At 72.6% G+C, this 52,692-nt stretch carries 61 protein-coding genes and 1 pseudogene (1 of these 62 only partly in view); 30 read left to right on the top strand and 32 right to left on the bottom strand.

Annotated elements, in window-relative coordinates; genetic code table 11:
* The 7 genes in view from Dsi01nite_RS37925 to Dsi01nite_RS37895 are tightly spaced (at most 19 nt apart) and all read left to right on the top strand, a layout consistent with a single transcriptional unit that may run on beyond the window.
* Positions 1 to 719, top strand: partial view of an ABC transporter permease gene (locus tag Dsi01nite_RS37925; RefSeq protein WP_203851208.1) — the 3' portion only. 94 nt of this gene lie to the left of the window's left edge; the window shows 719 of its 813 coding nt (coding positions 95-813); its start codon lies beyond the left edge, outside the window; the stop codon is at positions 717 to 719.
* Positions 716 to 1,735: an ABC transporter ATP-binding protein gene (locus tag Dsi01nite_RS37920; protein ID WP_203851207.1), complete on the top strand. Its 1,020-nt coding sequence runs from the start codon at positions 716 to 718 to the stop codon at positions 1,733 to 1,735. The genes Dsi01nite_RS37925 and Dsi01nite_RS37920 overlap by 4 nt, the downstream gene beginning before the upstream one ends.
* Positions 1,732 to 2,721 carry an ABC transporter ATP-binding protein gene (locus Dsi01nite_RS37915; protein ID WP_203851206.1) on the top strand — a complete coding sequence of 330 codons (990 nt, stop codon included), beginning with the start codon at positions 1,732 to 1,734 and terminating at the stop codon, positions 2,719 to 2,721. Before Dsi01nite_RS37920 ends, Dsi01nite_RS37915 begins: the two co-directional genes overlap by 4 nt.
* Complete coding sequence (locus tag Dsi01nite_RS37910; protein WP_203851205.1) at positions 2,718 to 3,827, top strand: acyl-CoA dehydrogenase family protein; 1,110 nt, start codon at positions 2,718 to 2,720, stop codon at positions 3,825 to 3,827. Before Dsi01nite_RS37915 ends, Dsi01nite_RS37910 begins: the two co-directional genes overlap by 4 nt.
* Positions 3,824 to 4,954 carry an LLM class flavin-dependent oxidoreductase gene (locus Dsi01nite_RS37905; RefSeq protein ID WP_203851204.1) on the top strand — a complete coding sequence of 377 codons (1,131 nt, stop codon included), beginning with the start codon at positions 3,824 to 3,826 and terminating at the stop codon, positions 4,952 to 4,954. The genes Dsi01nite_RS37910 and Dsi01nite_RS37905 overlap by 4 nt, the downstream gene beginning before the upstream one ends.
* The gene (locus Dsi01nite_RS37900; protein WP_203851203.1) at positions 4,951 to 5,652 is read left to right on the top strand and encodes an alpha/beta hydrolase; all 702 of its coding nucleotides are present in this window, start codon (positions 4,951 to 4,953) and stop codon (positions 5,650 to 5,652) included. The genes Dsi01nite_RS37905 and Dsi01nite_RS37900 overlap by 4 nt, the downstream gene beginning before the upstream one ends.
* A 19-nt stretch (positions 5,653 to 5,671) precedes the next feature.
* The gene (locus Dsi01nite_RS37895) at positions 5,672 to 6,154 is read left to right on the top strand and encodes a flavin reductase family protein (RefSeq protein WP_203851202.1); all 483 of its coding nucleotides are present in this window, start codon (positions 5,672 to 5,674) and stop codon (positions 6,152 to 6,154) included.
* Positions 6,155 to 6,231: 77 nt separating this feature from the next.
* Here the strand turns inward: Dsi01nite_RS37895 and Dsi01nite_RS37890 are convergent, their stop codons facing one another.
* Positions 6,232 to 8,184 (bottom strand): galactose-binding domain-containing protein, encoded by a 1,953-nt coding sequence (locus Dsi01nite_RS37890; protein WP_203851201.1) that lies wholly within the window; start codon positions 8,182 to 8,184, stop codon positions 6,232 to 6,234.
* 452 nt (positions 8,185 to 8,636) lie between these two features.
* Here Dsi01nite_RS37890 and Dsi01nite_RS37885 point away from each other — a divergent pair, with 452 nt between their 5' ends.
* A complete protein-coding gene (locus Dsi01nite_RS37885) occupies positions 8,637 to 10,058 on the top strand; it encodes an FAD-dependent oxidoreductase (protein WP_203851200.1) in 1,422 nt (473 codons plus the stop codon).
* Positions 10,059 to 10,071: 13 nt separating this feature from the next.
* On the opposite strand, the gene Dsi01nite_RS37880 is transcribed toward Dsi01nite_RS37885, so the two are convergent.
* Genes Dsi01nite_RS37880 through Dsi01nite_RS37865 form a run of 4 tightly spaced genes read right to left on the bottom strand, consistent with a single transcriptional unit; the run spans position 10,072 to position 12,472 of the window.
* Positions 10,072 to 10,539, bottom strand: a complete 468-nt coding sequence (locus Dsi01nite_RS37880; protein WP_203851199.1) for a YfbM family protein — start codon at positions 10,537 to 10,539, stop codon at positions 10,072 to 10,074.
* Positions 10,536 to 11,195, bottom strand: coding sequence for a tetratricopeptide repeat protein (locus Dsi01nite_RS37875; protein ID WP_203851198.1), 660 nt, complete (start codon positions 11,193 to 11,195; stop codon positions 10,536 to 10,538). Before Dsi01nite_RS37875 ends, Dsi01nite_RS37880 begins: the two co-directional genes overlap by 4 nt.
* Before the next feature lie 24 nt (positions 11,196 to 11,219).
* Entirely contained in the window at positions 11,220 to 12,128 is a 909-nt protein-coding gene (locus Dsi01nite_RS37870) for a hypothetical protein (protein ID WP_203851197.1), read from the bottom strand.
* Entirely contained in the window at positions 12,125 to 12,472 is a 348-nt protein-coding gene (locus Dsi01nite_RS37865; RefSeq protein ID WP_203851196.1) for a PadR family transcriptional regulator, read from the bottom strand. The genes Dsi01nite_RS37870 and Dsi01nite_RS37865 overlap by 4 nt, the downstream gene beginning before the upstream one ends.
* Positions 12,473 to 12,592: 120 nt before the next feature.
* Between Dsi01nite_RS37865 and Dsi01nite_RS37860 the strand changes: the two genes are divergently transcribed.
* Positions 12,593 to 12,961 (top strand): hypothetical protein, encoded by a 369-nt coding sequence (locus Dsi01nite_RS37860; RefSeq protein WP_203851195.1) that lies wholly within the window; start codon positions 12,593 to 12,595, stop codon positions 12,959 to 12,961.
* Here Dsi01nite_RS37860 and Dsi01nite_RS37855 read toward each other — a convergent pair.
* The 3 genes from Dsi01nite_RS37855 to Dsi01nite_RS37845 form a co-directional block, all read right to left on the bottom strand.
* On the bottom strand, positions 12,948 to 13,322 hold the full coding sequence (locus Dsi01nite_RS37855; protein ID WP_203851194.1) for a hypothetical protein: 375 nt from the start codon (positions 13,320 to 13,322) through the stop codon (positions 12,948 to 12,950). The two genes, Dsi01nite_RS37860 and Dsi01nite_RS37855, sit on opposite strands and share 14 nt — an antisense overlap.
* Before the next feature lie 71 nt (positions 13,323 to 13,393).
* On the bottom strand, positions 13,394 to 13,924 hold the full coding sequence (locus Dsi01nite_RS37850) for a C40 family peptidase (protein ID WP_203851193.1): 531 nt from the start codon (positions 13,922 to 13,924) through the stop codon (positions 13,394 to 13,396).
* A 443-nt stretch (positions 13,925 to 14,367) separates the two neighbouring features.
* Positions 14,368 to 15,360 carry an NPCBM/NEW2 domain-containing protein gene (locus tag Dsi01nite_RS37845; protein WP_203851192.1) on the bottom strand — a complete coding sequence of 331 codons (993 nt, stop codon included), beginning with the start codon at positions 15,358 to 15,360 and terminating at the stop codon, positions 14,368 to 14,370.
* Between the two features lie 84 nt (positions 15,361 to 15,444).
* On the opposite strand from Dsi01nite_RS37845, the gene Dsi01nite_RS37840 reads away from it, so the two are divergent.
* From Dsi01nite_RS37840 to Dsi01nite_RS37830, 4 genes are all read left to right on the top strand, one after another.
* Positions 15,445 to 16,119: a histidine phosphatase family protein gene (locus Dsi01nite_RS37840; protein WP_203851191.1), complete on the top strand. Its 675-nt coding sequence runs from the start codon at positions 15,445 to 15,447 to the stop codon at positions 16,117 to 16,119.
* Positions 16,120 to 16,192: 73 nt separating this feature from the next.
* Complete coding sequence (locus tag Dsi01nite_RS57705; RefSeq protein WP_239136461.1) at positions 16,193 to 16,612, top strand: hypothetical protein; 420 nt, start codon at positions 16,193 to 16,195, stop codon at positions 16,610 to 16,612.
* Positions 16,613 to 16,655: 43 nt separating this feature from the next.
* Entirely contained in the window at positions 16,656 to 17,165 is a 510-nt protein-coding gene (locus tag Dsi01nite_RS57700; protein ID WP_239136460.1) for a SigE family RNA polymerase sigma factor, read from the top strand.
* Positions 17,153 to 17,923 (top strand): hypothetical protein, encoded by a 771-nt coding sequence (locus tag Dsi01nite_RS37830; protein WP_203851189.1) that lies wholly within the window; start codon positions 17,153 to 17,155, stop codon positions 17,921 to 17,923. The genes Dsi01nite_RS57700 and Dsi01nite_RS37830 overlap by 13 nt, the downstream gene beginning before the upstream one ends.
* Here Dsi01nite_RS37830 and Dsi01nite_RS37825 read toward each other — a convergent pair.
* Together Dsi01nite_RS37825 and Dsi01nite_RS37820 are read right to left on the bottom strand one after the other, a co-directional pair.
* Positions 17,895 to 19,334, bottom strand: a complete 1,440-nt coding sequence (locus Dsi01nite_RS37825; RefSeq protein WP_203851188.1) for a condensation domain-containing protein — start codon at positions 19,332 to 19,334, stop codon at positions 17,895 to 17,897. The two genes, Dsi01nite_RS37830 and Dsi01nite_RS37825, sit on opposite strands and share 29 nt — an antisense overlap.
* An 11-nt stretch (positions 19,335 to 19,345) precedes the next feature.
* Positions 19,346 to 19,756 carry a DUF2000 domain-containing protein gene (locus Dsi01nite_RS37820; RefSeq protein ID WP_203851187.1) on the bottom strand — a complete coding sequence of 137 codons (411 nt, stop codon included), beginning with the start codon at positions 19,754 to 19,756 and terminating at the stop codon, positions 19,346 to 19,348.
* 48 nt (positions 19,757 to 19,804) lie between these two features.
* On the opposite strand from Dsi01nite_RS37820, the gene Dsi01nite_RS37815 reads away from it, so the two are divergent.
* On the top strand, positions 19,805 to 20,614 hold the full coding sequence (locus Dsi01nite_RS37815; protein WP_203851186.1) for a helix-turn-helix transcriptional regulator: 810 nt from the start codon (positions 19,805 to 19,807) through the stop codon (positions 20,612 to 20,614).
* Here the strand turns inward: Dsi01nite_RS37815 and Dsi01nite_RS37810 are convergent.
* Positions 20,566 to 20,937 carry a cupin domain-containing protein gene (locus Dsi01nite_RS37810; RefSeq protein ID WP_203851185.1) on the bottom strand — a complete coding sequence of 124 codons (372 nt, stop codon included), beginning with the start codon at positions 20,935 to 20,937 and terminating at the stop codon, positions 20,566 to 20,568. The genes Dsi01nite_RS37815 and Dsi01nite_RS37810 overlap by 49 nt on opposite strands.
* 70 nt (positions 20,938 to 21,007) lie before the next feature.
* On the opposite strand from Dsi01nite_RS37810, the gene Dsi01nite_RS37805 reads away from it, so the two are divergent.
* A complete protein-coding gene (locus Dsi01nite_RS37805; RefSeq protein ID WP_203851184.1) occupies positions 21,008 to 21,448 on the top strand; it encodes a MarR family winged helix-turn-helix transcriptional regulator in 441 nt (146 codons plus the stop codon).
* A 63-nt stretch (positions 21,449 to 21,511) separates the two neighbouring features.
* Here the strand turns inward: Dsi01nite_RS37805 and Dsi01nite_RS37800 are convergent, their stop codons facing one another.
* Genes Dsi01nite_RS37800 through Dsi01nite_RS37790 form a run of 3 tightly spaced genes read right to left on the bottom strand, consistent with a single transcriptional unit; the run spans position 21,512 to position 24,708 of the window.
* Positions 21,512 to 21,856, bottom strand: coding sequence for a PadR family transcriptional regulator (locus Dsi01nite_RS37800; RefSeq protein ID WP_203851183.1), 345 nt, complete (start codon positions 21,854 to 21,856; stop codon positions 21,512 to 21,514).
* 47 nt (positions 21,857 to 21,903) lie between these two features.
* Complete coding sequence (locus tag Dsi01nite_RS37795; protein WP_203851182.1) at positions 21,904 to 23,391, bottom strand: cellulose binding domain-containing protein; 1,488 nt, start codon at positions 23,389 to 23,391, stop codon at positions 21,904 to 21,906.
* Positions 23,392 to 23,439: 48 nt separating this feature from the next.
* Positions 23,440 to 24,708: an ArgE/DapE family deacylase gene (locus Dsi01nite_RS37790; protein WP_203851181.1), complete on the bottom strand. Its 1,269-nt coding sequence runs from the start codon at positions 24,706 to 24,708 to the stop codon at positions 23,440 to 23,442.
* Positions 24,709 to 24,725: 17 nt separating this feature from the next.
* Here Dsi01nite_RS37790 and Dsi01nite_RS37785 point away from each other — a divergent pair, with 17 nt between their 5' ends.
* Positions 24,726 to 25,481 carry an endonuclease/exonuclease/phosphatase family protein gene (locus Dsi01nite_RS37785; RefSeq protein WP_239136459.1) on the top strand — a complete coding sequence of 252 codons (756 nt, stop codon included), beginning with the start codon at positions 24,726 to 24,728 and terminating at the stop codon, positions 25,479 to 25,481.
* Here Dsi01nite_RS37785 and Dsi01nite_RS37780 read toward each other — a convergent pair.
* The 3 genes from Dsi01nite_RS37780 to Dsi01nite_RS37770 are packed head-to-tail and all read right to left on the bottom strand — an operon-like array spanning position 25,372 to position 26,645.
* The gene (locus Dsi01nite_RS37780; RefSeq protein WP_203851179.1) at positions 25,372 to 25,773 is read right to left on the bottom strand and encodes a hypothetical protein; all 402 of its coding nucleotides are present in this window, start codon (positions 25,771 to 25,773) and stop codon (positions 25,372 to 25,374) included. The genes Dsi01nite_RS37785 and Dsi01nite_RS37780 overlap by 110 nt on opposite strands.
* Complete coding sequence (locus Dsi01nite_RS37775) at positions 25,770 to 25,973, bottom strand: hypothetical protein (RefSeq protein ID WP_203851178.1); 204 nt, start codon at positions 25,971 to 25,973, stop codon at positions 25,770 to 25,772. Before Dsi01nite_RS37775 ends, Dsi01nite_RS37780 begins: the two co-directional genes overlap by 4 nt.
* A 15-nt stretch (positions 25,974 to 25,988) precedes the next feature.
* Positions 25,989 to 26,645 carry a GGDEF domain-containing protein gene (locus tag Dsi01nite_RS37770; RefSeq protein WP_203851177.1) on the bottom strand — a complete coding sequence of 219 codons (657 nt, stop codon included), beginning with the start codon at positions 26,643 to 26,645 and terminating at the stop codon, positions 25,989 to 25,991.
* Between the two features lie 203 nt (positions 26,646 to 26,848).
* On the opposite strand from Dsi01nite_RS37770, the gene Dsi01nite_RS37765 reads away from it, so the two are divergent.
* The 3 genes from Dsi01nite_RS37765 to Dsi01nite_RS37755 all read left to right on the top strand — a co-directional run bounded on the left by Dsi01nite_RS37765 (position 26,849) and on the right by Dsi01nite_RS37755 (position 28,900).
* Positions 26,849 to 27,097, top strand: a complete 249-nt coding sequence (locus tag Dsi01nite_RS37765; RefSeq protein WP_203851176.1) for a DUF397 domain-containing protein — start codon at positions 26,849 to 26,851, stop codon at positions 27,095 to 27,097.
* A gap of 145 nt (positions 27,098 to 27,242) precedes the next feature.
* Positions 27,243 to 28,127: a Sco1979 family transcriptional regulator gene (locus Dsi01nite_RS37760; protein ID WP_505661196.1), complete on the top strand. Its 885-nt coding sequence runs from the start codon at positions 27,243 to 27,245 to the stop codon at positions 28,125 to 28,127.
* Between the two features lie 11 nt (positions 28,128 to 28,138).
* A complete protein-coding gene (locus tag Dsi01nite_RS37755; protein WP_203851174.1) occupies positions 28,139 to 28,900 on the top strand; it encodes an SDR family NAD(P)-dependent oxidoreductase in 762 nt (253 codons plus the stop codon).
* Between the two features lie 7 nt (positions 28,901 to 28,907).
* Here the strand turns inward: Dsi01nite_RS37755 and Dsi01nite_RS37750 are convergent, their stop codons facing one another.
* Positions 28,908 to 29,348 (bottom strand): DinB family protein, encoded by a 441-nt coding sequence (locus Dsi01nite_RS37750; RefSeq protein WP_203851173.1) that lies wholly within the window; start codon positions 29,346 to 29,348, stop codon positions 28,908 to 28,910.
* A 97-nt stretch (positions 29,349 to 29,445) separates the two neighbouring features.
* On the opposite strand from Dsi01nite_RS37750, the gene Dsi01nite_RS37745 reads away from it, so the two are divergent.
* Positions 29,446 to 29,898, top strand: a complete 453-nt coding sequence (locus Dsi01nite_RS37745) for a DUF1203 domain-containing protein (RefSeq protein ID WP_203851172.1) — start codon at positions 29,446 to 29,448, stop codon at positions 29,896 to 29,898.
* A 170-nt stretch (positions 29,899 to 30,068) separates the two neighbouring features.
* Complete coding sequence (locus tag Dsi01nite_RS37740) at positions 30,069 to 31,280, top strand: SGNH/GDSL hydrolase family protein (RefSeq protein ID WP_239136467.1); 1,212 nt, start codon at positions 30,069 to 30,071, stop codon at positions 31,278 to 31,280.
* A 152-nt stretch (positions 31,281 to 31,432) separates the two neighbouring features.
* On the opposite strand, the gene Dsi01nite_RS37735 is transcribed toward Dsi01nite_RS37740, so the two are convergent.
* Positions 31,433 to 31,900 carry a GNAT family N-acetyltransferase gene (locus tag Dsi01nite_RS37735; RefSeq protein ID WP_203851170.1) on the bottom strand — a complete coding sequence of 156 codons (468 nt, stop codon included), beginning with the start codon at positions 31,898 to 31,900 and terminating at the stop codon, positions 31,433 to 31,435.
* 65 nt (positions 31,901 to 31,965) lie between these two features.
* Here Dsi01nite_RS37735 and Dsi01nite_RS37730 point away from each other — a divergent pair, with 65 nt between their 5' ends.
* A complete protein-coding gene (locus tag Dsi01nite_RS37730; RefSeq protein WP_239136458.1) occupies positions 31,966 to 32,544 on the top strand; it encodes a TetR/AcrR family transcriptional regulator in 579 nt (192 codons plus the stop codon).
* Positions 32,545 to 32,560: 16 nt separating this feature from the next.
* On the opposite strand, the gene Dsi01nite_RS37725 is transcribed toward Dsi01nite_RS37730, so the two are convergent.
* The 7 genes from Dsi01nite_RS37725 to Dsi01nite_RS37700 form a co-directional block, all read right to left on the bottom strand.
* On the bottom strand, positions 32,561 to 33,805 hold the full coding sequence (locus Dsi01nite_RS37725; RefSeq protein ID WP_239136457.1) for a hypothetical protein: 1,245 nt from the start codon (positions 33,803 to 33,805) through the stop codon (positions 32,561 to 32,563).
* Between the two features lie 60 nt (positions 33,806 to 33,865).
* Positions 33,866 to 35,302 carry an MFS transporter gene (locus Dsi01nite_RS37720; RefSeq protein WP_203851169.1) on the bottom strand — a complete coding sequence of 479 codons (1,437 nt, stop codon included), beginning with the start codon at positions 35,300 to 35,302 and terminating at the stop codon, positions 33,866 to 33,868.
* 233 nt (positions 35,303 to 35,535) lie between these two features.
* Entirely contained in the window at positions 35,536 to 35,781 is a 246-nt protein-coding gene (locus Dsi01nite_RS37715; protein WP_203851168.1) for a hypothetical protein, read from the bottom strand.
* Between the two features lie 80 nt (positions 35,782 to 35,861).
* Positions 35,862 to 35,990 (bottom strand): hypothetical protein, encoded by a 129-nt coding sequence (locus Dsi01nite_RS58480; protein WP_275423447.1) that lies wholly within the window; start codon positions 35,988 to 35,990, stop codon positions 35,862 to 35,864.
* Between the two features lie 67 nt (positions 35,991 to 36,057).
* On the bottom strand, positions 36,058 to 36,645 hold the full coding sequence (locus Dsi01nite_RS37710) for a DUF305 domain-containing protein (protein WP_203851167.1): 588 nt from the start codon (positions 36,643 to 36,645) through the stop codon (positions 36,058 to 36,060).
* Between the two features lie 5 nt (positions 36,646 to 36,650).
* Entirely contained in the window at positions 36,651 to 37,463 is an 813-nt protein-coding gene (locus tag Dsi01nite_RS37705) for a lytic polysaccharide monooxygenase (protein ID WP_203851166.1), read from the bottom strand.
* A gap of 91 nt (positions 37,464 to 37,554) precedes the next feature.
* Positions 37,555 to 38,871, bottom strand: a complete 1,317-nt coding sequence (locus Dsi01nite_RS37700) for an NAD(P)/FAD-dependent oxidoreductase (protein WP_203851165.1) — start codon at positions 38,869 to 38,871, stop codon at positions 37,555 to 37,557.
* An 87-nt stretch (positions 38,872 to 38,958) separates the two neighbouring features.
* Between Dsi01nite_RS37700 and Dsi01nite_RS37695 the strand changes: the two genes are divergently transcribed.
* Both Dsi01nite_RS37695 and Dsi01nite_RS37690 read left to right on the top strand, forming a co-directional pair.
* Positions 38,959 to 40,116 carry an MFS transporter gene (locus tag Dsi01nite_RS37695; RefSeq protein ID WP_203851164.1) on the top strand — a complete coding sequence of 386 codons (1,158 nt, stop codon included), beginning with the start codon at positions 38,959 to 38,961 and terminating at the stop codon, positions 40,114 to 40,116.
* A 259-nt stretch (positions 40,117 to 40,375) separates the two neighbouring features.
* Positions 40,376 to 41,809 carry an SDR family NAD(P)-dependent oxidoreductase gene (locus Dsi01nite_RS37690; protein ID WP_203851245.1) on the top strand — a complete coding sequence of 478 codons (1,434 nt, stop codon included), beginning with the start codon at positions 40,376 to 40,378 and terminating at the stop codon, positions 41,807 to 41,809.
* 42 nt (positions 41,810 to 41,851) lie between these two features.
* Here the strand turns inward: Dsi01nite_RS37690 and Dsi01nite_RS37685 are convergent, their stop codons facing one another.
* Positions 41,852 to 42,553 (bottom strand): bifunctional nuclease domain-containing protein, encoded by a 702-nt coding sequence (locus Dsi01nite_RS37685; protein ID WP_203851163.1) that lies wholly within the window; start codon positions 42,551 to 42,553, stop codon positions 41,852 to 41,854.
* Positions 42,554 to 42,633: 80 nt separating this feature from the next.
* Positions 42,634 to 43,410 (bottom strand): annotated as a pseudogene (locus tag Dsi01nite_RS37680) (sporulation protein); the annotation flags it as partial.
* A 37-nt stretch (positions 43,411 to 43,447) separates the two neighbouring features.
* On the opposite strand from Dsi01nite_RS37680, the gene Dsi01nite_RS37675 reads away from it, so the two are divergent.
* Positions 43,448 to 43,843: a MerR family transcriptional regulator gene (locus Dsi01nite_RS37675; RefSeq protein WP_203851161.1), complete on the top strand. Its 396-nt coding sequence runs from the start codon at positions 43,448 to 43,450 to the stop codon at positions 43,841 to 43,843.
* Between the two features lie 3 nt (positions 43,844 to 43,846).
* On the opposite strand, the gene Dsi01nite_RS37670 is transcribed toward Dsi01nite_RS37675, so the two are convergent.
* A complete protein-coding gene (locus Dsi01nite_RS37670; protein WP_203851160.1) occupies positions 43,847 to 44,488 on the bottom strand; it encodes an FMN-dependent NADH-azoreductase in 642 nt (213 codons plus the stop codon).
* A gap of 95 nt (positions 44,489 to 44,583) precedes the next feature.
* Here Dsi01nite_RS37670 and Dsi01nite_RS37665 point away from each other — a divergent pair, with 95 nt between their 5' ends.
* Both Dsi01nite_RS37665 and Dsi01nite_RS37660 read left to right on the top strand, forming a co-directional pair.
* The gene (locus Dsi01nite_RS37665) at positions 44,584 to 45,120 is read left to right on the top strand and encodes a MarR family winged helix-turn-helix transcriptional regulator (RefSeq protein WP_203851159.1); all 537 of its coding nucleotides are present in this window, start codon (positions 44,584 to 44,586) and stop codon (positions 45,118 to 45,120) included.
* Between the two features lie 144 nt (positions 45,121 to 45,264).
* The gene (locus Dsi01nite_RS37660; protein WP_203851158.1) at positions 45,265 to 46,782 is read left to right on the top strand and encodes a serine/threonine-protein kinase; all 1,518 of its coding nucleotides are present in this window, start codon (positions 45,265 to 45,267) and stop codon (positions 46,780 to 46,782) included.
* A gap of 9 nt (positions 46,783 to 46,791) precedes the next feature.
* On the opposite strand, the gene Dsi01nite_RS37655 is transcribed toward Dsi01nite_RS37660, so the two are convergent.
* Positions 46,792 to 47,355 (bottom strand): TIGR03086 family metal-binding protein, encoded by a 564-nt coding sequence (locus tag Dsi01nite_RS37655; RefSeq protein WP_203851157.1) that lies wholly within the window; start codon positions 47,353 to 47,355, stop codon positions 46,792 to 46,794.
* A gap of 66 nt (positions 47,356 to 47,421) precedes the next feature.
* On the opposite strand from Dsi01nite_RS37655, the gene Dsi01nite_RS37650 reads away from it, so the two are divergent.
* Together Dsi01nite_RS37650 and Dsi01nite_RS37645 are read left to right on the top strand one after the other, a co-directional pair.
* The gene (locus Dsi01nite_RS37650; protein ID WP_203851156.1) at positions 47,422 to 48,201 is read left to right on the top strand and encodes an AraC family transcriptional regulator; all 780 of its coding nucleotides are present in this window, start codon (positions 47,422 to 47,424) and stop codon (positions 48,199 to 48,201) included.
* Positions 48,202 to 48,393: 192 nt separating this feature from the next.
* Positions 48,394 to 49,146, top strand: coding sequence for a M23 family metallopeptidase (locus tag Dsi01nite_RS37645; RefSeq protein ID WP_203851155.1), 753 nt, complete (start codon positions 48,394 to 48,396; stop codon positions 49,144 to 49,146).
* A 10-nt stretch (positions 49,147 to 49,156) separates the two neighbouring features.
* Here Dsi01nite_RS37645 and Dsi01nite_RS37640 read toward each other — a convergent pair whose 3' ends face one another.
* Both Dsi01nite_RS37640 and pta read right to left on the bottom strand, forming a co-directional pair.
* Positions 49,157 to 49,507, bottom strand: a complete 351-nt coding sequence (locus Dsi01nite_RS37640) for a VOC family protein (RefSeq protein ID WP_203851154.1) — start codon at positions 49,505 to 49,507, stop codon at positions 49,157 to 49,159.
* The gene (gene pta, locus Dsi01nite_RS37635) at positions 49,504 to 51,576 is read right to left on the bottom strand and encodes a phosphate acetyltransferase (protein ID WP_203851153.1); all 2,073 of its coding nucleotides are present in this window, start codon (positions 51,574 to 51,576) and stop codon (positions 49,504 to 49,506) included. The genes Dsi01nite_RS37640 and pta overlap by 4 nt, the downstream gene beginning before the upstream one ends.
* Positions 51,577 to 51,594: 18 nt before the next feature.
* On the opposite strand from pta, the gene Dsi01nite_RS37630 reads away from it, so the two are divergent.
* A partial coding sequence (locus tag Dsi01nite_RS37630; protein ID WP_203851152.1) for an acetate/propionate family kinase occupies positions 51,595 to 52,692 on the top strand: 1,098 nt, incomplete at its 3' end.

The raw sequence follows: 52,692 nt of genomic DNA, 5'->3' as shown, positions 1-52,692 counted from the left end.
TCGCGCCGCACGACCCGCTGCTGCAGGACCCGGACCTGGCACTGCGCGGGCCGAGCCTGATCCACCCGTTCGGCACCGACTACCTCGGCCGCGACGTGTTCAGCCGGCTCCTCGCCGGCACCGGCACCACGGTCGTCGCCGCCCTGGAGAGCGTCGGCGTCGGGCTCGCCCTCGGGGTCCTGCCCGGCCTCGCGTCGCTGTGGCTCGGCCGGACCGTCGAATGGGTGCTGCTGCGCGCCGTCGACGCCGTGATGACGCTGCCGTTCATCGTGTTCGCGATCGCCGTCACCGGCATCCTCGGCAACGGTCTCAGCCAGGCGATGGTGGCGATCGGCGTGCTCTTCGCGCCGCTGTTCTTCCGGGTCACCCGCGCCGCCGGGCTCAGCCTCACCCGGGCCCACTACGTCGAGGCCGCCGAACTGTTCGGTGCCTCACGATGGCGGATCCTGCGCACCCACGTGTGGGGCAAGGTCGTGCCGACCGTCGCCGTCACCGCCGCACAGGCCACCGGCGGCGCGCTGCTCGCGGTGTCGTCGCTGACGTTCCTCGGCATCGGCGTCCAGCCGCCCGCTCCTACCTGGGGAGGAGTCCTCGCCAGCGAGCTCGGATTCCTGTCCCAGCAACCATGGGCGCCGGTCATCCCCGCGGCCCTCATCATGGTGGCGGTCGCCGCCCTCAACGCCCTCGCCGACGCCATCCGCCCCGGCGGTGCGGCATGAGCGCGGTCCTTCGGGTCGACAACCTCCATGTTTCCGTCGGCGGCGGCAGCGGTACGTCCAGCGCCGGCGCCGCGGCAGCCCGGGAAGCCGTCCGGGACGTGTCGTTCACGATCGGCCGGGGTGAGTCCGTGGGCCTGGTCGGCGAGTCGGGATCCGGCAAGACGCTCACCTGCCGGGCCGTTCTCGGCGTCCTCCCGCCCGGCGTGGCGGTCACCGGCGGCGGCATCCACCTCGGCGGCGGTTCCAGCGGCGCGGACGTCGAGCTGACCGGGCTGGACCGGCGTGGCTGGGACGCGGTGCGCGGCAACCGCCTCGCCGCGGTGTTCCAGGACCCGGCGTCCTACCTGAACCCGTCGCTGACCGTGGGCCGGCAGCTCGCCGAGCAGCTGCGGCTCAAGCGCCGCCTGCCCCGCAACCAGACCCGCGCGGCCGCCGTCGAACTGCTCGCCGCGATGGGGCTGCGCCGGGCGACGGCGGTGTACGACCAGTACCCGCACGAACTGTCCGGCGGCATGCTCCAGCGGGCGCTCATCGCCATCGCCGTCGCGGGAGAACCCGAGCTGCTCGTCGCCGACGAGGCCACCACGGCCCTCGACGCCGCCGTGCAGGCCGAGGTCCTCGATCTGCTGCGGCAGCTGCGGGAGGAGCGTGGACTGGCGCTGCTGCTGGTCAGCCACGACCTGGCCGTCGTCGCCGAGGTCTGCGACCGGGTCGCGGTCTTCTACGCCGGTGAGATCGTCGAGCAGGGCCCGACCGCCGACGTCATCGCCAACCCGCGGCACCCGTACACGGAGGCCCTGCTGCGGGTCGCGTCCCTGGGGGACTGGCGCCGCCGCGACCTCGAGGTCATCCCGGGGCGGCCGCCGGAGCCGGGCGCGATGCCGGTCGGGTGCCGGTTCGCGGCCCGCTGCGCGCACGCCACCGACACCTGCGCGACCCCCGTCGCACTGTCCACGGTGGACGACCGTCAGGTCCGGTGCCACCGGGCCGCGACCCTGGAACTGGTGGGCGCATGAGCACCCTGCTCGCTGTGGACGGGCTCGACGTCACGTTCGACAGGCACCGGGTCCTGGCCGACCTGTCGCTGCACGTCCAGGCGGGGGAGATCCTCGGCATCATCGGCGAGACCGGCTCCGGCAAGACCACCCTGGCCCGCGCGGTCGTCGGGCTGTCGCCGGTGCGCGCCGGCCGGATCACCTTCGAGGGCACCGACCTCACCGCGCTGCGCGGCAAGGCCCGCCGGGCGTGGCGGCGCGCCGGCCAGGTCCAGTACGTGTTCCAGGACCCGCTGCGCGCCCTCGACCCGCAGCACACCGTCGCCCGGATCGTCGCCGAGGGGCTCGTCGTCGCCGGCACGCTGGACCGGGCCGCGATCGACGCCCGGGTCCGCGCCGCCCTCGCCCAGGTCGGGCTCGACCAGTCCCTCGCGGCCCGGCTGCCGGGGCAGATCTCCGGCGGCCAGCGGCAGCGGGTGCTGCTCGCCCGCGCCGTCGCCCTCCAGCCGCGGCTGCTGCTGTGCGACGAACCCGTCAGCGCCCTCGACGCGTCCAACCGCAACCACGTCCTGCGCCTCCTCGCCGACCTGCGCGACCGGTCCGGGGTCACCGTCGTCGTCATCTCCCACGACCTGAGCTCCCTCGCCGGGATCGCCGACCGGGTCGCCGTGCTCTACGGCGGGCGGCTGGTCGAGCAGGGCCCGATCGGGCGGGTGCTGAGCGAGCCGCGGCACCCGTACACGGCCCTGCTCACCGCGTCCGCGCCCAGCGTCCGCCGGGAGCACCCGATCCCGGCGCGGGCACTGCGGCCGGCCCCGGACCACCGGCCCGTCGCGGCGTTCGGGCCCGACGCCTGTTCCTACGCGTCGCGGTGCCCCTTCGCGACGCAGGCCTGTGTCACCGCACCCTCGACCGCGGGCTCGGAGTGGTCGGTGGCGTGCCACCACGCCGACGCGTGGCGGTCCCGGCTGGCGGTCGGCGCGATGAGCACCAGGAGGACGGCATGAGCTTGGAGGTCGTCACCGCGGCGCTCGCCGCCCGCGCGGCCGAGCACGATCGGGACGCGTCGTTCCCCTACGACGGGATCGCCGTCGTGCACAAGCACGGGCTGCTGACCGCCACCGTCGCGGCCCGCTACGGCGGCGAGGGCGCGGGGCTGGCCCGCACCGTCGACATCCTCGCCGCGCTGGGCGCCGGGGACCCGGCGGTCGCGCTGGTCACGGCGATGACGCTGTTCACCCACGCCGCGCAGGCGCGCCGGCCGTCGTGGCCGGCGGAGCTCTACGACGAACTGCTCGCCGAGTCGCGGCAGTGGCCGGCGCTCGTCAACTCGCTGCGGGTGGAGCCGGAGCTCGGCACCCCCGCCCGTGGTGGGCTGCCGGCGACGATCGGCCGCCGCGACGGCGCCGAGTGGGTGATCGACGGTCACAAGATCTTCTCGACCGGCGCGGTCGCGTTGTCGTGGATGGCCGTGTGGGGTCGCACGGACGAGGACCCGGCGCGGGTCGGGTCGTTCCTGGTCCGCGGCGGCAGCCCCGGCCTGCGGGTGGAGCCGACCTGGGACCATCTCGGGCTGCGCGCCAGCCGCAGCGACGACGTGCACCTCGACGGCGTGCGGGTGCCCCTGGAGGCGTTCGTCGAGACGGGCGCGGACATCCGTGACTGGAACGCGCTCGGGCTCGCCGCCCTGTATCTCGGTGTCGCCACCGCCGCCCGCGACTGGCTGGTCGGCTTCCTGCACGAGCGGGTCCCGGCCGCGCTCGGCAAGCCCCTCGCGACCCTGCCCCGCTTCCAGAGCGCCGTCGGCGAGATCGAGGCCGCGCTGGTCTCGGCCCGGGTCCTCGTGCGCGCCCAGGCCGCCGACTACGACGCCGGGCTCCCCGTCGACGCGGGCATCGGCAAGCTCGTCGCCACCCGGGCCGCGATCGGCGCGGTCGAGCAGGCCGTCGCGCTCATCGGCAACAACGCCCTCAACCGCCGCAACCCCCTGGAGCGCCACCTGCGCGACGTGCTCTGCGCCCGCATCCACACCCCACAGGACGACACCATCCTCGCCGCGGCCGGTCAGGCCGCGCTGACCCGTTCCCAGCACACGAAGGAGCACACGTCATGACGGTCGAGTTCGTCGGCATGATCGGCACCCAGCACGCCTCGGAGATCCACGCGCCGTCCGGGCCCGTGATCGACCCGGCGTACACGCGCCGGTTCGCCCGCGCCCACGAGGACGGCGGCTTCGACCGGATCCTCATCGGCTACGGCTCCGGCTGGCCCGAGGGCGGCCAGGTCGCCGCGCACGTCGCCGCCCACACCGAGCGGCTCGGCCTGCTCATCGCGCACCGGCCCGGCTTCGTCGCGCCGACGCTCGCCGCGCGGCAGTTCGCGACCCTGGACCAGTTCAGCGGCGGCCGGGTCGCCGTGCACACGATCACCGGCGGCAACAACACCGAGCAGCAGCGCGACGGCGACTACCTCGACAAGGACGAGCGGTACGCGCGCACCGACGAATACCTGGAGATCCTGCGCCGGGCCTGGACCTCGCCGGAGCCGTTCGACTACGACGGCCGCTACTACCGCTTCGCCGACTTCGCCGCACACGTCCAGCCGGCGCACCGCATCCCGCTGTTCTTCGGCGGGTCGTCGGAGGCGGCGTACCGGGTCGGCGGCAAGCACGCTGACACGTTCGCGCTGTGGGGCGAGCCGCTGAAGGAGACCGCGGAGCAGATCGCGTCCGTGCGGGCCGCCGCGGCCGCCGCCGGACGCACCGACGTGCCCGGCATCAGCGTGTCGTTCCGCCCGATCCTCGCCCCGACCGAGGACCTCGCCTGGGAGCGGGCGCACGCGATCCTCGACACGATCACCAGTGGCGCGGCGAACTGGCCGCAGCGCGCGTGGCGTACCAACGGCGCACCGGAGAACGTGGGCTCGCAGCGGCTGCTCGCCGCGGCCGCGAAGGGTGACCTGCACGACCGTGCACTGTGGACCGCCCCGGCCAGGGCGACCGGCGCCGGCGGCAACTCGACCGCGCTGGTCGGCACGCCCGAGACCGTCGCGAAGGCCCTGCTCGACTATGTCGACATCGGCGTCACCACGATCCTGATCCGCGGCTACGACCCCCTGGACGACGCGATCGACTACGGCCGGCACCTGCTGCCGCTGATCCGCCAGGAGCTCGCGCACCGCGCGCTCTCCCAGCCGTCCGCTTCGCAGAAGGCGCAGCCGGTCGCGGCGGGTGCCCGGTGACCGCGACGATCGGCTCGCCCGTCGTGGCCGGTGCCCGCTGGGACCCGCCGGCCGCGATCGCGGTCCGCGGCACGGTGCTCATCCTGCCGGGCCGGGGCGAGCACGCCGGCGTCTACGACCGCTTCGGCCGCCGCATCGCCGCCGACGGCTACGCGGTGCGCTCCGCGACCCCGGAAACGGCTGTGTCGCTGGCCCAGGACGCACCGGGCCCGGTCGTGCTCGCCGGCTCCGACACCGGCGCGCTGCACGCCCTGGCCGTCGCCGCCGCGCACCCGGACCTGTTCGCCGGGGTCGTCGCGGCGGGCGCCCCGGCGGCCGACGGGGTCACCGTCGACTGGGACGACGAACTGCGGGCCCGCACCGCGTGCCCGACCCATCAGGCGCGGCTGACCGGAGACACCGGCTTCCAGCGGGGGGCCCTCGCACTGCCGGTGGCGGCGAACCTCCTCGCCCCGGCGCCCGTCACGGTGCCGGTCCTCGTCCTGCACGGCGAGGCCGACACCGTCAGCCCCGTCGACGCCGCCCGGCGGCTCGCGGCGGACCTGCCGAAGGCCGAGCTCGCCACGGTCCGCGACGGCCGGCACGACGTGCTCAACGACGCCACCCACCGCACCGTCGCCGCGCACGTCGTGCAGTGGCTGGAGCGCCTGCGCGCCGACGCGGACGCGACCCCGATCCTCACCGTCCACCCGCACTGACAGCTCAAGGGGGACCCCGATGACCGTCACCGCCATCGAACCCGACCTGTTCCGCCAGCTGCTGCGCCGCCACGCGGCCGGTGTCGTGGTGATCACCGCGCCCGGCCCGTCCGGCCCGGCCGGGTTCACCGCCACGTCGTTCACGTCCGTGTCGCTGCACCCGCCGCTGGTGTCGTTCTGCCTGGACCGCCGCTCGTCGAGCTGGCCGACGGTCGAGGCCGCCGGCCACGTCGGGGTGCACGTCCTCGCCGACGCGCAGGAGCAGGTCGCGCGCCAGTTCGCGACCAGCGGCATCGACCGGTTCGCCGCCCCGACCCGCTGGCGGTCCGGGGCGCACGACGTCCCGGTCCTCGACGGCGCCCTCGCGGTCCTCGTCTGCCGGGTGGTGGAACGCGTCCACGCCGGCGACCACGCGATCGTGCTCGCCGAGCCGGTCCTCGGGGAACACCAGGAGGGCCTGCCCCTGCTGTACCACATGGGCCGCTACCTCAAGGCGGCCTGAGGCGGCGGGTGGCGACCGGACGCCTGGTCGCCACCCGCCTTGACCCTGACCGTCGGCGTTGGTCAGGGAAGTTCGGGTCAGCCGGTGTAGACGCGGAACTCCGAGACCTGGCCGGCGGGCCAGCCGGTGTTGGCGGTGAAGTTCAGCCGCAGGTACCGCACGGACGTCGTGGTGGGCAGGGTGATGGTGACCGTGTTGGCGGCGTTCTGGTCGAACGTGTAGCCGCGGGAGCTCACGATGGTCGCGCCGGAGGAGCCGTCGGTGACCGACAGTGTCTGGGTGCGGGTGCCCCAGTTGGAGGGCAGCGTGAGCACCACGCGCCGCGCCGCGGTGGCGGCGCCGAGGTCGACCTGCAGCCACTGCGGCCACGCGTTGTTGGCGCTCTCCCAGTAGCTGCCGGTGTTGCCGTCGACGGCGTTGCCGCTGCCGTACACCTGGGTGTGGCTGCTCTCTGACGTGGGCTTGCCCTGCGCCAGGTTGGTGGTGTTGTTCGGCGGCGCGGACGTGGTGACGGTGACCGCGTTGGACGCGCCGGACGTGTTGCCCGCCGCGTCGTAGGCGGCGACGACGAAGGTGTACGCCGTCGACGCGGTCAGCCCCGTCACCGTGAAGGCGAGGGTGCCCGTGGTGCCGATGGCCACCGAACCCGAGCCGCTCACCCGGGAGACCCGGTAGCCGGCGACGCCCACGTTGTCGGTGGCGGCGTTCCAGGCCAGAGCGACGGTCGTGTCGGTGTTGCCGGTGACCCGCAGGTTGCCGGGGACGCTCGGCGCGGTCTGGTCGGGGCCGGTCGGGAACGGCACCGTGAACCGGGTCGCGGTCAGCGCGATCTGGCCCTTGAGCATCCGGCCGCCGTCGTTGGTGAGGCGCAGGTAGTAGTCCGACGAGCAGGGGGTGCCGTCCTCGTCGAGGGCGCGCATCCCGGAGTTGGTCGGCTGCCACGCCGCGCTCTCCGCGGTCTTGGCGATCTGGTTGCCCTCGTTGAACTCGTCGAACATCGAGATGTAGACGCTCGGCACGCCGGCGCGGGTGTGGTTGTAGAACTGCCGCCACATCAGCTCGCCGTGGCGGCGGTGGCCGGAGGCCAGGTCGCCGGGGATGATGCACGGCTGGTAGTCGATGCCACGGGCGTTGAGGTCGGCGAGGTCGGGCAGGACCCGGTTGGTGTAGAACCAGTCGGCGCCGTTGTTGTCGCTGATCCGGCCGACCATCCACGGCGAGATCATGTGGAAGGCGTGGTACACGTCGATGAAGCCGGCGCGGGAGTCGTCGGTGCCCAGGCGCCAGTGGGTCGGCACGCCGCCGATCACGTAGCAGCCCTGGTTCTTGAACCAGTTGATGACGTCCAGGCACTGCGCCGGCGTGAACGGCCGGCCGTCGTCGTTGAAGCCGAAGCCCCAGATGCACACGACGGGCTTGCCGTTCTGCTTCGCGTAGGCGGGGGAGGCGGTGTACGCCGACATCTTCGTGGTCCAGTCGGTCTTGATCTCCGACTGCATGGTCAGCCACCAGGTGACGTCGTACATGATGTAGAACTTGCGCCCCGTGGCCTCGGCGGCGGTGCGGACCTTCGCCGCCATCGCGTCGCGGGTCGGTCCTTCGCCGCCGAACGGGTTGAAGCGCTGCAGGGCCGCGACGTCGCAGCCGTTCTCCTGCATCCACCGGAAGTGGGTGTCGACGGTCTGCTGGTCGTAGGAGGAGAACAGGTTCGCCGGTTGGCCGTTGCCGAGGTTGGCGAAGTTCGTGCGGTACCCGCGCGTGAAGTCGCGCATGTCGGGCCAGCAGGTGATGGAGCAGGCGCCCGGGGCCGGCGGCTGGGACCAGTTGGGGCTGTAGTGCCACCAGCCGTTGATCGGCGCGCCGTCGCCGGGGGCGGCGAACCAGCCCTGGTAGCCGACGGTGACCTTGCCGACGACGTCGCCGGGCGGGCTGGCCGCCTCGGCGGCGGTGGTGGCGGCCGCGACCGGCAGGGCGGTGGCGGCCGTCCCGGCGAGCGCGGTGGTGATGACGGAGCGGCGGGAAACTCCCATGTGGACTCCTCGGGTGTGCCCGTCGCAGCGTCCGGCCCGCGCACGACAGCTGACCGGCCCGATGGCGGTCGGGCGCGGCGATCGGTGCGGCGGGTGGGCACGTGCGACGGGGCGGGCGGGGGCGTTGCGTGGCGGGGCAGCGGGCAGGCGGGCCCACGGACCGGCAACGAGCAGCCCACGCGTGTCACGGCGCGGTTGGCGGTGCTGGCATCGCATGTCGGCTTCTGCGCTGGAATCCTGCCAGCAACCCACAGGGCAACGCAATACTTCGATGCAATCGTCGCAAGATTACGACTGGTTCTGCACCCCCTGTTTCATGTCGATGAATTCCCAGCTCACGATGGCATCGAGAAGGTTCTTCACCTGTGGGTAAGATCCTCGATGGGTTCCGAGTGTGTGGCACGGCGGGCCTTCACGGCCGAAGGCCGCCGAGGCAGGAGACAGGGAGACCGGTGGCACCGACAGCAGCGCAGCGTTTCGCGGAGATCAGCACGCCGCACCCGCCGACGGACGCGAAAATCCTCATGCGGCGAGCGGTGGTCCTCGGCGGCAGCATGGCCGGCCTGATGGCCGCCAGGGTCCTCAGCGACCACGCCGACGAGGTCGTCATCATCGAGCGGGACGACACCGACGTCACCGCCGGGCCGCGGCCCGGGGTGCCGCAGGGCAGTCAGGTCCACGCGCTGCTGCCCGCCGGGCAGGTGCAGCTGGACCGCTGGTGGCCCGACTTCACCGAGCGCGCGGTCGCGGCCGGAGCGCCCGACGAGGGCCGCACCGACGCGAAGATCTTCATCAACGACGAGCTGCGGGTCACCACCGAGCCGCCGCCGGAGAAGCCCATCCTGATCACCACGCGGCCGTTCCTGGAGGCCCAGGTCCGCCTGCGGGTCCTGGAGAACCCCAAGGTCCGGATGGTGTACGGGCGGGCCGACGGTCTCCTGTTCGCCGACGGTCCCGACGGTGGCGTGGTCGGCGCCCGGTACGTGCCGGCCGGCGACGGCGAGCCGGTGGAGCTCCAGGCGGACCTCGTCGTCGACGCGATGGGCCGCGCGAGCTCGCTCAACGACTGGCTCGAGCAGCGCGGCTGGCCCCGGGCCCCGATGCAGCGCATGCCCATCAAGCTCAACTACGCCTCGGCGCTGTTCCAGCGCGACCCCGCGGTCAGCGACACCTGGATCGCGATCTCGCAGACCACCCCGGCCAAGGACCGCATCGCCCGCATCGGCGGCGTCAGCTCCGTGGAGGGTGACCGTTGGATCGTGCTCGTCGCCGGCTACGACGACGACCGGCCCAGCCGGGAGGCCGACGACTTCGCGGAGCGCTGCCGCAAGTACTTCCCGCAGATGTTCGGCGACATCGCCGAGCGCGGCACGATGATCGGCAACGTCATCACCTACCACCAGGCCGACAGCCGCCGCCGCGACTTCGACCAGCTCGACCGGCTGCCCACCGGGATCCTCGCGGCCGGCGACGCGGTCGCCTCGTTCAACCCTGTCTACGGGCAGGGCATGACGTCGGCGACGCTGCACGCGTCCTGCCTGTCGGAGTGGCTGCGCACCGGGCCCGACGTCGCCACCGAACCGGCCCGCGGCTACTTCGAGCGGGTCCGGGTCGTCGTCGACGCCGCCTGGCAGGTCTCGACGTTCGCCGACCTCGGGCTGCCGCACATCACCAGCGGCCAGCCCCGTGGCTACAAGGTCATCAAGTGGGTCAGCGAGGTCGTCCTCAAGGCGTCCATGACCGACGACAAGACCAGCCAGCGGCTCAACCGCGTCACCACGATGCTGGACCACCCCAACGCCCTGGCCAGCCCCGGCCTGCTGCTGCGGGCGCTGCGCCTGAAGTGGTTCGGCGGGGCCAAGGCCTCGGCCTGACCCGGCGGGGGCGTCAGCTCACCCAGATGAGGACGCTGTCGCCCTCCGCCGCGGCGGCGTGGAAGAACGTGGCCAGAGCCTCGTAGGACTGTCGCAGGTAGTCCAGGGACGTCGGGTCGTGCCAGATCTTCGGATACACGTCGTCGGCGATGAGCGCGGCCGGCTCGTAGTGCGCGGCGAGAGACCCGAACGGGGTGGTGTCGAGGAACGCGGCGGCGGTCGCCACCTCGTCCGGGGTGAGCACCCGCGGCGAGTCGTAGCCCCACTGCTCGTCGGTGATCGGCACCCCGCCGCTGATCACGTCGACGGGCGCGTCCACCTGCGCGAGCAGGAACTCCAGGCCGCCCCACGCCTTGTCGATGTCGATGTGCGGCCGGTCGGTGATCTGGTCGTTGGCGGCGAAGTGGTCGGTCCGCAGCAGGTCCCGCAGGTCGGCCAGGTCGCCGTCGCGCAACCGCGCGTACTGCGTGATCATGCTCATGACGCGCGATCGTAGTCGAGCGCCCGGCGTGCCTCACCGACCTGGCGTGCGACGCCGGCCGCGCCGTGCTCCTCGGCGAGCCGGGCGGCCCGGTCCAGCAGGTCCGGGACCTCGCCCGGGCGGCCGTCGGCGGCGGCCAGGTAGGCCAGGCCGACGAGGTTCGCCGCGACGCCGGCCCGGTGACCGAGCTCCTCCCGCAGCCGGGCCGAGGCGAGCAGGTGGTCCCTGGCCTCGGCGAGGCGGCCCGCCAGGTGCGCGGAGATGCCCAGGTGGCGCAGCACGTAGGACAGGGTCAGCCGGTCGCCGGCGGCACTGGCGAGGGCCCTGGCCCGCTGCAGCGCCGGCACCGCCGCGTCGTCGTCCTGGCGGACCACCTGGTGGAAGCAGCCGATCCAGAACAGCGCCTCGCCCTCGCCCCGGGCGTCGCCCAGCTGCTGGTAGAGCTGGGCGGCCCGGGAGAACAGCGGCAGCTCCTGCGGGTCCTCGACGCGGTCCCGCAGGAACCGGGCGTGCACGACCCTGCCCCGGGCCAGGTGCAGGTCCGCCTCGACCGCGTCGAGCTCGCGGTCGGCGGCGGGCAGCGCCTCGTGCTCGTCGCCGAAGACGCTCCGCTCGTACAGCTCCTGGGCCCTCGCCAGGCGGTGCTCCGCGCTCATCCGGCAAGCATAGGACCCGGTGAATCAGATCCGGGCGAGTCGCCGGGCCCGCAGGTGCCCGATCGTGAGCAGCACCACGGCGATCGCGCCGAACACCGCCGTCTGCGGCCGCAGCTCCATCGGCGACAGCCCTTCGATCGTGGCGCCACCGAACAGTGACGGGACGTGCAGCGTGACGTTGAGCATCATCGCGACCGTCAGGCAGGCGACGGCGATCGGCAGTCGCGGGTCGACGGTCACCCCGGCGGTGAAGGCCAGCAGCAGCGCGAACGGGTACAGCAGCGTGCTCGCGGAGGAGAAGTAGCCGCCGGTCATCTGGTTGAAGCCGAATCCCAGCAGCAGCACGAGCGGCGCGACCACCAGCCAGACCGCGGAGGTGCGCCGCCGGCTGGGGGTCCGGTCCGCGAGGCTCAGCCCGGCGAGGATCAGGAACGCGGTGACCAGCTGCCACGGCATCTCGCCGTGCATGACCGGCGCGGCGATCCACAGTCCGGTCAGGGCGGTCGTGACCACGGTCTGCCCGAGGACCAGGGCGACCATCGCGGCGATCCCGAACGCGACTCCGGCACCGTAGCGGGTCAACTCGGCGGCCGGGCTCCCCGGGACGTCCAGGAACTCCAGCATGAAGAGCAGCGTCGAGGCGACCGTCTGGCCCAGCAGGACCAGCGCGCCGATGCGCAGCGCCTCGGACCACACCTCGCCGGGTGCGCGCCGCCGCGGGCCGAACCGCTCCCGCGTGCCCTGCGTCAGGATGCTCGCCGACTCGCGCAGGCTGGGCCGCTGCCGGCCTGGCTCGGCTGCGTCGAGCAGCGTGCCGAGCAGTTCGTCGCCGCGCTCCGCCCGCCAAGCCTTCGGGTAGGCCCGCAGCAGCGCCCGGTAGCGCCGGGCGAGGACCGTCTCATCGCTCAGGCGCTTGCTCGGCCCACCGCTCATGCCGGGCTCACCGCCGTGTTGATGGCGCGGCGCCGGGCCGTCGCGTTGGTGACGACCTTCGCCGCGGCCGCGAGCCGCGCCGCCTCGTCCTGCAGCGCCGTGCCACCGTCGGCGGTGAGCGCGTAGTAGCGCCGGGCCCGCCCGTTGACGATCTCCTCGTTGACCACCTCGACCAGCCCGGCGTCGGCGAGCCGGTCCAGCACGGCATACAGCGATCCGGCGGCCAGCCGCACCGCACCGTCGGACAGCGCCTCGACCCGCTTGATGATGACGTAGCCGTGCAGCGCCCCGTCCAGCAGCGCGGCGAGCACGAAGTAGCTCGGCGACCGGAGTTGTATAGTCATGTAAGAAGAGTATCCGCGTCACATGTCCATCGCAAGCATTCATTCACGCGACTCACTGTTACGGTCTTGGACCGGCCGCCCGTAGCGTGCAGTGCAACGACATCGGCCTTGGAGGTCGTCATGCGACGTGCACTCGGTGTTCTCATCGCCGCGACGGGCCTGCTGCTCGTCGCCTCGCCGGCGTCGGCGTTCGCGCACAACGCCGTCCACGACCGCTGGTTGCACCTCGTGCTCGATGGTCTGACGCTCGCCGTCGTGACGGCTCCACTGTGGACGGCGTATCTCTGGGGCGCCGCCCGCAGGCGGCTGCTGCTGGGGCTGGTGGCGGTGGTGCAGCTGCCGGTGGCCGTGATCGGCTTCGTGCCGATCGCGACGCCGTGGATCCACCTGGCCGCGTTCGGCATGGCGCTGGGCCTGACCGCGTTTTCGCTCTGGTACGTGCACCGCCCGGCCCCGCGGCCCTCCACGGTCGTCGTCAGCGGCGGCTGATCCGGCCGGCCTCGCACACGAGCCAGCCGCCCGTGCCGTCCGCGAGTCGCAGGCCGGTGACCTCGTCGCTGCCGTCGCCGGAGCGGGTCAGCTCCACCGTCGGGCAGCCGGCCACGGGCGGATGCCAGGAACCGTCGGCCGCCCGCACCGCGGAGTACGCGCAGTGCGCCTCGTCCGTCCAGCCCCAGGCGCGCAGGATCTCGGTCTGCGCGTACTCGTACCGCCCGACCGACGCGACCCGCCCGTCATCCTCGCGGCGCAGGTACTCGGCGCACAGGCCGGGCACCGCCGTGCCCTCGAAGTCCGCCACCGCCGCCCGCCGGTGCAACCGGTAAAGCCTGATATCCGGCATTTCCGACATCTCAGCACCATAGCGGGCGGCGGCGATCACGTGCGTCACGACGCACCGGCGAAGACCGGCGCGACGACGGGTCAGCCGATGATGCGGCGCCCGGCGTAGAACGCGTAGACCTTGGCGATCCGGACATGGTCCCCGGGGTGCGGGGCATGGATCATCATGCCGTCACCCACGTAGATCCCGACGTGGCCGGAACTGGGGAACACCAGGTCTCCCGGCTGCAGTTGCGCGCGGGACACCGACCGTCCACGGCCGATCAGGCCGCCGGTCTGGTGCGGGAGTGTGATACCGGCCCGGGCATAGCTGGCCACGACCAGCCCCGAGCAGTCGAACCCGTTCGGCCCAGCGGCTGCCCACACGTAGGGCTTGCCCTGCTGTGCCTTCGCGTACGCCAAAACGGCGCTCACCGAACCGGCGACGACCGGCGTCTGCACCTGCGGTGCAGCGGGCTTCTTCGGCTTGGTCGTCGTCTTGGGTTTCGTTGCCTTCGGAGTGGTGACCTTCGGCTTGGCCGGCTCCGGGTCCTTCGTCACGACCAGCGTGACCTCGGTGACCGGCCGGACCGGCGCTGTACGCCGTTCGAAGAACCGGTCGGCCCGCAGCACCGGCGTCCGGGCAGCGACCGGCTGCGGTATGTCGACCCAGGCCGGCGCCGTGGCGGCGACCGCGGGTGGTGCGGGAAGTACGACAGCGGACAGGACTATTGAGACCGCAACGAGGCGGCGAACTGAGGACAGAACGTGCTCCCACGGTAGGTCCAGGACTCAGCTGTGCATCCTGCGGGCCAACGTCCGACCCAGCCCCGTTCGAGCAAGGGCTTTCCAGGAACCTGGACAAGGCGAAACGGTTGTCTACAACCGGAATGAACCCCGGGTGTAGTTCGGAACCTATTCGCTCCAGGGAGATCAGCTAGCGTTCACCATCGATCTCACACGCGATGTCACCCCGCCCCGCGGCGCGTCGCTACGCCGGTTTTCGCTGAGGATCCGGGCCGCCGCGGCGGTTCATGAGGGGCGAGATCTGGTGGATGCCGGAGACCTGAGGGGGGTCAGCCGCGGTGCAGCAGGGCGTCGCCGACGGCGCCGTACGGGCGGGTGGCGGTGGCGCAGGTGCCCTTGGTCTTCAGTGCCGACAGGGTCAGCGTGCGGGCCGAGGTGAGGTCGACGTCGAGGGGCGCCGAGGCGGTCCGGCTCACCGACACCGTCGCCGCGTCCTTGCCGTCGACCTCGACGACGAGCTGCACCACGACGTCCTTCGGCGCGACGGGGTCCAGGCCGGCCGTGCCGGTGAAGCGCTTGAACTTGCCGTCCAGCCCGAACGTCACCACCGACGCCTTGCCCTCGCAGCCGACCCAGAAGCCGGTCGAGTCGGCGAAGTGCACGCCGTTGAGGGTGCTGTCGTAGCGGCGGCCCGACTCGCCGCGGTCGGTGGCGGTGCGGTCGGCGTCGTGCAGCGGCACGTCCGCGGTCGCGGCGGCCTCCACGTCCTTGCGGACGTCGTTGAGCCACGGGCCGGCGATGCCGGCGCAGCTGGCGAGCACCCCGAGCACGAACGAGAGGGTGCCGAGCCAGGCGACGAGCCGCCCGCGCGGCAACGACGGGCCCACGACGGGCAGGCCGACCCGGTGCAGCTGCGTGACCCGCTGCCAGATCGCCGGGTCGACGGCGCCGGCGCGGTTGGCGAAGTCGAGGCGGTTGAGCTGGAAGGGTGCGGAGAGATCCAGGAAGCTGTTGTAGGTGGCGCGGCGGTCCCAGGTGCGGGTGGGGATCTCGAGGTGGTCGTGCCGCTGGCTCTTGTCCTGGCTGGTGATCTTCAAGATGGTGTACGAGCGTCCGTCGCCGGCCAGCACGAGCGCGGGACGGCGCTTCTCGCCCTCGCCGTCGCGGTAGGGCACGGTCGCCCACCAGATCTCGCCGGGCTGCGGGCCGCGCCCGCGGGGGCCGCCGGCGCCGGCGCGGTTGAGGATGCCGGCGGCGACCCATCCGGCGACCCCGGCGACCACGAGCACGACACCGAGCGTGAACACCGCATTCGTCAGCATCGCTGCCCAACCCCCCGGAGACTGAGGCACCGATCTTGCCAGAGTCGTTGTGTGAAGGGAATCCGGCCGGGGCAGAGGTACGGCATGGCGGAACTCCAGTGGCTCGGTGTCATCCGGCACGGGCAGTCGACCGGAAACGTGCTTGCACAACAAGCCGAGCAGGGTGGACTGGAGGAGATCGCCGTCCCCGAGCGTGACGCCGACGTGCCGCTGTCGGAGCTCGGCCGCGAGCAGGCGGAGGCCGTCGCCCGGTGGATCGCCGAGCTGCCCACCGGGGAGCGGCCGCAGGTGGCGGTCGTGTCGCCGTACCTGCGGACCCGGCAGACCGCGGAGCTGGCCCTCGCCGGGACGGGCATCCCGGCCGTGTTCGACGAGCGCCTCCGCGACCGCGAGCTCGGCGTCATCGACCGGCTCACCGCGCGCGGCGTCGAGGCCCGGCTGCCGCTGGAGGCGGCCAGGCGCCGCCGGCTCGGCAAGTTCTACTACCGCCCACCCGGCGGCGAGTCCTGGGCCGACGTGCTGCTGCGGCTGCGGTCACTGCTCAGCGACGTGCGGTCCGAGCACCCCGGCGGCCGGGTCGTCCTGTTCGGCCACGAAGCGGTCGTCATGCTCGTGCGGTATCTGGTGGAAGGCCTCGACGAGGCACACCTGATGGAACTCGCCCGGGCCACGACGCTCGGCAACGGCTCCATCAGCAGCTGGCGGTCCGACGGCGACGGGTTGCGGCCCGAACGGTTCAACGCGGCCCCCTTCTCATGATCCGGCAGACCTTGGATGCCTCTGGGTGCACGAGGTCTTCCGGATCATGGGAAAGTGCGGTTAGCTGTGCGCCGTGGCGAGCCGATTCGTGGACGAGCGGGAGATCATCGACGCCGGCGGGCTGAGCCCGGTCGAGCGCGAGCAGCTGCGGGCCGCCGGCCGGTTGTACGACGGCGAGGACCTCGACGCCGAGGCCCGGCTCGCCGACGACGACCACGATGAGGCGAGCTTCCGCGGGTTCTGCACCCTGTGGCGGGTCGTCGACGGCGCCGAGGCGCGGTTCGACGCGTGGCTGTATCAGGTCGACAGCGGCACCTTCTTCCGCGCCGGCACCACCGAGGTCGTCGCCGAGGTCATCCAGTTCGGCCTGGAGTGCGACGACCCCGAGGTGCGGCGGGAACTCGGTCCCGCGATGGTCGCGGCCGGCATCCTGCCGAAGTCGGACCTGTCCTACGCCGAGTTCGCCGAGCTGCTGCGCGACCAGGAACACTGACACACCAGGCAACCCCCGGCGGTGCCCGCCGTGTCAGGTGGTTGTGGCAACGGATGTCGAGGGATACCGCGAGTACGTGACCGGCCGGCTGCCGGCGCTGCGCCGGGTCGCGTACCTGCTGTGCGGTGACTGGCACACGGCCGACGACGTGCTGTCCGCGACCCTGGTCCGGCTGCTGCTGCACTGGCCGAAGGTGTCGGCGGCGGACAACGTCGACGCCTACGTCCGGCGGGTCCTGGTGCGCACGATGCTCAACGAGCGCCGCCGCCCGTGGCGCCGCGAACGCACCCTCGCCGCGCTGCCGGAGCCCGCGCCGGTTCCGGGCGGCAGCGACGCCGTCGACGAACGGGTGTCGCTGCTGGCGCTGCTCGACGAGCTGCCGGCCCGCCGCCGTGCCGTGGTCGTGCTGCGGTACTGCTGCGACCTGTCCGTCGAGGAGACCGCGCGGGAGCTCGGGTGCAGCCCCGGCACGGTCAAGAGCCAGGCGGCGCGGGCCCTCGACACGTTGCGGGAACGCCTTTCCGTTCAAGAGGAGTCACCGTGGACCAGCTGACCGACGCCCTGCGTGAGCTCGACCCTCCGCTGCCGCCGTCGTCCGTTGACCTCGACGCCGTCGTGCGGCGGGCGCACCGGCACCGGCGACGGACCCGGGCGTTCGTGACCGCGGTGGTGGCGGCGCTCGCGCTCGCGCTCGCCGTGACGGTGCCGCTCGACGGCGGCGGAGCGGGCGACGACAGCGCCGCACAGCTCGCCGCGTGCGTGCCGGCGGTCGGTGGCGGGGCTTCCGAGCCGTCGGCGGACGAGGTGATTGCGCAGGCCAGGGCGAGGCTCCGCACCGTGGAGGGGTCCAAGCTGGCGATGGTCTTCGAGGGCCCGCTGCGCCAGGCGTTGCCGGGTGCGACGTTGCTGGACGCCGTCACCTGCACGCCGGGGGTGTGGTTCCGCCCCGAGGCCGGGGGATTTCGCGCCAGGGTGCACATCGTCGACGCTGCCGGTGCAGCCCACCTCGAGGCCTGGGTCGTCCGGCAGCCCGCCCCCGCCGGGCGTGCCTGTGTCCGGGACGTGGAGACCGCCACCTGCGTGCGGGAGGACCAGCCGGACGGCACGGTCGTCTACCGGTCCAGGGTCGACTACGGCGGGGGCGCGGTTCTGCTCACGGTCGACACGTATCGTCCTGACGGCGTGCACGTCCGGATGTCCGCCGGCAACTTCCTTGCGACCGGCGGTCCCGTCACGACGACACGGCCGGTGCCGCCGCTGGACGAGACGGCACTGGCGGCCCTCACCCAGATCGAACGGCTGACGCTGTGACCGCGCAGGCGACGGCGATGCGCTCCAGGTGACGCAACAGCGCCTCGGTGTCGGCGGGGGAGATGTGCGCGGTGTCGGTGTGCGCGGTGCAGCGCAACCCGGTCGCGGTGTCCTCGACGTCGAGGATCATCGGCTCGAACCCGGGCACCGCCCGCCGGACCACCCAGCCGAACGCCGACCGCGACAGCGCCGCCTCGATCTCCCCGGCGGTCGGCAGCTCCCCAGCGGTCGGCAGCTCCCCAGCGGTCGAAGGGTCCACGGCGGTCGAAGGGTCCCCAGCGGCGGGGGACACGCCGGTGGACGGGTCGCGGCGGTCGTTGAGGAAGCAGCCGATCTCCAGCCGCTCCCCGCGGTCGGCGCCGATCCGGTCGAGGAGGGTGAACAGGTCACGCTGGTCGAAGTACGCCAGCTTGTACGCGATCGTCGCCGCCCGCCGGGCCTGCGGCAGGACGTCCTCGAAGTCCAGGCCGGCGACCGGCACCTGGCACAGGCCCGCCTGCACGGCGGTGCAGACCACGTCGGCGAGCCCGGGCCGGAAGCGGTTGCTCACCAGGGGTCGCACGACGACGGGGTCGACGCCGCATGTCGCGTGCACGGCCATGGCGAACACGGCGAGGAGCACGGCCGAAGGGTCGGCGCCGGTCCGGGCGGTCAACGCCCGCAGCGCGAGCGGCAGCGCGGCCGAGTCGAACACGGCCCGCCAGAACCGGGGTCGTTCGGGTCCGGCCGGGGTGCGGAACCGGGCCGGTGGCATGGTGCGCAGGATGCCTTCGAAGTGCCGGAGCGCGGACTCGTTCTGCCGCCGCCCGGCCGGCGACGCCTGCCACTGCGCCTGTTCGAGGGGTTGCCGCCCGGCAACGGGCGCCGGGGAACCAGCGGAGACGTCGCGGAGCAGTGCCGGGGAACCCGCGGAGACGTCGCGGAGCATCGCCTGGGCGCCCGCGCCGTCGGCGGCGAAGTGCGAGATCAGGGCGACGACGTGGCTGGGCACGCCGTGGTGCAGCACGACCGCCATGCGGATCGGATACTCCGCGGTGAAGTCGAGGTCGGTGTCGCGGTACGCGGCCGCGACCGCATCGGCGAGGGCGGACGGGTCGGCGCCGCTCGTGTCGTACACCTCCAGCAGCGAGAAACCGGAAGCCTGGACCTCCTGCGTCGGGGTGCCGCCGTCCGCCGGGATCCGCAGCAGCGTCCGCAGCGTCGGGTGGCGGCTCAGATGGTGACGCAGTTCGCTGGCCACGTCCTCGACGGTGGTGCCGGGCCGTAGCGGCAGCGCGCCGCCGATCGGCATCCAGTGCCCGAGGGTGCGCACCGCGTTCCAGCTTTCGATCTGGCCCCACGAGAGCGGTCCGCTGCCGGCGCCGGGACCTTCGAACGCGACGCAGACGCGGCCGGCGAGTGGGAGCTCCATGGCGGCGGAGCCTAACGATGCAGGCGGGCTCCTTTCAGGATCCGGTCCACGGCGTTCTTCGGCCCGTGCACGGCGATCCCGACGAGCCGGAGATCTGCCTGGTGGACGGCGCGGACGGCGGCCCGGTTGTCCTCGTCGTTGCCGGTCTTGAACAGATCCTCCGTGAACGTTGCACACGCGACCGAACGTTCCACGGCGCGGCGGTGCGCGGCCGCGAGGGTCGCCGCGTCGCCCTCGAAGACCATGACGGGCTGGCCGAACATGGGCAGGTACCGGGTGCCGTCGGCGTCGACGTAGTCCTCGCCGAGCAGCTGCGGTGCCGTGCCGGCGATGCCGCTGACGACGAACGCGGTGACGTTGAGGCGCTGCCAGGTCGCCAGGTCGTCCCGCAGCAGCACGGCGATCTTCGTGGGGAACGTCATGGCCCCAGCGTGCCGGTCCTGACCTGGGCGGTCTTGTACGTTGTGCACATGGAGCTCGTCACCGCATGGCGGCCCAGGGTGCCCGGCATCGCCGAGGTGTTCCACGCGCATTTCGTGGACCACGCCTATCCGCCGCACGTCCACGACGCGTGGACGCTGCTCATCGTCGACGAGGGTGCGATCCGCTTCGACCTGGACCGGCATCACCGTGGTGCGGCCGGCGCCTCGGTGACCCTGCTGCCGCCGAACGTCGCCCACGACGGCCGGGCGGCGACCGGCGACGGCTTCCGCAAGCGGGTGCTCTACCTCGACACGAGCGTGCTGGACGCGGGCCTCGCCGGCGCCGCCGTGGACCGTCCCGGGGTCGACGACCCGCTGCTGCGGCAGCGCATCCACCAGCTGCACCTCGCCCTGGACAGGCCCGGCGACGAGCTGGAGGCGGAGAGCCGGCTCGCGTTGATCCGGGACCGGCTGCGCGGCCACTTCGGCCGGCCCGCCGCGCCGGCGGCGCTGTCGACGGGCCTCGCCGGCCAGTTGCGGGACCTCCTCGACGTGCGGACCCGGGAGGGCATCACGCTGCAGGAGGCGGGCGCGCTGCTGCAGTGCCATCCCGGGCACCTGGTGCGGTCGTTCACCGCGACGTTCGGCCTGCCGCCGCACCGGTACCTGGTGGGCCGCCGCGTCGAGCAGGCCCGCCGGCTGCTGCTGGACGGTCGCCGCCCGGCCGACGTGGCCGCGGAGGTCGGGTTCCACGACCAGTCACACCTGCACCGGCACTTCGTCCGGCACGTCGGGGTCACCCCGGCGCGTTACAGCGCCCAGGGCGGGGTGCCGAACACGCTGCCGTCGGCCCGGTAGGCGGTGAAGCCGGCGGGGACGGTGACGTACACCTCGGCGGGCTCGGCGCCCGGGTTGTGCGCCGCGATCGGCTCGCCGGCCGGCACGACGACCGAGTCGCCGGCGCCGAGCACCTCGCCGCCGGGCGTGACCCGCAGCCGCCCCGACAGCACCATGAACACCTCATCGCGGTCGATGCTGTGCGGCATCGACTCGTGGCCGGCGGCGACGGTCAGCCGCCACGCACAGACCTGCCGGGAGCCGTGGCTGGGCCCCGCGAACACCGTGAACTGGGAGCCGTCGAGCTCGAATCGCGGCGCGTCGGCCGCACGGACGATACTCATTGTCTGTCCTCTCATTCCGTGATGCCGCCAAAACTAAACCAGGTTTCGTACTTTGTAAACGGGGTTTCGTATGTCCGATCTCACGCCCGATGAGCTCCGGGCGATGCCGCTCGGCCGCCTGCTGCTGCACGCGCACCGGCGGGCCCAGGCGGCGTCCCTGGCAAAACTGCAGGCCGGCGGGCATGGGGAGATCCGCCTCGGGCACGTGCCGGTCCTCACGAACCTGGACCCGGAGGGCACCCGGATCACGGACCTGGCGGCGAAGGCGGGCATGACCCGGCAGATGGCGGGTCGCCTGGTCAGGGAGCTCGAGGCGACCGGCTACGTCTCCAGTCGTCAGGACCCGCGCGACCAGCGGGCGGTGATCGTGGCGTTGACCGGGCGGGGTGCGGCGTTCCTCGCCGATGCGCCGGCGGCGATGGCCGCGGTCGACGGCGACTTCGCGGCGCTGCTCGGGGTGGACGAGCTGGCCCGGCTCCGGGAGTCGTTGCTGCGGATCAGTAGCGGCTGACGGGTTGCGGTTCGCGGCTCCTGATCGTCTGGACGACCAGGAAGCGCGACGAGCGACCAGCCGTCAGGCGGCGGTGTCGGTGGCGAGGCGGAGCTGCCGCAGCCGGCGATCCGCGGCCGCGGCATTGCGGTGCAGCCGGTCCGTCTCCGCGCTGAGCAGATCACGCCCGGGGACGGTGAGCCGGTAGTAGCGCCGCAACCGCGACGCCACGACCTCCTCCCGGTCGACCTCGATCAGCCCGTCGACCCTGAGCCGGTCGAGGATGCCGTAGAGCGTGCCGGCCTGCAGGCGGACGCGGTTGTCGGAGATGCGCCGCACGTCCTCCAGGACGCTGTAGCCGTGCTGCGGTTCGGCCGCGAGGGCGGTCAGCACGAGGAACGTCGGTTCACGTAACGGTACGCCAGTCATGTCCATCACTATATTCAAATCATCGGTATATACCATCGACCGATCGGTCAGCCGCTTGTGGGACTGATGTTCGTCAATCCTCCGGTGGCGTTCGTGACGCTGTTGGAGGTGTAGACGACGTTGAGGAGCTCGTCGCATTTCGACGTCGACGTCACGTTGATCGCGTAGCGGCCCACGCCGCCGAGGTCGGACACGTTGTCCCGCCACACGTTGCCGCAGCCCGAGCCGGCGACGGGGTTGTGCGTCTCGTATCCGTTGGCGAAGGTCCCCGGCGTGGCGAACGTGCCGGTGTTGCCCTGGATCAGGTAGCCGGTGCCCTTCACGTCGACCCAGGAGTCGGCGGAGTTCTGGCCGGCGATGCCGCGACCGTCGAAGGTGTTGCCGCGGATGACGCCGTCGACGGTGCCTTCCTTGACGTCGATGTGCTCCGCCGCCACATACGGGCCGATGTGGTTGTTCAGCACCTGCACCCGGTCGGAGCGGTCGACGCCGCCGCTGTTGCCGTGGCAGGCCCAGTTCGAGTTCGCGGATCCGAGGTAGACGCCCTCGCCGTACGCGGGTTGCGCCGTGCCGGTGTACTCGACCGTCGAGTTGCGGATCACACCGTCCGATGAGGACCGTCTGAAGTGGACACCTTCGTCGCCGATGTGGTGCACGTAGAGGCCGTCGATCGTCACGTGCGGCGAGTCGTCGAGCACGACGCCCTTCTTGGCGTCGGCGACGGTGAAGCCCGTGAGGTTCCAGTAGGGCGCGCCGGCGAGCCAGAAGCCGTAGCCGGGGTCCCAGCCGGGCGTCGGGGTGGGGCACGACGGGCCGCTGCCGGCGCTGGTGGGGTTGGTCAGGACCGCGGTGCGCGGCCCGGTGACCGTGATCGGCGCGGCGGCGGTGCCCGGGGTGGTGCCGATGAACGAGCCGTCGTAGACGCCGGGCGCCAGCCGGATCGTCTGGCCCGGCCGGGCACCCGCCACGGCGGCCTGCAGCTGCGCCGCCGTCGAGACGTCCACAGTGGACCCACTGGGAGGCGGCGCGGACGGCGAAGGCGAGGACGACGGTGACGGCGAGGACGAAGGTGACGGCGAGGACGACGGTGAAGGTGAGGACGATGGGGAGGACGAGGAGCGGGACGGGGACGGGGCAGGGCCGCCGGCGCACGGCAACCCGTTGACCGTGCAGTTCACGGGCGTCCCGGTGCCGCTGACGTTGAACCCGAAGCGGACCGTCGCGCCGACGGTGACCGTGCCGTTCCAGGACGCGTTGGCGAACCGGTGGTGCTGCCCGGTGCTGGTGCGGGTGGAGTCCCAGGAGCTGCTGACCGCCGCGCCGGCCGGCAGGTCGAACTCGACCACCCAGGCGGAAGCAGCCGCGTCGCCCCGGTTGGTGACGGCGAACTCGGCGCCGTATCCGCTGCCCCACACCGACGTCTGTGCGAACGTGGCCGTCAGTGCCGCCGACGCGGCAGCCGCGGCCAGGGGCGCGACCAGCAGGATCGCCGCGCCGGCGGTCCCGGCCAGCAGGAACGTGCGCGAGATACGCATCGATCACCCTAACGTCGCAGCGCCCGTTGGGTGATTAGTAAACAGTCTTTACAACTCTTGGTCAATGCCTTCCGCCGAAAAACCCAGCGCCAGGTTCACCAGCGCCGCCGAGCACGCGTGGACCTGCGCGATCGACACCCGCTCGTCGGGGCAGTGCCCGTAGCCCACGCCCGGGCCGTACTGCACCGTCGGGATGCCGCCGATGGCGGTCAGCAGCCGAAGGTCGGAGCCGTACGGCGCGCCGACGACCGACGGCGGCGGCCCGCCGTTGACCGCGACGTCGGCGGCCTGGACCCGCCGGACCAGGTCGGTGCCGTCGGGGCAGCGGCCGGAGGCGAACTGCCCGCCCCACCACTCGACCGTCACCGGGTGCTCCTTCAGCCACGGGTCGCCGGCGCACGCCTCCGCGACCGTCCGCTCGAACGCCGCGCGGGCCTCCTCCACCGGCTCGTCCAGGGCGACCCCGAACCGTCCCTCGGCGACCAGCAGGTCGGGGACCGTCGAGGCCCAGTCGCCGGCCCGAACGGTGCCGATCTCCAGGGGATACGCGATGTCCCAGCGCGCCATCATGGGGTCGACGACCCGGTTGCGGGACGCCTCCAGGGCCCGCAGCACGGGGAAGATGAGCTGGAACTTCTCCACCGCGCTGACCCCGCTGGTGCGCGCGCACGCGTGCGCGGCCAGGCCCGGCACGCGCAGCCGGAACGTGAGCGCGCCGCCGTTCGCGGCCAGGACGTTGAGCTCGGTCGGCTCGGTGATCACGCAGGCGTCGGCGCGCCAGCCGCGATCGAGGGTCGCGTAGGTGCCGAGGCCGCCGTCCTCCTCACCGACGACCGCCGCGAGCAGGAGGTCGCCCGGCAGGCGGGTGCCGCTGCGGTGCAGCGCGAGCAGCGCCGCCAGGGCCGCGACGAAGCCGCCCTTCATGTCGCAGGCGCCACGGCCGTAGACGTGCCCGTCCTCGATCCGCCCCGAGTACGGGTCGTCGGACCAGGTCGACAGGTCGCCCGGCGGCACCACGTCCAGATGCCCGTTGAGCATGAGCGTCCGGCCGCCGCCGGTGCCGGGCAGGCGGGCGACCAGGCCCCACGCCTCGGTCCGCTCGACCTCCATGCCGGGGAAGTCGGGGCGGGCGGCGAGGTCGGCGACCGGGATCTGCCACAGGTCGGTCTCGACGCCCTCCGCCGCGAGCAGACCGGCGACGTGCCGCACGATCTCGCCTTCCGCTTGCGTGCCACCCACACTGGGTACGCGGATCAGGTCGACGAGCGTGCCGATGGTCTCGTCGTGGGAGCTGAGGAGAGCGTTGTGGACGTCCATCCGGGCAATGTATGTCGTTGACACTGCTCACGTACAACATCCTGAACGGCGCCAACGGGGGCCGGCTGGACGCGGTCTGCACGGTCGTCGATGCCGCCGCGCCGGATGTGGCCGCGGTGCAGGAGCTGCGCGGCGACCCGCCACTGGCGCGACGGACCGGGATGCGCCTGCACGTGGCGCCGCCGAGGACCGGACAGCCGGTCGGCCTGCTGGTCGCACCGCACCTGCGGATCCTGCGGCGGGGCACGGTGCCGGGGCTGTTCCATCACGGCGCGGCGTGGGTCGAGCTGGATGTCGACGGCGGCCCGCTGACGGTGATCAGCACGCACCTGTTCCCCTACTGGGGCTTCATCCGTCTGTACGAGGCGCGCCGGCTGGCGGCGTTCGCGGCCCGGCGGGAGCGGGTCGTGCTGATGGGGGACTTCAACTCCCTCGACCCCTGGACGCCCTACGGTGAGGTCCATCGGCGGCACCGGCGCTGGTTCGGCCGGGGCGGCCCGGACACGCGGGCGATGGCGCTGCTCGCCCGCCGCGGACTCGTCGACGTGTTCCGCGTGGTGGGCACGGGGGAGGGCTGGACGGTGCCGACCGCGCTCGGCGGCGGGGAGTTCGTCCGGTCGCGGCTGGACTACATCCTGGCGTCGCCGGCGGTGGCCGGGGACTTCACGTCGTGCCGTGTGCTGACCGGCGGCGGGACTGCGTCCGCGTCGGACCACTTTCCGGTGCTGGCGGCACTCGCAGTGCCGGACCCCGCGGGTCGATCTGCTCCCTGACCGGCACGGGTATGCGGTGCCCGCCGAGCGGCGGGTTCGCGACCCAGCGGATCACGGGACCCTGCCCGGGTGCCGGCAGCCAGCCCAGGAACCGGGCCCAGAGCTGGTCGGCGCCGAGCTGGCGCAGGTCCTCGGCAGCGTCGGCGACCCGCAGCGCCATCATGGTGCGCAGGGCGGCGGGGCTGTCGCCGTGCTCCGCGACGAGCTGCTCCCGCTTCGCGGCGCAGGGCCACGGCTCGCGGCATCCCGTGCACAGCCAGGTCGGCCGGGCCGGGATGTGCGCGATCGTCACCCAAGACTCCCGGGCCGGGCGAGCTCGAGGCGTCGCAGCGCGTAGACGAGCACGGAGTTGCGGGCGGCCACGTACTGGTCGCACGGCCACGGCTGGTGGCAGTCGCGGCACTGCTCGCCGCGGTGGAGTTTGGCGGCCAGCCAGCTCTTGGGACGGGGCTGGTGGCGGCGGCGCTGGCGGACGAGCTCTTTGAGGTCCATCGCGGGGGGTCCTTGTCAGGTCGCCGATGTGGGGTGGGCGGGTTTGGCGATGCGGAGCGAGGTGTGCAGGACGTGCTGGTGCGCCGCCAGGTGGGGGCGGCGGCGCTGGCTGTGGTGCTTGGCGCGGTACATGGCGGCGTCGGCCCGGTGCACCGCATCGGCGAGGTGCGCGCTGGGCTCGACCGGGACGAGCCCGACCGACGTGCTGACCGACACCACCTGACCGCAGAGCCGCATCGGCGCGGCTAGGAGGTCGGCGAGCTGAGCGGCCTGTTCGTCGGGGCCCCCGTCCCGCCCGGCGAGGAGGCCGGCGAACTCGTCGCCGCCGAGTCTGGCCACGATGCCGCGGCCCGCGCAGGCGGAGAACCGGCGCGCGATGGTCACCAGGACCTCGTCGCCGGCGGAGTGGCCCCACGCATCGTTGATCTGTTTGAAGCCGTCGACGTCCAGGACGACCGCGACCAGGGGAAACGCCTGCACGTCCGCGACGAGCTCGGCGCCGCGCTGGTAGAAGGCCCGCCGGTTGGGCAGACCGGTCAACGCGTCATGGCTGGCGGCGTGCCGCTCCGCGGTGAGCTGCCGTTGCAGCTGGGACACCCGGCGCTGCATGACCCACGCCGCGCACGCTCCAGCCGCCGCGGCCGCACCGGCCAGGAAGGCAAGAGGGTCCATGCGCACGTCCTCCAAGATCGTAGCTGGGGAAGCCACCCGATCATTTGGGGGCGAACGTCCGGTTTCAGTCACAAATTGTGAGCGTCCCCGCACATTCGCACATGCGCTAGCATGCGCGTTATCGGCTGCATACGCAAGAGCCGATGCACGTGCAGACGCCGATTCTCGGCAAACTTTCAACTACATGTTGCAGAGAGATGTCCATGGAGCAGACGTACAACGGGATGCCGGCCGGCGACCTGCCGGGCGTGCCCTGGCAGAAGAGCCGTCGCAGCAACCCCAGCGGCAACTGTGTGGAGCTGGCCCCACTGCCCGACGGGGCCGGATTCGCGATGCGCAACTCGCGCGACCCTGAGGGGCCCGCGCTCATATACACCTACGACGAGATCGCCGCCTTCATCGCCGGCGCCCGCGACGGCGACTTCGACAACCTTCTGGACCGCAACCACTGAGGCTGTGGGCTCGCTTGCAGCGATACCGCCGGATCGACGCGAGCCCACTCCCGCTTACTGTCGGGTCATGGCATGCTTACTCCGGCTCGCGGTCGCTCGATGAGGCGGAGCGACGGAGACGGCGTGCAGGAACTCGGAGGCAGTGGTGACGACCGGAACTCCTGAGGGTGGCGCGTCCGGAGGCCCCACGGTCCTTCGGATGCTGCTGGGCGCCCATCTGCGCCGGCTTCGCGAGGCGCAGGGGGTGACCCGCGAGGACGCGGGTTGGGAGATCCGCTCCTCCGAGTCGAAGATCAGCCGGATGGAGCTCGGCCGCGTCGGCTTCAAGGAGCGCGACGTCGCCGACCTGCTCACCCTCTACGGCCTCGACGACGACGAGGAACGCACCCGGCTGCTCGCCCTCGCCCGCGACGCCAACAACCCCGGCTGGTGGCACCGCTTCGGCGACGTGCTGCCCAACTGGTTCCAGTCCTACCTCGGCCTCGAGGCCGCCGCGGCCCTCATCCGCACGTATGAGGTCCAGTTCGTCCCCGGCCTGCTGCAGACCAAGGAGTATGCGCGCGCCGTCGTCCTGCTCGGCCACGGCCGGGCCAAGGCCGACGAGATCGACCGCCGGGTCGAGCTGCGGATGGCCCGCCAGCAGGTGCTGACCCGTCCCGACGCGCCCAAGCTGTGGGTCGTCGTCGACGAGGCCGCGCTGCGCCGGCCGATCGGCGGCATCGACATCATGCGCGGCCAGGTCGACGCCCTCCTGGAGGCCAACACCCTGCCCAACGTGCGGCTGCAGGTCATCCCGTTCAACGCGGGCGGCCACGCGGCGGCCGGCGGCGCGTTCACCATCCTGCGCTTCCCCGACCAGGACCTGCCCGACGTCGTCTACATCGAGCAGCTCACCAGCGCCCTGTACCTCGACAAGCGCGACGACGTCGACCTCTACGCCGAAGCCATGGAGCGGCTCTGCGTCGAGGCACGGCCGCCGACGGAGACCTCCAAGGTCCTCGAGGAGATCCGGCGCGACCTGGAGGCGTAGCTTCTCCTGGTATGGGATCTTTGTCAGGCACTGTTGCACTGATCACCGGCGCTTCCAGCGGCATCGGTGAGGCCGCCGCCCTGTCGCTGGCCTCTCGGGGCGCCTCCGTCGCCCTCGTGGCCCGCCGCGCCGACCGGCTCGCCGAGCTCGCCGACCGCATCCGCGGCGAAGGCGGCGTCGCGCTGGTCGTGGAGGCCGACGTCACCTCGCAGGAAGCGGCGGTGGCGGCGGTGCGGCGCACCGTCGACGAGCTCGGGCGCCTGGACACGCTCGTCAACAACGCCGGCGTGATGCTGCTCGGCCCGGTGGTCGACGCACCCGTCGAGGAGTGGCAGCGGATGGTCTCCGTCAACGTCCTGGGCCTGCTGTACACCGCCCACGCCGCGCTGCCGCACCTGCTGGCCGCGGCCACGAACGGCCGGCGCAAGGTCGCCGACATGGTCAATGTCAGCTCCGTCGCCGGCCGGGTCGCCCGCAACGGCAGCGGCGTCTACAACGCCACCAAACACGCCGTGGGCGCCTTCAGCGAGTCCCTGCGACAGGAGGTGACCGGACGCTACGTGCGGATCTCACTGGTCGAGCCCGGCGCCGTCTCCACCGAGCTCGCCGACCACAACCGGCCGGAGATCCTCGAAACGATCAGGCAGCGCTTCGCCGACGTCGAACGCCTCGAGGCCGACGACGTCGCCGACACGATCGCCTACATCGTCACCCGCCCCCGCCACGTCGCGGTCAACGAGCTCCTGGTGCGCCCCACCCAGCAGCAGGCCTGAGGCTGGTTCAGCGCAGGGCGTGCTCGATGCGGTCCAGGGCGTCGTTGCGAGGGGTCGCGCGGTCCAGGAGGTTGGACTGGTGCGAGGCGAGGATGCCGGCGACGACCGGGGTCTCGGCCTTCTCGATCTCATGGTCGGCGGCCTCCGCCGCGGCGCGGGCGAGCTGCGCCGCGGAACGCCCCGGGATCGACTGCCACGCCGGCAGGAGCGTGTGGTTGATCGCGTCGTCGTACCACGGTGGCACGGTCGGTGGGGGGAGCTGGCCGGAGCGCCAGCGCTGCACGAGGGTCTGCGCCCAGCGGTCCCAGAAGGCGACCTGGGCCAGCACCGCGCCGACGCTCCAACTGGGGGTGACCGGCCGGCCGAGATCGTCGTCGCTGAGGGAGTCGATGAGGGCGTTGAGGCGTTGCCGCGCGGCGGCGTTCTCGTCCAGGGGTACGCGTTCCACCTGCTCAACGGTAAGTCCACCGGCATGGGTCCGCACGGCGAGCGCGACGGCCGATTTCCGCCAGCCGGCGCGGGGTGGGGTGCGTCAGGATCGGGGTATGACCACGATTCACGCGATCGACCCCGGCGTCCTGGAATCGGTGCGGGACAAGGGAACTGACGTCTCCGGCCACCCCGTCGAGCGGTCGGTGGCCGGCGGCGGCGAGCCGTTGCGGTGCTGCCTGCGCGACGCCGTCGAGGGGGAGCGGCTCATGCTGTTCGGATACGAACCGGTGCTGCCGCCGAGCCCGTACCGCGAGATCGGGGCGGTCTTCGCGCACGCCGAGCGGTGCGACGGGCCGGCCGGCACCGGCTACCCCGGGGACTGGCGGGGGCGGTCGCAGGTGTTGCGGGCCTATGACGCGCGCGGCTGGATCCATCCCACGACCCGGGTGCACGACGGCTCCGATCCCGAGGGTGTGCTGGCGGAGATCCTCGCCGACCCGGCGGTGGTCCGCGTCGACTCCCGCAACGTCGCCTACGGCTGTTACATGTTCACCGTGACCCGCTGACCGCCGGTTTCATTACTAACCCGACCGGCTTTGTCGGGAAATGGGATCGAAACATTGACGTACATGCGGACACCGTGATCTGATCCCGACCCAGAGGATTTCTCACATTCGATGGGATCGAGGAGACCGCCGTGTCCGTGTTCCGTCGCACCGCCCTGCTGGTGGCCGGCATGCTGGCCGCCACCGGCGCGGCGGTCGTGCCAGGGTCGCCGGCCACCGCCGCCCTGCCGACCGCCGCCGTCGCCCTCGGCGACAGCTTCATCAGCGGGGAAGGCGCCGGCAGCTATCAGCCGGTCGTCGACGTCAACGGCGTCGCGCAGCCGTTCCCCGGATGGTCCGCACCCAACACCAACGCCTTCTTCTGTCACCGCTCCGCCAGCGCCTCGCTCAACCAGGCGACGCTGCCGGGCATCCAGGACCGCTTCAACCTGGCCTGTTCCGGCGGACGCCCGTATGACATCGCCAACCCGTCCGGCGGCCGCACGAAGGGCCGCAGTGTCGCCTCGCAGCTGGACCAGCTGCGGGCCGTCGCGCAGACCCACGACATCGACGTGGTGCTGATCGGTCTCGGCTCCAACAACAGCTCGTTCACGTTCGGCGACGTGGCCGAGAAGTGTGCGAACCGGTTCATCGCCGACGCGTGGACCGGCTGGTGGGAGTTCTGGGCCTACCTCAACGGCCCGGTCGAGCAGGAGCCGTGCACCGCCGCCGACCTCGCCACCGCCGCGCAGGTCCAGGCCGCGACGGCCGAGACGATCGCCGCCGCCCGGCAGGTCATCACCACCCTCGACCAGATCGACGCCGACGGGCAGCACCGGGTGATCTTCCAGGACTACACGAACCCGCTGCCGTTCGACCTGGAGCAGTCCTACTGGGAAGAGGACGGCCGGCAGGACGACCGGGACAAGTTCCGCGACCTCGGCGCCGAGCGGTACGCCGCCGGCTGCCCGATCCACCGGGCCAGCCTCGCTCCCGGCCACGGCTTCTCGCAGGGCCTCGGCTCGATCGTGAGCACGACCCGCAACACCCTCGCCGCCGAGTTCCCCGCCGACGACCTGGTCTACCTCAACGTCCAGCACGCCTTCGACGGCGCCCGGCTGTGCGAGAAGGCCGGTAGTCCCGGCAACGCCCTCGCCACCCCGATCCGCCTGCAGGACGGCGCGAGCGGCGTGTTCGTGACCAGCCTGGCCGGCAAGGACAAGATCGCCATCCAGCGGATCGCGAACACCTGCGTCTCGTACTTCCAGACCTGCCAGGAGTCGTGGCACCCCAGCGCCGCCGGGCACGCCGTGCTCGGCAAGTGCCTGACCGGCGCCGCGACCGGCTCGGCCCGCACCGTCACCTGCACCCGCCAGCCGGACGGCACGATCGTCACGGCCTAGAGGTCCGCGGGCCTGGTGGTCCGCGGGCTGGTCGCTTGGAGGTCGCCCCTGCAGCCCGGCTGTGGGGGCGACCGTTTCAGGACCCGGGGATCAGCAGGGCCCGGGCGGCGCCACCCCACGACGCCTCGACGGGGCCCTGCCATGGCGGGAGCCTACTGCCGCAGGGTTCGCTCGTAGCAGACCGAGAGGGTCGAGCCGGCGTACGCGCCGAACAGCGGGATCCGTCGGTAGCCCTCGCGCTCGTAGAAGCGCTGCGCGTCGGGCTGTTCGGTGCCCGTCTCCAGGCGCAGCGTCGGCCAGCCGCGGTCCAGGGCCGCCGTTTCGAGGGCCCGCAGGATCGCGGCCGCGACGCCGGTGCCCCGGGCCGGTGGCACCACGTACATCCGCTTGACCTCGGCGGCGTGCTCCTCCAGCCGGCGCAGGGCGCCGCAGCCGACCGGGGTGCCGTCGGTGTCGCTGACCGCGACCAGGAACAGGTCGATGTCCGCGGCGGTCGGGACGGCGCCGGGCTCGTGGTCGTCGCTGCCGTACCGCGCGTCGAGCTCGGCCCGCTGTGCCGCACGCAGGGCCGCCCCCGCCGGGTCGTCCCAGGCACGCACCTCGATGGTCCAGTCCGTCATCGCCCCTCCTCGGTCGTAACAGCTGTTACCGTAACAGCTGTTACGACACGAGGAGGGTGAGACGCGTGCCACGTGAAGGGCAGGGCGAGCTGCTGTCCAGGGCCGTCTGGGACGTCCTGGCGCAGCAGGGCCTGGAGCGGCTGACGATCAGGGCCGTGGCCGCGGCAGCGGGCTGCACGACCGGGCTCGTCATGCACCGCTTCCCCAACCGGCGGGCGCTGCTGCGGCACGCCCGGCAGCTGCTGCACGAGACGACCCGGGCCCGCGTCGAGGCCCTGGAGGCCGCCGCGGGCTCGCCCCGGGCGGCGCTGCGCGCGGTCCTGCACCAGGGCCTCGCCCTCGACCCGCAGACCACCGCGGAGAGCACGGTGTGGCTGGGCTTCCTGGCCGCCGCCGTCGCCGACGAGGACCTGATCGCGATGCACCGGGCCGGTAACCGGGCCTGGCGGGCCAGGGTCGGCCGGCTCGTCGAGGCCGCCGCGCCGCGGCAGGACCCGGCGGCCGTCACCGTCGCGCTCATCACCATGGTGGAGGGGGCGGCCGCGTTCGCGGCGGCCGATCCGGAGGCGTACCCACCGGCCGTCCAGACGGCGATGCTGGATCTCACGCTCGACGCCTTCGGGCTCACCGACCCGGTGGGGTGAAGATCGCCGGCGGCATTCAGGGCTTCCGGCGGATGGTGTACTCCAGTCGCAGGAACGGCAGCCCGAACACCGCGAACGCGTGCACGGCCCGCAGCTCGCCGGCGTCGTCCACGTAGACGTCGAGCTCCTCGGCGAAACCGCTCACCGCCAGGGTGGTCAGGTCCCGGGTGTGTTCGTCGATGTGGCTCAGGTAGTGCCCGGTCTGCCCGTCGTGCGCGGAGCTGGTGAGGATCAGCCCCCGCTCCCGCTGCCGGGGCGCGAGCGTGGCGGTGAAGTTCGCCTGGGGGAGCGGGAAGCCGACGCTGACGTAGCCCCGCTCGCCGTGCCGGTACGTGGTGTAGACGCCGACGTAGATCGGCTCCCCGGTGTCGGCGAAACTGCGGATCCAGCCACGGGTCTCCAGCCCGTCGACGGTGACGGTGTCGATGCGGCTGTGCACCCCGCGCAGGGCCTCACGCTGGTTCATCGGCACGTTCGCCTGCCCCAGCGGCCGCGCGACGAGCGTGCGGTACAGCAGATACCCGGGCCGCACCCAGGTCCGCCAGCGGGGCACGATGTCCAGCGTGAAGCGGGTCGTGTGCTCGTAGAACTCGCGCACGAGCGGGTGCACCGACGCCGGCTCGAACTCCGGCCCGGCCAGCTGGTCCAGGTCCGGGACGATGCCGACATCGGGTGCCGCTTCCTGATACACGCCGCCGGTCGCTTCGGCGAGGTCGCGGAAGTAGCCGGTGCCGACATACCGGGTCCGCGCCTCGAGCGGCACGACGAACGGCAGCCGCTCCGCCGGCACCCGGTCCGCGAGGAGACTGACCTGCGGGTCGCGGAACACCAGCTGTGACACGATTCGGAACGCGACCACGGCCGCGGCGGCCACCTGCGCCGGCGGCCGCCCGCGCATCGCCGCGCCGACCGCGAGCCCGACGACGGGCCCGAGCGCCACCTTGTGCGGCCGGACCCCCATCGCGCCGGCGACCGCGCCGCTGGCGACGCCCACGGCCAGCGGACTCGCACCGGCCTTCCCGGCAGCCCAGCCAACGGGCGCGGCGATCGCCCCGCTCGCCGCGATCCTGGCCCAGACGGCGGGAATCTCATCCGGCCGCTGCATCGCCCTGGCGGTCGCGTCGACAGCCGCGAGCACGCCGGCGCCGAGCAGTGCACCCTTGACGGCGCCGCGTGGACCGCGGTGCGCCGAAAGCGCCGCACCGGCCGCAGCGCCCATGACCGCGGCCAGTCCGATTCCCTGCGCCCGTTTCGCATCCATGCCTCTGTTGTACAGGGCAGGCCTGTAGACCTCGATCTTGCGGTGGTCGACTGATCGCGGTCACCCGCTTTTCGCCCCGATCGGCGTGCGGGGGCCGGCCGCTGCGGCGTCGGAGCCGGTCGGTGACTGCCGGATGGCGCGGTACGCCGTCAGGCTTGCCGCCAGGGCGGTGAGGGCGAGTGCTGCGACGGTCACGCCGAAGGCGTTCGTTGCGTGGGTTGCCAGGCCGAAGTAGAGCGTGCCGAATGCTGCGACGCTGACCGCGGCGCCGATCTGCATGACGGTGGTGCTGACACCGCTGATGTCAGCGGCGTAGTCCGTCGCAACGATCGTGGTCAAGTGTCCGATGAGGGCGCTGAACTGCACGCCGAGGCCGAGCCCGCCGGCTGCGAGCAGCGTCATCAGCAGTGCCTGGTTGTGGTGACGCTGGAGCGTCACCGCCGCGATCGCGGCGTAGGCGGCGGCGAGGAGCAGGCAGCCGAAGACCGGGGCGCGCCGTGCGGCGCGCTCGGGCAGGCGGCGCACGAGTTGCCCGGCGAGCCCGAAGGCGGCGACCCATGGCACGAGCGTCAGACCTGACGCAGCCGCACTGTAGCGGAGGTCTCGCTGGAGGTACTGGGCGACGGTGAACAGCAGCGCATAGTAGGTACCAGTGGCGATCATCAGCGTGACCAGCGTCCAGGTGATCGCCGGCCGGGCCAGGACACTGACGGCGATCAGTGGTTCCCCGCCCCGGGCGGCGACCCGTCGCTGGATGATCAGAAAGCCGCCGATCGCCGGTCCGGCCAGGACCAGGCACGCCAGGGTCCAGAGCGGCCAGCCGATGCTGTGGCCCAGGATGAGGGGGACGACCACGAGCATGAGGGCGATGGACAGCGCGGAGACGCCGGCCAGGTCCAGCCGACGCGAGGTCCGGTGCGTGTCGGCGGGCAGGTACCGCAGCCCGGCGAGGACGACCAGGACGCCGACCGGGACGTTGATGAGAAAGATCGCCCTCCAGTGGGTTCCGGCGAGGTCGGCGCAGATGAGCATACCGCCGAGGAACTGCCCGACGACAGCACCGGTGGACAGGGCAATGGCGTACAGGCCGATCGCACGGGCGCGTGCATCGTCGTAGAAATTGAGCTGGATACCGGTCAGCGTCTGCGGGAACATCAGCGCGGCGCCGATCCCCTGTAGGACCCGGGCGAGGACCAGCGTTGTCGGGTTTGGGGCCAGACCGCACAGCAGGGACGCGACCGTGAACAGCCCCACGCCGAGCAGGAAGACCCGGCGGTAGCCGTAGGTCTGGCCCAGCCGGGCGCCGGTGATCAGCAGCACCGCGAAAGCGATCAGGTAGCCGCCGACGACCAGTTCCAGCAGCGGGCCTGACGCCCCGAGATCATCGCGTATCGACGGCGTCGCGACATTGGCGATCGTGGCGTCGGCCTGCGCCATGAACGGTCCGACGAGCAGGACTGGCAACAGCCGGCGGCTCCTTGCAGACATGCGGTCCATGTCTCCACTGTGCTCACACCGGTCAGTGGGAAGCTGGCGGGCATCGGACCTCGCACACCTCATGGCGGTGCGGGCCTGTCGCGCGACAACTCCATCTGGGTATGGCTGAGTCCCTAGGCCCGGCGGCGATGGTGACCAGGTCGACCTCCGGGTGCGCGATCAGCATCCGTGCGTCGGCGACGGCGTGCCGGCCCCCGCGCGCGGCCGCCGTCCGCGCTGACCGGGGAGGCTCCTCAGACCGGGGCGGGCAGGATCGCGATCAGCTGGGTCGGGGGTTCGAGGGCGTCGACGAGCGTGTCGCCCTCCAGCCAAAGGCCGCCGGCGCGGCAGACCAGTGCGGCGGCCGCCTCGACGGGGCAGGGGAGCAGGGCGCCGCAGGCGCCGCAGCGGGCCGGGTCGTCCGGGTCGCGTTCGAGGTGGCGGGTCTGGAGTTCGGCGGCCGTGGTGACGAGGACGCTGTCAGGGTCGAGGTGCAACATGCCGATGATCGTGCCGCCGGCGGGGCCGGCGGCCGCTGCGCAAAACGGGTGAAATGCCTGCGCGCGGGAGATCACCCGTCCTAGTGCGTGGGCTTGCCGGTGCCGTCGCACTGGCCTGCGCCGGCCTGGTGCGGCGGCGTGGGGGCACCGGCGTTGACGTGGACCTTCGCGTCGCACACGGGGCAACGGCTCGTGGCTTCCGTGGACATCTCGTACACCTCACAAAGAAGACCGGACGAGAGGACTGTTTCCCCTCGTCCGGCCCGTTTGAACATGTCAGCCGCTGACGAGCACCAGCATCTGCTGGATCTGCTGGGTGCGGGACAGTTCGATGCGCTCGGCGAACTGCTTCACGGTCGTGTTCTGGCCGTTCGTCTTGAGCTGCTGCGCCATCTCGACCGCGTTGTGCTGGTGCGCGATGAGCAGGTTCAGGAACTTCATCTCGAAGTCGGCGCCGGACGCGTCGCGCAGGGCCGCGAGCTGCTCCTCGCCGGTGGCGGCCTGGCCGCCGTGCGCGGCGTGCGAGCTGTGGTCGTCGCTGCCGGTGGCCTGCTCTTTCCAGCCGGTGAGCCAGCCGCTCATCCGGTCGACCTCCTCGGCCTCGGTGACGTCGATGGCGCCGGCGAGGTTGACGACGTCCTCGCGGACGCCCTTGTCCCGGCCGAGCTTCAGCATCTCCAGGCCCTGCCGCTGGTGGCCGATCATCATCTGCAGGAACAGCACGTCGTAGGCGTTGTGCGGGCCCTCGGCGACGGCCGCGACACCCTGCGGGACGGCGGTGGCCGGCTGGTTGACGTCCTTGCAACCGGTGAGGAGGACGGCCGCGGCGACCAGGACCGCGGCGATGGCACGGATACGCGTCACGACGGTCACACCGGCAGCCAGAGAGCCAGGGTGTAGATCGGCTCCCACGTGTAGATGGACGTGTGCGACTGGCGGCACTGGTACCTGCGGCCGTCATACGTGACGACGTCGCCGACGTGATACGTGGTTCCGGCCGCCCAGGCGGCGCCGCTCGGCGCGGGCGGCTTCGTGGTGGTGGGCGCCTTGGTCGGGGTCTTCGTCGCAGTTGCCGTCGCAGTTGCCGTCGCCGTCGGCTTCGGGGCGGCGGTGGTCGCGGTCGGCTTGGGTGCCGACGTCGTCGCTGATGGCTTCGGCGTGCTGCCGCCGCCGCTGCCGACCTGCAGGTCGACGCAGTTGTAGAAGGCGTTGGCGGTGTCGGCGATGTTCCAGACCGCGAGGACCGTCTGGCGGCCCGAGTACCCGGCGAGGCTCACCTGGTGCGACACGGTCGCGTTGGGCTGCTTGCCGCCGTCGTTGAACTGCGCGATGCGGGTGTTGCCGATGAAGTAGTCCCAGGTGCTGGTCGAGTGCCGGGCCGTCAGCACCCAGTTGAACGTGACCGACGAGCCGACCTGCGTCGCGGGCCAGTTGCGGCTGTTGTCGTTGAGCACCGCGAACTCGGGCTTGTTCGCGTTGCACGTCTTGAGCCCCTTCGGACCCTCGACGCTCTGCGGCTCGTACTGAATGGCGCCGCAGTCGGCCACCTTCCCCTGCGCGCACAGTGCCTGGCGGCTCGGCGGGGACGACACGTATCCGTGTGCCGACGCGGGCGAGCCGAGCCACAGGGTGCTGGCCGCCGCACCCAGGGCGACCAGCGGATAGACCACGGATCTACGCATTTGAAAACACCTTCCACACCATTGTTCGCGGGGTGTGGAAAACGTATCTGAAGGGCTCTTAACGAGCCCTTCTGCGATTTGCAAATCCCGCCTAACGCGTATTTATGGCGGCGTTAAGCGACACACGCTCCGGGGTGGCCGCGTCCAGCGGCACGTGCGCGCCGGGGACGAGGCCGAGCTCGACGGCGGGCCGGCCGGCCACGGCGTCCAGGACCCAGTCGGCGACCACCCGGCGGCGGTTGCCGGGCAGCGAGACCAGGTGGTATGCCCGGGTGAGCGCCTTGGCCGGCAGTCCGGACAGCGGCAGGCGCAGCGGGTTCGCGGCCGCGTCGGTGCCGCCGAGGTCGACCAGGAAGCCCAGGTCCCGGTGCTTGTACCGGCGCCGCCGCCCGATCCCGAGCGACGCGGCGATGTTGTGTGCGACGAGCGCCCCCTGCCGGACCGCGTGCTGCGCCGTCATCGGGGTCAGCCGGCCGGGGCGGGTCAGGTCCGGCACGGCGGCGGCGTCGCCACAGGCGAACACCTCCGGGTAGCCGGGCACCGTCAGGTACTCGTCGACGACGAGCCGCCCCTGCTCGGTGCGGAGCCCCAGGTCTTCGATCAGCGGGTCCGGCCGCACACCGACGCACCAGATGAGCGTGCGCGTCGGCAGTTCCCGGCCGTCGGTGAGGTGGACCCGGTCGGCGAGGGCCTCGGCCACCGAACAGCCGGTGAGCACCTCGACGCCGCGTTCGCGCAGCACCCGCTCCGCGGTGCGGGACAGCCGCGGCGACAGCTCCGGCAGCACCCGCGGCGCGGTGTCCAGCAGCAGCCAGCGGACCTGCTCCCCGATGAGCGCCGGCTGGTGGCGCAGCAGGTCGCGGACGGCGAGCTGGCAGTGTGCGGCGACCTCCGTGCCGGTGTATCCGGCGCCGACCACCACGAACGTCAGCCGGGCCGCGCGCTCCGCCGGGTCGTCGGTCTCGGCCGCCAGCTCGACCTGCCGGACCAGGTGGTCGCGCAGATACAGCGCCTCCGGGATGCCGCGGAAGCCGTGCGCGTGCTCGGCGAGCCCCGGGATCGGCAGCAGCTTGTTGACGCTGCCGGCGGCGACCACGACCCGGTCGTAGCCGAGGTACCGGACGCGGCCGTCCGGGTCGCGGTAGCGGACCTCGGCCCGGTCCGGGTCGACGTGCTCCGCCTCGCCGAGCACGAGCCGGACCCCGGGCAGTGCCGCCGGTAGCGACACCGTCACCCGGCGGGGCTCCAGCCCACCGGCCGCCACCTCGGGCAGCAGCGGCAGGTACAGGAAGTAGTCGGTCGGGTTGAGCAGCGTGATCCGGGCGTTCCCGCGGGACATCCGGGCCAGCCTCCGGGCCGCGTGGAACCCCGCGAACCCGCCACCGACCACCACGATGTGCGGTGCCATCTTCGCCTCCAGGTCGTCAGGTCATGAGCGTCACGCTGCCCGTACCCGTGTCGACATGGTCCACGCCCGCCCAGCATGATCGCTGCCATGCTCACCGTCGTGCTGCGGACCGCTCAGGTCGCCCGGGTCCTTGCGGCCAGTACCCTCGGCCGGTTGCCGCTCGGCGCCGCACCCGTCGCGCTGCTGCTGTTCGCCCGCGAGACGCTGTCGATCGGTGCGGCCGGGGCGCTCGTCGGGGTGTACACGGCCGGGATCGCGGTCGGCGGGCCGGTCCTCGCCCGGGTCGCGGACCGGTTGCGGCAGCCGCCGGTGATGCTCGCCGGCGCCGCCGTGTCCACCGCCGGTTACCTGCTGCTCGCCTCCGGGGTGCCGTTCTGGGCGGCGCTGGTCGCCGTGCTGCTGGCCGGGCTCGGCGCGCCACCGTTCGAGGCGGGACTGCGGGTGCTGTGGCGGACGCTGCTGGACGAGGAGCAGGTGCCCACCGCGTACACCCTGGACATCGCGGTGCAGGAGCTCATCTTCATCTTCGGCCCGCTCGTCGCCGGCGCCTCCGTCGCGCTCGGCGGCCCGGTCGCCGGGCTCTACGTGACCGCCGGCCTGCAGCTGCTCGGGACGCTCTGGTTCGTCACCACGCCCGTCGTGCGCGGCTGGCGGGGCGAGCACGCCGAGCGGCACTGGGCCGGCGCGCTGCGCTCGGGACGGCTGCGGCTGCTCCTCGTCGCGGTCATCCTCGTCGGCACCGGGGTCGGGAGCCTGCCCGTCGCCGTCATCGACTACGCCGAGTCGGTCGGCAGCCGGAGCTGGTCGAGCTGGATCCTGGCGGCACAGGCGACCGGCGCGCTCATCGGCGGCCTGATCAACACCCGGGTGAAGGTCGACGGGCGGCGGCTGCCGCTGCTCGCGATGTGCCTCGGCCTGGCGTTCGTGCCGCTGCTGCTCACCCCGTCGGAGCCGGCCCTGCTGCTGCTCCTCGCGGTGATCTCGGGCCTGTTCCTGCCGCCGTTCCTGGCCGCGACGTTCGTCACGGTCGACCGGATCGCCCCGGCGGGCACCGCGGCGGAGGCGTTCGCGTGGGTGGCGACCGCGTTCTCGGTCGGCGCGGCGACCGGTGCGGCGCTGGACGGTGCCATCCTGGACGCGACCACGGGGCCGAGGATCGGCTTCCTGCTGTCTCCGCTGGTCATCATGCTCGCCGCGCCGTTGTTGGTACCCCTGGCAAAACACGTTCGAGCAACGATGAACTGATTTGTCCGAAATAACCGGAAAATCGGGTTTACTGACTAGTGTCGAAAGCAGCGCGGCGCCCACCGGCAGAACAACGGGGGACGGTGGACGTCGCGGCAGCGGCGGGTCCGGGGCGGCAACGGCGCCACCCGGACCCGTTCGGCGTTTCGCGTACAGTTCCGGGGTGACTCCGCACGACCCCACTCTCACCTCCGCCCCCGCCTCCAGGGTCGACCCGACCCCATCGGACGCTGCTGACGCTGCTCTTGACAGCGACGGCGTGCCGTTCGGCCCCGGCGTCGACCCCGAGCGGCTGGCGATCTGCCTCGCCGTCTTCGAGGAGCTCGACGAGCTGCCGCCGGACCACCCAGACGTGGTGCGCGTGCGCCGGGCGACGTCACATCTGTACAAGAGCGTCAAGCGGCAACGGCGCAGCGACCGCCGCGCGGCCATCACCGAGGCCGACCGCACCGTCACCGCCGCCACCGCGACCGGGGCGCCCGGCCGCATCGACGACGAGACGCAGGGCATCGCGCTGGTGTCGCCCACCATCGGTGCGACCGCGGGCCGCCTGCTGCGCGCCAGGTCCTGCTACACGTGCAAGGACCGCTACGTCGACGTCGACGCGTTCTACCACCAGCTCTGCCCGGCCTGCGCCAGGCTCAACCGGCAGCGCCGCGACGCCCGCACCGACCTGACCGGCCGGCGCGCCCTGCTCACCGGCGGGCGGGCGAAGATCGGCATGTACATCGCGCTGCGGCTGCTGCGTGACGGCGCCCACACGACGATCACCACCCGGTTCCCGAACGACGCCGTGCGCCGCTTCGCCGCGATGCCCGACAGCGCCGACTGGCTGCACCGGCTGCGGATCATCGGCCTCGACCTGCGCGACCCCGCCCAGGTCGTCGCGCTCGCCGACGACGTCGCCGCGCAGGGCACCCTCGACATCCTCATCAACAACGCGGCGCAGACGGTGAAGCGGGCGGCCGGCTCCTACTCGCACCTGGTCGCCGCCGAGTCGGTCCCGGTCGAGCTGGACGGGCCGGCGCCGGAGATGCTGACGTTCCACAAGGCGGACCCGCACGCCGAGCTGACCCTCGAGGCCGGGCCGGCCGCAATCATCCCTCCGCATGCCCTTGCCGCCCTCGCGCTGACCACCGGCTCGGCCACCCCGGAGCGGATCGCGGCACTCACCGCCATCGACGCCGGCGGCCTGGTGCCCGACCTCGCCTCGATCAACAGCTGGACCCAGCGGGTGCACGAGGTCGACCCCCTGGAGCTGCTCGAGGTCCAGCTCTGCAACGTCACCGCGCCGTTCATCCTGGTCAGCCGGCTGCGTCCGGCCCTCGCCGCGGCGCCGGCCCGCCGCAAGTACGTGGTGAACGTGTCCGCCATGGAGGGCCAGTTCAGCCGCAGGTACAAGGGCCCCGGCCACCCGCACACCAACATGGCGAAGGCCGCGCTGAACATGCTGACCCGCACCAGCGCCGAGGAGATGCTCACCGAGGGCATCCTGATGACCGCGGTCGACACCGGCTGGATCACCGACGAACGCCCGCACCCGACCAAGATGCGGCTGCACGAGGAGGGCTTCCACGCCCCGCTCGACCTCACCGACGGCGCGGCCCGGGTCTACGACCCGATCGTCCGCGGTGAGCAGGGCGAGGACCTCTACGGCTGCTTCCTGAAGGACTACAACCCGTCCGCCTGGTAGGCGGCGGGTCGCGGCGACGGGGTCAGCGCAGCTTTCCGGAGGTCAGCGCAGCTGGTAGGACAGCGTGAACTTGCCGACCTGGACCTCGTCGCCGTCCTTGAGCGTGGCGCTCTTGACCCGCTCGCCGTTGACATAGGTGCCGTTCAGGCTGCCCAGGTCCAGCGTCGAGTAGCCGAAGCCGCTCGGGTTGCGGTGGAACTCGACGTGTTTGCGGGACACCGTGTTGTCGTCCAGGACGATCTGGTTGGCGGAGTCACGGCCGCAGCGGCAGATGTCGCCGTCGAGCGCGAACTCGGCGCCGGCCTCGGCACCCTTGCGGATCAGCAGGGTCGCCCGGCCGGACGGCAGCTTCTCCATGTGCGCGGTCAGGTCGAGCGGCTGCGTCGCGCCCTCGGGGGCGGCGACGGACGCCTGGGCGAGGAGCTCCTCGCTGGTCACGATCGGCACGCCCCAGTGGCGGGCCAGGGCGATCGCCTCCAGGGGCGCGGCCGGCACCCGGATGCCGTCGCCGAGCACGAGCTGGAACGGTCCGTGCGCGGCGATGACCTCGATCGCGCGCAGCGGGGCGCGCAGTGCGGTCAGCGCCCGCTGGAACAGCTCGGCGCTGACCGGCTCGACCAGGTCACGCGGTCCGCCCTCGACCGCGAACTGCAGGTGGCGGCCGGTCTGCTCGTCCTTGAGCAGCACCATCGGACGGCTCTGCCAGGTCTGAGCCCGCACACCAACGACGACGAGCTCACGCATGCCCGGGCCTCCCGTGTCCGACGGTCAACTTTGATGTGCCGCTAACGGTACCGGGCGGTGCCTTGCTTTCAGAAATGCCAGCCCCGTCGTTCCGTCGCCTGCCGGACCCAGCCCTCGACCTCCGCGGGCCAGTTGACGCCCGCGGCCTGGGCATGTCCGATCTGGAACCGGTTGATCGCGTCGTGTCCCTCGGAGATGAAACCGCCGCGCTTGTCGAACTCGATGATCACCTGCGTGCCGTGCGGGTCGGTCACGAAGGTCACCTCGACCTCGTTGATGCGGCTCGCGTACTGGTGCGCGGCGTAGAACTCGATCTCCTGGTAGAACGGCAGCGTCTGGTGCACCCCGTGGATGTGGCCGCGCTCCAGGTCGGCTCCCTTGAACCGGAAGCCGAGCTGCCCGAAGGCGTCGAGGATGGCGCCCTGCACCGGCAGCGGGTGCACGTTGATCGGGTCCAGGTCGCCCTTGTCGATCGCGCGGGCGACCTCGAGCTCGGTGCGCACGCCCATGGTCATGCCGTGCAGGCGCTGACCGTACATGTGCGTGATCGGGGTCTCCCAGGGCACCGGCAGCTGGAACGGCACCGCGTGCTGCTGGCCGGGTCCGAGCCGGAAGCCGCCGGTCAGCTGCTGCCGCTGGAACTCCACGGTCGCGTCATACTCACTGTCGGCGCCCTCGACCTCGACGCGGGTCTGCAGCGCCACGGTGATCCGCTCGACCTCGACCTCGTGGTCGCCGCCGGCGAAACGGACCTGGCCGGACACGTAACCACCCGGCTGGACGTCGGGTCCGTCGAGGACGGTGTCCACGGTCGGGCCGCCAACACCGAATGCGCGCTTCAGGCTCTTGAAGACCATTCGCGGAGACTAACACGCAGGACTGTAGGGTTGGCATGTGTCGAGACTGCTGCGGATCGGGGAGCTTGCGAACCACGCGGGCGTGTCCACCCGCACGGTGGACTTCTATACCGGGCTCGGACTCATCGAGCCTGCTGAGCGCACCGCCGGCAACTTCCGGCTCTACAGCGCCGACTGCATCGACCGCATCGCCGCGATCAAGGCCCTGGAGGCCAACGGGGTCAGCCTCGCCGACATGGCCGGGGCGCTCGGGCCCGGCAAGGGCGACCTGCCGGGTCAGCTCTCGCAGCTCCAGATCGACCTGGACACGCTGCGGGAGGCGGCCGCGCACTCCGGCCCGGCCGCCCACCAGTTGCTGCTCGCCCTCACCGCGCGGCTGCAGTCGCTGATCACCACCGCCATCGAGGTCACGGGCAACCTGCCCCCGATGTGAGCATCAGGTCCTGATCAGCTCGGCGACCCGCAGGCCGTGCTCGGCCGCCTTCTCGTGCCCGGCCTTCAGCGACTCGGCGGCCAGGCCCCGCAGCGGCGCCATCGCCGGCGTCACGTCCGCCAGGGTCAGCTCCGCCTCGGCGATGTGCAGGTCGAGGCCGAAGACCTCGCCCAGGATCCGGCGCAGGTACGGCGTGACGTGGTCCCAGCCCTCCTTCGGGGTGCCGGGCCCGTAGCCGCCGCCCCGGCTCAGCGCGAGCACCGCGGGCTTGCCCGCGAGGGGCTGGTCACCGTGCAGGCCGAGGCGGGGGTGCATCACGATCAGGTCGATCCAGGCCTTGACCTGCGCCGGGAGGTTCCAGTTGTACAGCGGCACGGCGAACAGGAAGGCGTCGGCGGCGAGCAGTTCCGCGCCGAGGCGGTCGACGAGCTGGCGCGCCTCGTCGGCGGGCGGCGCGGCCGGGTCGACGGCGGCGCGGGCAAGGGCGGTCCACGCGTCCGCGGGCAGCGGCTGGGCCCCGAGGTCGCGCCGGGTGACGACGCCGTCGTGGTGCTCGGCGAGCCAGGCCTGCTCGGCGGTGTCCGCGAGCGCGCGGCTCACCGATCCGGTGGTGCGGATGCTCGCGTCGAGACGGAACAGATGCATGGTGTGGTACCCCCACGTAGTTCGGCTGTTGCACAGATAGTCTGCATCGCAGAACATCTTCCCGCAAGAGGGAGGTGGCCGCTTATCATTGCGGCATGACGCAGGCGCCGGAGGTACGCGACGAGCTCCAGTCCGACCTCGGCTGGGCGCTGGGCGTCGTGCTGCGCGCCTACGCCAAGGGCGCGGGTCACGTCATCGCCGGCGTCCCCGGCGGCCCCCGCGGCTACCAGGTCCTCGCCGCCGCCGCGTCCGGCGCCGAAGGCACCCAGCTCGCCCTGGCCAACAAGCTCGGCGTCGACCGCACCGTCATGACCTACCTGCTCGACGACCTGGAGCAGGCCGGCCTCATCGAGCGCCGCCCCGACCCCGCCGACCGCCGCGCCCGGCGCATCGTCGCCACCGACGCCGGCCGCGCCACGATGTGCGAGCTGCAGGGCAAGCTGGAGCACGTCGAGACCCGCGTCCTGGGCGCGCTCGCCGAGCCCGAGCGGGCGATCTTCCGCGACCTGCTCCGCAAGCTCGCCACCCGCGTCGACGAGCACGACCCCCTCGCCGACGCCTGCACCATGGTCGAGGAGCTCACCGACGTCCCGCCGACCGCCAGGGCCCGCCGCCGCAGACCCGCCGGGTGAGATCTTGGCCCGGCCCGACCTACCCTGATGTCATGATTCGCCTGGATATGGCAACGGTCTGATCTCATTGCCGGACGCAACGCTTCCAGGTGCGCATACTTGAGCCCGGACCACTGGGCGAGCAGTAAGGAACCTCCGGTCGCGATGATGCTGCAACGCCGGTATCGGCTCGAGCGGCTGATCGGTGCGGGGACCACCAGCGAGGTCTGGCAGGGCCACGACGAGCTCCTGCGTCGCCAGGTGGCGGTCCGCCTGCTGCGCGCCGACCGCGCCCCGCTCGCCGAGTCCTTCCTCGCCGAGGGCCGCGCCGCCGCCCGGCTCACCCACGCCAACGTCGCCGCCGTCTACGACGTCGGCGTCGTCGAGCTGCCCGAGCGCGGCGACGTGCCGTACGTGGTGATGGAGTTCGTCGACGGCGACACCGTCGCCGACCGGCTCCGCCACGGACCCCTCAGCCCCGACGAGGTCGCCCAGATCGGCGCGGAGATCGGCGCCGCCCTCGCCCACGCGCACGGCCAGTGGGTCACCCACGGCGCCCTCACCCCCGCGAAGGTCGCCATCACCGACGTCGGCGCGAAGGTGTTCGGCTTCACCGACCGCCGCGGCGCCGACCCGCACGACGTCAGCCTCGACGTGTACGCGCTGGGCAGCCTCCTGCGGACCGCCCTCACCGGGTCGGCCCCGGCCGGGACCGCCGCCGGGTCCCCGGACCTGGTCGCCCCCGCCGACCTGGCCGCCCTCATCGCCCGGTGCCTGCACCCCGACGCGGTCCTGCGCCCCGGCAGCGACGAGGCCGCCCTGGCCTTCGCCCGCATCGCCGGCACCCGGGTCGACCTGCCCGCCTGGTACACGCTGTCCGCGACCACCGCCGACCCCGCGGCGACCGCCGGCCAGTCGTCCGCCGGGCGGCCGTTCCCGGTGCGCCGCCCGTCGGTGCTGCCGCGGGCCTTCCCGCCGATGCGCCTGCGCCGCGACGGCGCCTCGGACAGTCCCGTCCGAGCCGGCGCGCATCGGCCGTGGATCCGTCCCGCCACGCAGCTCGGCGCCCGCTCGGCCGCGCACACCCGCATCGTGCTGTCCAAGCTGCCGTTCGGTGCGCACACCCGGGCCGGTGCGCACCTCAACGACGTGACCCTCGTGGACCTGCGCTCCGCGCGTCCCGCCCGCCCCGCCCCGCCCGCTCGGCTGGTCGCGCCGGCGAAGAGCAGCGGCCGGCGCTGGGCGATCCGGGCCGCCGTCGGCGCCGTCGTGGCCGGGATCGTGTCCCTCGCCGCGGTCGTCGCCCTCGGCCAGCCGCAGGCGGAGGGGCGACCCCCGTCGAGCGGGACGGTGCAGACCGCGACCGCCGCCGCGAGCGCCCTTCCGGCCGTCACGACCTCCCCGGCCCCCGTGCCGCCGCCGCCCGTGGCGACGACCACGCCGCAGACCCAGCCGACGACCCGCCGGCCGACGACCCGCCCGAGCTCGACCCGCCCGTCGACGTCGTCCTCTCCCTCGGCGTCCGCGTCGCCGTCGTCTTCTCCTTCGGCATCCGCGTCGCCGTCGGCTTCGGCGTCCCCGTCCGCGTCGCCGTCGGCCTCCGCCTCGCCGTCGGCCGGTGCCGGTGCCGGTGCCGCTGCCTCCGCCGCTGCCTCCGGCTCACCAGAGGCGGCCGCTCCGTGACCGTCCGGCTCAGGGGGTCCAGTCCGGGTCACGGCCGCTGAGGCCGAGCATCCTGGCCAGGGGCGGGGCGGTTGCCGGCACGGGCACCTCGGCGGCGTACACGCCCATCTGGCGGCCCATGTCGGCGGAGCGGGCGACCTCGTCGTGCACCCGTAGCACCAGCGCGTCGTCCCAGTGCGGGTGCAGGCCGGCGGCGCGAGCCAGATCCCAGCCGTGCAGCACCAGCTCGCCCAGCACCATGCCCCCGACCAGGTCCGCGGGCAGCTCCATCGGCCCACCCATCCGCGTGACGCCCTCCCACGCCGCCGGCCCGCCCCAGGCCGTGGCGGTCTGCTCGACCTGCGCCCGGAGCAGGGCCCGCCAGTCACCGCCGGTGCGGTCCACCTCCGCCCCCGGGTCGAGCGCCTCCTTCGCGGCCGCCGCGGTCAGCGCCGGCCCCCAGTGCAGCAGGTGGTTGACCAGGGCCCGCACGTCCCAGCCCGCACACGGCGTCGGAGCGTCGAGCGAACCGACCCCGTCCACGACCTTCAAGGTCACGGCGGCGGCGGTGCCGATGAGCAGATGTCCGTCCATCGCCCCGACGGTACGGCCGGCGCCGCACCCGGTCTTGCACAAACGCGACGGCTACCGTGGATCCTCGTGCGCGACCCGAGGGAACTGTCCGGTGCGTGGTCGGCGTTCCAGCGGCACGGCTCCACCCCGCCGTCCCCACCCCTCGCCGGCGTCGTCGGCCGCTACTGGTGGGCGACCTGGGACCTGCGCGACCAGGCGCCGTACCGGCAGCTGCTCCCACCCACGCCGAGCGTCCACCTGACGTTCCCCACCGATGGCCCACCCCTGCTGCGCGGCGTCCACCGCCGCCACTTCCACCGGGTCCTGTCCGGCGCCGGCGGCGTGCTCGGCGTCGCGTTCGTGCCCGGGACGTTCCGCCGCTTCCTCGACGCCCCCGCCACCACCCTGACCGACCGCACCGTCCCCGCCGCCGACATCTTCGGCCCCGACCTGCCGACGTTCGAGTTCCACGACTCCGGCCCGCCGACCGGTGGGACAGACGCCGTCGACGCCTTCCTGGCGGAGCGGCTCCCGTCCGACCCGGTGGGCGACGAGGTCGCGGCCTGGGTCGAACGCGCGTCCGCCACCCCTGACCTGCGCCGCGTCGATGACCTGGCCGCGCTGTGCGGGGTGGGGGTGCGCCGCCTCCAACGCCTTTTCGCCGACCACGTCGGGGCGAGCCCGAAGTGGCTGCTGCGCCGCCTTCGCCTGCAGGAGGTGACCGACACCCTCGCCGCCGCCCCAGGCGCCCCGGTCGACTGGGCCGGCCTCGCCGCCGACCTCGGCTACGTCGACCAGGCCCACCTGAGCAGGGACTTCACCGCCATGTTCGGCGAGCCCCCAACCAGGTACGCCGCCCGCTACTGACCGGGCGGCGGGCATACGACGTCGTTGCGAGATTCCCACAACCGGAAGGATCCTCAGGCCCCCTGACCCCGGAGGTCCTTCTGCTTGTCGCAGATAGAAGTCGCCCACTGGCCCGCGGGTGGCCAGGGCGGTCCGGGGCGGTCCGGGCGGTGTCGTGCGGGGGGTTGTCGCGAGGGCGTAGGGTGGCTGACGATGTTTGCGCTGCGCACCAGGCTTGCCGGTGTCGCCGTGTTGGTGGCGCTCGGCGCCGCCGGCTGTGGCGGCGACCCTGTCCCGACCAGCACCGCGACCACCGCGGCCCCGTCGCCGGGGCGGCAGGTCGCCGAAGGCGCGTCGGGGCTCCCGCCGTCCTCCGCCGGCAGTGCGTCGGCCGGAGCCGGGGCTGGGGGAGCGGCCAGCGGGGCTGCGGCACCCGGTGGGCAGGCGGTCAAGCACGCGTTCCCGGTGCAGGGCAAGGCGTCCTACAGCCGGACCCACCACGACTACCCGGCCAGCGACATCATCGCCGCGTGCGGGTTGACGGCGGTGTCGCCGGTCGACGGCACGGTCCTCGAGGTGACGCGGACCGACACGTGGACGGCGAAGGTCAACGACGGGGCGACCCGCGGCGGGCTGTCGGTGTCGATCCTCGGTGGGGACGGGGTGCGGTACTACATGTCGCACTTCTCCACGATCGACGCGGGCATCGAGGCGGGCACCGTCGTCAAGGCGGGCCAGCCGGTCGCGAAGGTCGGCGAGACCGGTGACGCCAGCGCCTGCCACATCCACTTCGGCCTGTCACCGGTGTGCCAGAAGACCGGCGACTGGTGGACCCGGCGCGGTGCGATCTGGCCGTGGTCCTACCTGGACGCGTGGAAGGCGGGCAAGGAGAAGTCACCGGTCGCCGACGTCGGCAAGTGGCAGCAGGAGCACGGCTGCCCGACCAAGCCGCTGACGAACCCGTGAGCCACCGCGCTCAGTCGTAGCAGAGGCAGAACGGGTGTCCGGACGGGTCGCTGTACACCCGGAATCCGGCCTCTTTGGTCGACAACAGCGTCCCGCCCAGCCGTAACACCTTGGACTCCGTGGCGTCGATGTCGTCGACCTGGATGTCGAGGTGGATCTGCTGCGGGAAGTTGGGGTCGGGCCACAGCGGCGGCCGGTATTCGGGAGCGTGCTGGAAGCTGAGCTTCGTGGTGCCGTCGCCGATGTCGACCCAGTCCCCGTCGACGCGGGTGACCGGCAGGTCGAGCAGCTCGGAGTAGAACCGGGCGAGGGCCTGCGGGTCGGGGGAGTCGAGGACCACCGAGGTGAGTTTCGCCGTCATCCCTCCATCGTGCCCGACGGGTCTGACAAAAAACCCTGAGCCTGGATGGCGGTGATGGCGACAGTGTTGACGATGTCCTTCACGGTCGCGCCGCGGGACAGGTCGTTGACGGGTTTGCGCAGGCCCTGCATGACGGGCCCGACCGCGACCGCGCCGGCCGAGCGCTGCACCGCCTTGTAGGTGTTGTTGCCCGTGTTCAGGTCCGGGAACACGAAGACGGTGGCCTGACCGGCGACGGCGCTGCCGGGCAGCTTGGTGGCGGCGACCGAGGGGTCGACGGCGGCGTCGTACTGGATCGGACCCTCCACCGGCAGCGAAGGGCGGCGGGAACGCACGAGCGAGGTCGCCGAGGCCACCTTCGTCACGTCGGCACCGGCGCCGGACGTCCCGGTCGAGTACGACAGCATCGCCACCCGGGCCGTGATGCCGAACTGGGCCGCCGTCGTGGCGGAGGACAGCGCGATGTCGGCGAGCTGCTCGGCGTCGGGGTCCGGGTTGACGGCGCAGTCGCCGTACACCAGGACCCGGTCGGGCAGCAGCATGAAGAAGACGCTGGAGGCGACGCCCAGGCCCGGCACCGTCTTGATGATCTCGAACGCGGGACGGATGGTGGCCGCCGTGGTGTGCGTCGCGCCGGAGACCATGCCGTCGGCGAGACCCAGATGGACCATCATCGTGCCGAAGTACGAGACGTCCCGTACCACATCCCGGGCCAAATCGAGCGTCACGCCCTTATGTGCCCGTAATTCCGCGTAGATCGGAGCGAACCGCTCCAGCAGCGGAGACGTCGCCGGATCGATGACCGAAGCATCCGAAATGTCCAGCCCCAGGTCCCGCGCCTTCGCCGCGATCTCCACAGGTGAACCCAGCAACGTCAACGCTGCCACACCCCGCCGCAGCAGGATGTCCGCCGCCCGCAGGATCCGCTCCTCCGTCCCCTCCGGCAGGACGAGGTGTTTCCGCGCCGCGCGGGCACGGTCGATCAGGTCGTACTCGAACATCAGCGGCGTGACCCGCGTCGAAGCCGTCAGCTCCAGCGCGTCTGCCAGGGCCGCCGTGTCCACGTGCGACTCGAACGCCCCGAGCGCCGCCGCCACCTTCCGCGGGTTGTCCGGCCCCAGCCGGTGCTCCATGCGCGTCGACGCCGCGATCGTGTCGTAGCTCGCCGTCGGCACCGACAACACCGCGAGACCGGTGTTCAACCGCTCGAACAACGCCAGCGCCGCCGGGTCCGGGGCGATGCCCAGGGTCAGCACGATCCCGGCGAGCGGCACGGTCCCCGAGGCGTGCGCGGCGGCCGCGGCGACGAGCAGGTCGGCCCGGTCGCCGGGGGTGATGAGCAGGCAGTTGTCGGTCAGGTGGGACAGCACCGCCGGGACCTGCGCCGCGCCGACGACGTAGTCGAGCACGTCCCGCTCGAGGGAGGCGGGCCCGGCGCTGAGCACGGTCGCGCCCAGCGACGTCGCGACCTCCGCGACCGTCGGCGCCGCGACCGTCGCCACGTTGGGGATCGTGTAGCAGGGCACCGGCAGCTTCGGCGGCTGCTCGGAGGACTTGTTGACCACGACCGCGGCGACGGTGGCGTCGAGTTCGACCAGCGCGTGATACGCCTGCCGCGCCACCGACCCGACCGTGTCGGCGTCCAGGTCGGCGCCGTTGACGACGGCGACCACGATCGCGCCGAACTCGTTGGCGAGGCGGGCGTTCAGCGCGAGCGTCGGCGACTGCTCGTCGTCGAGGTCGCTGCCGATGACCACCACCGCGTCATGGTCGCGAGCGATCGGCCGGAACCGCTCCACGATCCGCCCGACCAGGCCTTCGCCGTCACCCGCGGACAGCATCGCGGCCGCCTCCGCCGCCGTCACACCGAAAGGCTCGTGATCGTCGTTCTGGATGTGGTACCGCGAGCGCAGCAGCGACAACGTCGGGTCCGGTGCCGCACCGTCGACGAACGGGCGGAACACGCCGATCCTGGGGACCTTCCGCGACAGCAGCTCGGCCAGACCGAGCGCGACGGCGGACTTGCCGGATCCGGGTCCGTGTTCGACCAGGTACACGATGCGAGCCACCCCGCTAGTCTGCCTGTCATGATCCTCGTGCTCAACAGCGGCTCGTCGTCGGTGAAGTTCCGCGTCGTGGACCTCTCGGATCCGGCCGCCGGCCAGCGCGGCACCGTCGAACGGATCGGCGAGCCCGACGGCGTCGCCGACCACGCGGCCGCCCTCGCGGAGATCCTCGACGGCCTGGACAAGCATGGGATCACCGCGGTCGGGCACCGCGTCGTGCACGGGGGCTCGGCGTTCACCGCGCCCGCCCTCGTCGACGACGCGATGCTGGCGGTCCTGCACGAGCTGACCCCGCTCGCGCCGCTGCACAACCCCGGCGGCATCGCCGGCATCGAGGCGGCCCGCGCGGCGCTGCCCGGCGTGCCCCACGTGGCCGTGTTCGACACCGCGTTCCACGCGTCCCTGCCGCCTTCCGCCAGCACGTACGCCCTCGACCGGGATCTCGCCGCGCGCCACGGGATCCGCCGGTACGGCTTCCACGGCACCTCCTGCGACATCGTCTCCCGCCGCGCGGCCGACCTGCTCGGACGTCCCCTCACCGAGCTCAACCTCATCGTGCTGCACCTCGGCAACGGCGCCAGCGCCACCGCGATCCAGGGCGGGCGCAGCGTCGAGACGTCGATGGGCCTCACCCCGCTCGAAGGCCTCGTCATGGGCACCCGCTCCGGCGACGTCGACCCGGCCGTGCTCAGCTACCTGCACCGCGCCGCCGGCCTCTCCGGTGCCGCTGCCGAGGAGCAACTGCAACGCCACGGCGGCCTGAAGGGCCTGGCCGGCGCCAACGACATGCGCACCGTCCTGGAACGCCGCGCCGCTGGGGACGCCGGTGCGGCGCTCGCCTTCGACGTGTACTGCCACCGCATCCGCAAGTACGTCGGCGCCTACCACGCCGTGCTCGGTCGCCTCGACGCGATCGTGTTCACCGCCGGCGTGGGCGAGCACGCCGCCCCGGTCCGCGAGGCCGCCCTCGCCGGCCTCGACGGCTGGGGCATCACGGTCGACCCGGTCCGCAACGCCGCCCACGCCCCGCTCATCTCCCCGGACGACGCCCCCGTGGCGGTCTGCGTGATCCCGACCGACGAGGAACTCGCGATCGCCGAACAGGTCCGGGCCGTGACC

Source organism: Dactylosporangium siamense, assembly GCF_016862795.1.
Lineage (GTDB): Bacteria > Actinomycetota > Actinomycetes > Mycobacteriales > Micromonosporaceae > Dactylosporangium > Dactylosporangium siamense.
This window is presented reverse-complemented; position numbering and strand designations above follow the sequence as displayed.

Bases quoted from the DNA above. Each gene is read 5' to 3' on its own strand.
- Dsi01nite_RS37920 (WP_203851207.1), top strand. From the start codon at position 716: ATGAGCGCGGTCCTTCGGGTCGACAACCTCCATGTTTCCGTCGGCGGC.
- Dsi01nite_RS37915 (WP_203851206.1), top strand. From the start codon at position 1,732: ATGAGCACCCTGCTCGCTGTGGACGGGCTCGACGTCACGTTCGACAGG.
- Dsi01nite_RS37910 (WP_203851205.1), top strand. From the start codon at position 2,718: ATGAGCTTGGAGGTCGTCACCGCGGCGCTCGCCGCCCGCGCGGCCGAG.
- Dsi01nite_RS37905 (WP_203851204.1), top strand. From the start codon at position 3,824: ATGACGGTCGAGTTCGTCGGCATGATCGGCACCCAGCACGCCTCGGAG.
- Dsi01nite_RS37895 (WP_203851202.1), top strand. From the start codon at position 5,672: ATGACCGTCACCGCCATCGAACCCGACCTGTTCCGCCAGCTGCTGCGC.
- Dsi01nite_RS37890 (WP_203851201.1), bottom strand. From the start codon at position 8,184: ATGGGAGTTTCCCGCCGCTCCGTCATCACCACCGCGCTCGCCGGGACG.
- Dsi01nite_RS37880 (WP_203851199.1), bottom strand. From the start codon at position 10,539: ATGAGCATGATCACGCAGTACGCGCGGTTGCGCGACGGCGACCTGGCC.
- Dsi01nite_RS37875 (WP_203851198.1), bottom strand. From the start codon at position 11,195: ATGAGCGCGGAGCACCGCCTGGCGAGGGCCCAGGAGCTGTACGAGCGG.
- Dsi01nite_RS37870 (WP_203851197.1), bottom strand. From the start codon at position 12,128: ATGAGCGGTGGGCCGAGCAAGCGCCTGAGCGATGAGACGGTCCTCGCC.
- Dsi01nite_RS37865 (WP_203851196.1), bottom strand. From the start codon at position 12,472: ATGACTATACAACTCCGGTCGCCGAGCTACTTCGTGCTCGCCGCGCTG.
- Dsi01nite_RS37860 (WP_203851195.1), top strand. From the start codon at position 12,593: ATGCGACGTGCACTCGGTGTTCTCATCGCCGCGACGGGCCTGCTGCTC.
- Dsi01nite_RS37855 (WP_203851194.1), bottom strand. From the start codon at position 13,322: ATGTCGGAAATGCCGGATATCAGGCTTTACCGGTTGCACCGGCGGGCG.
- Dsi01nite_RS37845 (WP_203851192.1), bottom strand. From the start codon at position 15,360: ATGCTGACGAATGCGGTGTTCACGCTCGGTGTCGTGCTCGTGGTCGCC.
- Dsi01nite_RS37840 (WP_203851191.1), top strand. From the start codon at position 15,445: ATGGCGGAACTCCAGTGGCTCGGTGTCATCCGGCACGGGCAGTCGACC.
- Dsi01nite_RS37825 (WP_203851188.1), bottom strand. From the start codon at position 19,334: ATGGAGCTCCCACTCGCCGGCCGCGTCTGCGTCGCGTTCGAAGGTCCC.
- Dsi01nite_RS37820 (WP_203851187.1), bottom strand. From the start codon at position 19,756: ATGACGTTCCCCACGAAGATCGCCGTGCTGCTGCGGGACGACCTGGCG.
- Dsi01nite_RS37815 (WP_203851186.1), top strand. From the start codon at position 19,805: ATGGAGCTCGTCACCGCATGGCGGCCCAGGGTGCCCGGCATCGCCGAG.
- Dsi01nite_RS37810 (WP_203851185.1), bottom strand. From the start codon at position 20,937: ATGAGTATCGTCCGTGCGGCCGACGCGCCGCGATTCGAGCTCGACGGC.
- Dsi01nite_RS37805 (WP_203851184.1), top strand. From the start codon at position 21,008: ATGTCCGATCTCACGCCCGATGAGCTCCGGGCGATGCCGCTCGGCCGC.
- Dsi01nite_RS37800 (WP_203851183.1), bottom strand. From the start codon at position 21,856: ATGACTGGCGTACCGTTACGTGAACCGACGTTCCTCGTGCTGACCGCC.
- Dsi01nite_RS37795 (WP_203851182.1), bottom strand. From the start codon at position 23,391: ATGCGTATCTCGCGCACGTTCCTGCTGGCCGGGACCGCCGGCGCGGCG.
- Dsi01nite_RS37790 (WP_203851181.1), bottom strand. From the start codon at position 24,708: ATGGACGTCCACAACGCTCTCCTCAGCTCCCACGACGAGACCATCGGC.
- Dsi01nite_RS37775 (WP_203851178.1), bottom strand. From the start codon at position 25,973: ATGGACCTCAAAGAGCTCGTCCGCCAGCGCCGCCGCCACCAGCCCCGT.
- Dsi01nite_RS37770 (WP_203851177.1), bottom strand. From the start codon at position 26,645: ATGGACCCTCTTGCCTTCCTGGCCGGTGCGGCCGCGGCGGCTGGAGCG.
- Dsi01nite_RS37765 (WP_203851176.1), top strand. From the start codon at position 26,849: ATGGAGCAGACGTACAACGGGATGCCGGCCGGCGACCTGCCGGGCGTG.
- Dsi01nite_RS37755 (WP_203851174.1), top strand. From the start codon at position 28,139: ATGGGATCTTTGTCAGGCACTGTTGCACTGATCACCGGCGCTTCCAGC.
- Dsi01nite_RS37745 (WP_203851172.1), top strand. From the start codon at position 29,446: ATGACCACGATTCACGCGATCGACCCCGGCGTCCTGGAATCGGTGCGG.
- Dsi01nite_RS37740 (WP_239136467.1), top strand. From the start codon at position 30,069: ATGCTGGCCGCCACCGGCGCGGCGGTCGTGCCAGGGTCGCCGGCCACC.
- Dsi01nite_RS37735 (WP_203851170.1), bottom strand. From the start codon at position 31,900: ATGACGGACTGGACCATCGAGGTGCGTGCCTGGGACGACCCGGCGGGG.
- Dsi01nite_RS37725 (WP_239136457.1), bottom strand. From the start codon at position 33,805: ATGGATGCGAAACGGGCGCAGGGAATCGGACTGGCCGCGGTCATGGGC.
- Dsi01nite_RS37720 (WP_203851169.1), bottom strand. From the start codon at position 35,302: ATGGACCGCATGTCTGCAAGGAGCCGCCGGCTGTTGCCAGTCCTGCTC.
- Dsi01nite_RS37715 (WP_203851168.1), bottom strand. From the start codon at position 35,781: ATGTTGCACCTCGACCCTGACAGCGTCCTCGTCACCACGGCCGCCGAA.
- Dsi01nite_RS58480 (WP_275423447.1), bottom strand. From the start codon at position 35,990: ATGTCCACGGAAGCCACGAGCCGTTGCCCCGTGTGCGACGCGAAGGTC.
- Dsi01nite_RS37705 (WP_203851166.1), bottom strand. From the start codon at position 37,463: ATGCGTAGATCCGTGGTCTATCCGCTGGTCGCCCTGGGTGCGGCGGCC.
- Dsi01nite_RS37700 (WP_203851165.1), bottom strand. From the start codon at position 38,871: ATGGCACCGCACATCGTGGTGGTCGGTGGCGGGTTCGCGGGGTTCCAC.
- Dsi01nite_RS37695 (WP_203851164.1), top strand. From the start codon at position 38,959: ATGCTCACCGTCGTGCTGCGGACCGCTCAGGTCGCCCGGGTCCTTGCG.
- Dsi01nite_RS37685 (WP_203851163.1), bottom strand. From the start codon at position 42,553: ATGCGTGAGCTCGTCGTCGTTGGTGTGCGGGCTCAGACCTGGCAGAGC.
- Dsi01nite_RS37670 (WP_203851160.1), bottom strand. From the start codon at position 44,488: ATGCATCTGTTCCGTCTCGACGCGAGCATCCGCACCACCGGATCGGTG.
- Dsi01nite_RS37665 (WP_203851159.1), top strand. From the start codon at position 44,584: ATGACGCAGGCGCCGGAGGTACGCGACGAGCTCCAGTCCGACCTCGGC.
- Dsi01nite_RS37660 (WP_203851158.1), top strand. From the start codon at position 45,265: ATGATGCTGCAACGCCGGTATCGGCTCGAGCGGCTGATCGGTGCGGGG.
- Dsi01nite_RS37655 (WP_203851157.1), bottom strand. From the start codon at position 47,355: ATGGACGGACATCTGCTCATCGGCACCGCCGCCGCCGTGACCTTGAAG.
- Dsi01nite_RS37645 (WP_203851155.1), top strand. From the start codon at position 48,394: ATGTTTGCGCTGCGCACCAGGCTTGCCGGTGTCGCCGTGTTGGTGGCG.
- Dsi01nite_RS37640 (WP_203851154.1), bottom strand. From the start codon at position 49,507: ATGACGGCGAAACTCACCTCGGTGGTCCTCGACTCCCCCGACCCGCAG.